The 54,861-nt window shown below is 54.7% G+C and carries 67 protein-coding genes and 1 tRNA gene (2 of these 68 running past the window's edge); 4 read left to right on the top strand and 64 right to left on the bottom strand.

What is annotated here, in order from left to right; all coding sequences use genetic code 11:
• The 7 genes from ACFO1S_RS05100 to ACFO1S_RS05070 all read right to left on the bottom strand — a co-directional run.
• Positions 1-298, bottom strand: the start of a protein-coding gene (locus tag ACFO1S_RS05100) for a hypothetical protein (protein ID WP_204603310.1). 929 nt of this gene lie to the left of the window's left edge; only the first 298 of its 1,227 coding nucleotides appear in the window; the start codon lies at positions 296-298; its stop codon lies beyond the left edge, outside the window.
• Between the two features lie 58 nt (positions 299-356).
• Positions 357-707, bottom strand: a complete 351-nt coding sequence (locus ACFO1S_RS05095; protein WP_204603311.1) for a hypothetical protein — start codon at positions 705-707, stop codon at positions 357-359.
• Between the two features lie 80 nt (positions 708-787).
• A complete protein-coding gene (locus ACFO1S_RS05090; RefSeq protein ID WP_204603312.1) occupies positions 788-1,087 on the bottom strand; it encodes a pore-forming ESAT-6 family protein in 300 nt (99 codons plus the stop codon).
• Between the two features lie 27 nt (positions 1,088-1,114).
• Positions 1,115-1,417, bottom strand: coding sequence for a WXG100 family type VII secretion target (locus ACFO1S_RS05085; RefSeq protein ID WP_204603313.1), 303 nt, complete (start codon positions 1,415-1,417; stop codon positions 1,115-1,117).
• 26 nt (positions 1,418-1,443) lie between these two features.
• Complete coding sequence (locus ACFO1S_RS05080; protein WP_204603314.1) at positions 1,444-1,695, bottom strand: ubiquitin family protein; 252 nt, start codon at positions 1,693-1,695, stop codon at positions 1,444-1,446.
• On the bottom strand, positions 1,688-6,307 hold the full coding sequence (gene essC / locus ACFO1S_RS05075; protein WP_204603315.1) for a type VII secretion protein EssC: 4,620 nt from the start codon (positions 6,305-6,307) through the stop codon (positions 1,688-1,690). Before essC ends, ACFO1S_RS05080 begins: the two co-directional genes overlap by 8 nt.
• Positions 6,308-6,343: 36 nt before the next feature.
• Complete coding sequence (locus tag ACFO1S_RS05070) at positions 6,344-6,808, bottom strand: hypothetical protein (protein WP_378126356.1); 465 nt, start codon at positions 6,806-6,808, stop codon at positions 6,344-6,346.
• Positions 6,809-6,865: 57 nt separating this feature from the next.
• Here ACFO1S_RS05070 and ACFO1S_RS05065 point away from each other — a divergent pair, with 57 nt between their 5' ends.
• On the top strand, positions 6,866-7,237 hold the full coding sequence (locus ACFO1S_RS05065) for a hypothetical protein (RefSeq protein WP_204603317.1): 372 nt from the start codon (positions 6,866-6,868) through the stop codon (positions 7,235-7,237).
• 7 nt (positions 7,238-7,244) lie between these two features.
• Here ACFO1S_RS05065 and ACFO1S_RS05060 read toward each other — a convergent pair whose 3' ends face one another.
• The 18 genes from ACFO1S_RS05060 to ACFO1S_RS04975 all read right to left on the bottom strand — a co-directional run bounded on the left by ACFO1S_RS05060 (position 7,245) and on the right by ACFO1S_RS04975 (position 20,795).
• Complete coding sequence (locus tag ACFO1S_RS05060; RefSeq protein ID WP_204603318.1) at positions 7,245-7,610, bottom strand: hypothetical protein; 366 nt, start codon at positions 7,608-7,610, stop codon at positions 7,245-7,247.
• Positions 7,600-7,911, bottom strand: coding sequence for a hypothetical protein (locus tag ACFO1S_RS05055; RefSeq protein ID WP_204603319.1), 312 nt, complete (start codon positions 7,909-7,911; stop codon positions 7,600-7,602). The genes ACFO1S_RS05060 and ACFO1S_RS05055 overlap by 11 nt, the downstream gene beginning before the upstream one ends.
• Before the next feature lie 23 nt (positions 7,912-7,934).
• The gene (locus ACFO1S_RS05050) at positions 7,935-8,576 is read right to left on the bottom strand and encodes a hypothetical protein (protein WP_204603320.1); all 642 of its coding nucleotides are present in this window, start codon (positions 8,574-8,576) and stop codon (positions 7,935-7,937) included.
• A gap of 17 nt (positions 8,577-8,593) precedes the next feature.
• Positions 8,594-9,541 carry a M23 family metallopeptidase gene (locus ACFO1S_RS05045; protein ID WP_204603321.1) on the bottom strand — a complete coding sequence of 316 codons (948 nt, stop codon included), beginning with the start codon at positions 9,539-9,541 and terminating at the stop codon, positions 8,594-8,596.
• Between the two features lie 27 nt (positions 9,542-9,568).
• A complete protein-coding gene (locus tag ACFO1S_RS05040; protein WP_204603322.1) occupies positions 9,569-10,552 on the bottom strand; it encodes a hypothetical protein in 984 nt (327 codons plus the stop codon).
• A 7-nt stretch (positions 10,553-10,559) separates the two neighbouring features.
• On the bottom strand, positions 10,560-11,009 hold the full coding sequence (locus ACFO1S_RS05035; protein ID WP_204603323.1) for a hypothetical protein: 450 nt from the start codon (positions 11,007-11,009) through the stop codon (positions 10,560-10,562).
• 16 nt (positions 11,010-11,025) lie between these two features.
• A complete protein-coding gene (locus tag ACFO1S_RS05030; protein WP_204603324.1) occupies positions 11,026-11,313 on the bottom strand; it encodes a hypothetical protein in 288 nt (95 codons plus the stop codon).
• A 17-nt stretch (positions 11,314-11,330) separates the two neighbouring features.
• Complete coding sequence (locus ACFO1S_RS05025; protein ID WP_204603325.1) at positions 11,331-11,750, bottom strand: hypothetical protein; 420 nt, start codon at positions 11,748-11,750, stop codon at positions 11,331-11,333.
• Between the two features lie 12 nt (positions 11,751-11,762).
• Complete coding sequence (locus ACFO1S_RS05020) at positions 11,763-12,143, bottom strand: hypothetical protein (protein ID WP_204603326.1); 381 nt, start codon at positions 12,141-12,143, stop codon at positions 11,763-11,765.
• 1 nt (position 12,144) lies between these two features.
• A complete protein-coding gene (locus tag ACFO1S_RS05015) occupies positions 12,145-12,627 on the bottom strand; it encodes a hypothetical protein (RefSeq protein WP_204603327.1) in 483 nt (160 codons plus the stop codon).
• Positions 12,628-12,728: 101 nt separating this feature from the next.
• Positions 12,729-13,313, bottom strand: coding sequence for a hypothetical protein (locus tag ACFO1S_RS05010; RefSeq protein ID WP_204603328.1), 585 nt, complete (start codon positions 13,311-13,313; stop codon positions 12,729-12,731).
• A 229-nt stretch (positions 13,314-13,542) separates the two neighbouring features.
• Positions 13,543-15,540 carry a hypothetical protein gene (locus tag ACFO1S_RS05005; RefSeq protein ID WP_204603329.1) on the bottom strand — a complete coding sequence of 666 codons (1,998 nt, stop codon included), beginning with the start codon at positions 15,538-15,540 and terminating at the stop codon, positions 13,543-13,545.
• Positions 15,540-17,369 carry a pilus assembly protein CpaF gene (locus ACFO1S_RS05000; RefSeq protein ID WP_204603330.1) on the bottom strand — a complete coding sequence of 610 codons (1,830 nt, stop codon included), beginning with the start codon at positions 17,367-17,369 and terminating at the stop codon, positions 15,540-15,542. The genes ACFO1S_RS05005 and ACFO1S_RS05000 overlap by 1 nt, the downstream gene beginning before the upstream one ends.
• A 42-nt stretch (positions 17,370-17,411) precedes the next feature.
• Entirely contained in the window at positions 17,412-18,206 is a 795-nt protein-coding gene (locus ACFO1S_RS04995) for a hypothetical protein (RefSeq protein ID WP_204603331.1), read from the bottom strand.
• Complete coding sequence (locus ACFO1S_RS04990; RefSeq protein ID WP_204603332.1) at positions 18,203-18,775, bottom strand: hypothetical protein; 573 nt, start codon at positions 18,773-18,775, stop codon at positions 18,203-18,205. Before ACFO1S_RS04990 ends, ACFO1S_RS04995 begins: the two co-directional genes overlap by 4 nt.
• A complete protein-coding gene (locus tag ACFO1S_RS04985; protein WP_204603333.1) occupies positions 18,775-19,800 on the bottom strand; it encodes a CpaB family protein in 1,026 nt (341 codons plus the stop codon). Before ACFO1S_RS04985 ends, ACFO1S_RS04990 begins: the two co-directional genes overlap by 1 nt.
• Positions 19,801-19,819: 19 nt before the next feature.
• Positions 19,820-20,428 carry a hypothetical protein gene (locus ACFO1S_RS04980; protein ID WP_204603334.1) on the bottom strand — a complete coding sequence of 203 codons (609 nt, stop codon included), beginning with the start codon at positions 20,426-20,428 and terminating at the stop codon, positions 19,820-19,822.
• The gene (locus tag ACFO1S_RS04975; RefSeq protein ID WP_204603335.1) at positions 20,421-20,795 is read right to left on the bottom strand and encodes a hypothetical protein; all 375 of its coding nucleotides are present in this window, start codon (positions 20,793-20,795) and stop codon (positions 20,421-20,423) included. Before ACFO1S_RS04975 ends, ACFO1S_RS04980 begins: the two co-directional genes overlap by 8 nt.
• A gap of 249 nt (positions 20,796-21,044) precedes the next feature.
• On the opposite strand from ACFO1S_RS04975, the gene ACFO1S_RS04970 reads away from it, so the two are divergent.
• Together ACFO1S_RS04970 and ACFO1S_RS04965 are read left to right on the top strand one after the other, a co-directional pair.
• Positions 21,045-21,824, top strand: coding sequence for a LytR/AlgR family response regulator transcription factor (locus ACFO1S_RS04970; protein ID WP_204603336.1), 780 nt, complete (start codon positions 21,045-21,047; stop codon positions 21,822-21,824).
• Between the two features lie 22 nt (positions 21,825-21,846).
• On the top strand, positions 21,847-22,695 hold the full coding sequence (locus ACFO1S_RS04965; protein WP_204603337.1) for a sensor histidine kinase: 849 nt from the start codon (positions 21,847-21,849) through the stop codon (positions 22,693-22,695).
• Positions 22,696-22,823: 128 nt separating this feature from the next.
• Here the strand turns inward: ACFO1S_RS04965 and aroH are convergent, their stop codons facing one another.
• From aroH to ACFO1S_RS04840, 25 genes are all read right to left on the bottom strand, one after another.
• Positions 22,824-23,198 carry a chorismate mutase gene (aroH, locus tag ACFO1S_RS04960; protein WP_204603338.1) on the bottom strand — a complete coding sequence of 125 codons (375 nt, stop codon included), beginning with the start codon at positions 23,196-23,198 and terminating at the stop codon, positions 22,824-22,826.
• Between the two features lie 2 nt (positions 23,199-23,200).
• Entirely contained in the window at positions 23,201-24,310 is a 1,110-nt protein-coding gene (gene aroB / locus ACFO1S_RS04955; protein ID WP_204603339.1) for a 3-dehydroquinate synthase, read from the bottom strand.
• A complete protein-coding gene (gene aroC / locus ACFO1S_RS04950) occupies positions 24,310-25,479 on the bottom strand; it encodes a chorismate synthase (protein ID WP_378126354.1) in 1,170 nt (389 codons plus the stop codon). Before aroC ends, aroB begins: the two co-directional genes overlap by 1 nt.
• An 88-nt stretch (positions 25,480-25,567) precedes the next feature.
• Positions 25,568-25,729, bottom strand: a complete 162-nt coding sequence (locus ACFO1S_RS04945; RefSeq protein ID WP_204603341.1) for a hypothetical protein — start codon at positions 25,727-25,729, stop codon at positions 25,568-25,570.
• Positions 25,730-25,797: 68 nt separating this feature from the next.
• Positions 25,798-26,616 (bottom strand): CheR family methyltransferase, encoded by an 819-nt coding sequence (locus tag ACFO1S_RS04940; RefSeq protein ID WP_204603342.1) that lies wholly within the window; start codon positions 26,614-26,616, stop codon positions 25,798-25,800.
• Between the two features lie 15 nt (positions 26,617-26,631).
• Complete coding sequence (gene ndk / locus ACFO1S_RS04935) at positions 26,632-27,075, bottom strand: nucleoside-diphosphate kinase (RefSeq protein ID WP_204603343.1); 444 nt, start codon at positions 27,073-27,075, stop codon at positions 26,632-26,634.
• Positions 27,076-27,137: 62 nt separating this feature from the next.
• Positions 27,138-28,112: a polyprenyl synthetase family protein gene (locus tag ACFO1S_RS04930; protein ID WP_204603344.1), complete on the bottom strand. Its 975-nt coding sequence runs from the start codon at positions 28,110-28,112 to the stop codon at positions 27,138-27,140.
• Between the two features lie 4 nt (positions 28,113-28,116).
• Positions 28,117-28,992 (bottom strand): menaquinone biosynthetic enzyme MqnA/MqnD family protein, encoded by an 876-nt coding sequence (locus ACFO1S_RS04925; protein WP_204603345.1) that lies wholly within the window; start codon positions 28,990-28,992, stop codon positions 28,117-28,119.
• A complete protein-coding gene (locus ACFO1S_RS04920) occupies positions 28,985-29,626 on the bottom strand; it encodes a UbiX family flavin prenyltransferase (protein ID WP_204603346.1) in 642 nt (213 codons plus the stop codon). The genes ACFO1S_RS04925 and ACFO1S_RS04920 overlap by 8 nt, the downstream gene beginning before the upstream one ends.
• On the bottom strand, positions 29,620-30,495 hold the full coding sequence (locus ACFO1S_RS04915; protein WP_204603347.1) for a UbiA-like polyprenyltransferase: 876 nt from the start codon (positions 30,493-30,495) through the stop codon (positions 29,620-29,622). The genes ACFO1S_RS04920 and ACFO1S_RS04915 overlap by 7 nt, the downstream gene beginning before the upstream one ends.
• On the bottom strand, positions 30,492-31,211 hold the full coding sequence (locus tag ACFO1S_RS04910) for a demethylmenaquinone methyltransferase (RefSeq protein WP_204603348.1): 720 nt from the start codon (positions 31,209-31,211) through the stop codon (positions 30,492-30,494). Before ACFO1S_RS04910 ends, ACFO1S_RS04915 begins: the two co-directional genes overlap by 4 nt.
• Before the next feature lie 5 nt (positions 31,212-31,216).
• Positions 31,217-32,095: a heptaprenyl diphosphate synthase component 1 gene (locus ACFO1S_RS04905; RefSeq protein ID WP_204603349.1), complete on the bottom strand. Its 879-nt coding sequence runs from the start codon at positions 32,093-32,095 to the stop codon at positions 31,217-31,219.
• Between the two features lie 98 nt (positions 32,096-32,193).
• A complete protein-coding gene (locus ACFO1S_RS04900; protein ID WP_378126351.1) occupies positions 32,194-32,730 on the bottom strand; it encodes a hypothetical protein in 537 nt (178 codons plus the stop codon).
• 90 nt (positions 32,731-32,820) lie between these two features.
• Positions 32,821-33,045: a trp RNA-binding attenuation protein MtrB gene (gene mtrB / locus ACFO1S_RS04895; protein ID WP_204603351.1), complete on the bottom strand. Its 225-nt coding sequence runs from the start codon at positions 33,043-33,045 to the stop codon at positions 32,821-32,823.
• A 113-nt stretch (positions 33,046-33,158) separates the two neighbouring features.
• Positions 33,159-33,235 (bottom strand) — tRNA-Pro (locus ACFO1S_RS04890).
• A gap of 214 nt (positions 33,236-33,449) precedes the next feature.
• Positions 33,450-33,722 (bottom strand): HU family DNA-binding protein, encoded by a 273-nt coding sequence (locus ACFO1S_RS04885; RefSeq protein ID WP_120974677.1) that lies wholly within the window; start codon positions 33,720-33,722, stop codon positions 33,450-33,452.
• A gap of 114 nt (positions 33,723-33,836) precedes the next feature.
• Positions 33,837-34,826, bottom strand: a complete 990-nt coding sequence (locus ACFO1S_RS04880; RefSeq protein ID WP_204603352.1) for an ABC transporter permease — start codon at positions 34,824-34,826, stop codon at positions 33,837-33,839.
• The gene (locus ACFO1S_RS04875) at positions 34,823-36,346 is read right to left on the bottom strand and encodes a sugar ABC transporter ATP-binding protein (protein WP_378126348.1); all 1,524 of its coding nucleotides are present in this window, start codon (positions 36,344-36,346) and stop codon (positions 34,823-34,825) included. Before ACFO1S_RS04875 ends, ACFO1S_RS04880 begins: the two co-directional genes overlap by 4 nt.
• A gap of 97 nt (positions 36,347-36,443) precedes the next feature.
• Positions 36,444-37,571, bottom strand: a complete 1,128-nt coding sequence (locus tag ACFO1S_RS04870) for a sugar ABC transporter substrate-binding protein (protein WP_204603353.1) — start codon at positions 37,569-37,571, stop codon at positions 36,444-36,446.
• Positions 37,572-37,817: 246 nt separating this feature from the next.
• Complete coding sequence (gene spoIVA / locus ACFO1S_RS04865; protein WP_204603354.1) at positions 37,818-39,296, bottom strand: stage IV sporulation protein A; 1,479 nt, start codon at positions 39,294-39,296, stop codon at positions 37,818-37,820.
• Between the two features lie 279 nt (positions 39,297-39,575).
• Positions 39,576-40,352, bottom strand: coding sequence for a hypothetical protein (locus ACFO1S_RS04860; RefSeq protein WP_204603355.1), 777 nt, complete (start codon positions 40,350-40,352; stop codon positions 39,576-39,578).
• The gene (locus tag ACFO1S_RS04855) at positions 40,343-40,699 is read right to left on the bottom strand and encodes a 2Fe-2S iron-sulfur cluster-binding protein (RefSeq protein ID WP_204603356.1); all 357 of its coding nucleotides are present in this window, start codon (positions 40,697-40,699) and stop codon (positions 40,343-40,345) included. The genes ACFO1S_RS04860 and ACFO1S_RS04855 overlap by 10 nt, the downstream gene beginning before the upstream one ends.
• The gene (locus ACFO1S_RS04850; RefSeq protein ID WP_204603357.1) at positions 40,696-41,298 is read right to left on the bottom strand and encodes a nucleotidyltransferase family protein; all 603 of its coding nucleotides are present in this window, start codon (positions 41,296-41,298) and stop codon (positions 40,696-40,698) included. The genes ACFO1S_RS04855 and ACFO1S_RS04850 overlap by 4 nt, the downstream gene beginning before the upstream one ends.
• A 21-nt stretch (positions 41,299-41,319) precedes the next feature.
• Positions 41,320-41,613: a 2Fe-2S iron-sulfur cluster-binding protein gene (locus ACFO1S_RS04845; RefSeq protein ID WP_204603358.1), complete on the bottom strand. Its 294-nt coding sequence runs from the start codon at positions 41,611-41,613 to the stop codon at positions 41,320-41,322.
• A gap of 24 nt (positions 41,614-41,637) precedes the next feature.
• Positions 41,638-41,853 (bottom strand): DUF2768 family protein, encoded by a 216-nt coding sequence (locus ACFO1S_RS04840; protein ID WP_378126345.1) that lies wholly within the window; start codon positions 41,851-41,853, stop codon positions 41,638-41,640.
• Between the two features lie 184 nt (positions 41,854-42,037).
• On the opposite strand from ACFO1S_RS04840, the gene ACFO1S_RS04835 reads away from it, so the two are divergent.
• Entirely contained in the window at positions 42,038-42,514 is a 477-nt protein-coding gene (locus ACFO1S_RS04835) for a hypothetical protein (protein WP_378126344.1), read from the top strand.
• Positions 42,515-42,690: 176 nt separating this feature from the next.
• On the opposite strand, the gene ACFO1S_RS04830 is transcribed toward ACFO1S_RS04835, so the two are convergent.
• The 14 genes from ACFO1S_RS04830 to ypeB all read right to left on the bottom strand — a co-directional run.
• The gene (locus ACFO1S_RS04830) at positions 42,691-42,963 is read right to left on the bottom strand and encodes a stage VI sporulation protein F (protein WP_204603360.1); all 273 of its coding nucleotides are present in this window, start codon (positions 42,961-42,963) and stop codon (positions 42,691-42,693) included.
• A gap of 78 nt (positions 42,964-43,041) precedes the next feature.
• A complete protein-coding gene (locus tag ACFO1S_RS04825; RefSeq protein ID WP_204603427.1) occupies positions 43,042-44,091 on the bottom strand; it encodes an NAD(P)H-dependent glycerol-3-phosphate dehydrogenase in 1,050 nt (349 codons plus the stop codon).
• The gene (gene plsY / locus ACFO1S_RS04820) at positions 44,081-44,698 is read right to left on the bottom strand and encodes a glycerol-3-phosphate 1-O-acyltransferase PlsY (protein WP_204603361.1); all 618 of its coding nucleotides are present in this window, start codon (positions 44,696-44,698) and stop codon (positions 44,081-44,083) included. Before plsY ends, ACFO1S_RS04825 begins: the two co-directional genes overlap by 11 nt.
• Positions 44,699-44,709: 11 nt before the next feature.
• On the bottom strand, positions 44,710-46,032 hold the full coding sequence (der, locus tag ACFO1S_RS04815; protein WP_204603362.1) for a ribosome biogenesis GTPase Der: 1,323 nt from the start codon (positions 46,030-46,032) through the stop codon (positions 44,710-44,712).
• A 154-nt stretch (positions 46,033-46,186) separates the two neighbouring features.
• Positions 46,187-46,366, bottom strand: coding sequence for a capping complex subunit for YIEGIA (locus ACFO1S_RS04810; RefSeq protein WP_204603363.1), 180 nt, complete (start codon positions 46,364-46,366; stop codon positions 46,187-46,189).
• The gene (locus ACFO1S_RS04805; RefSeq protein ID WP_204603428.1) at positions 46,359-47,276 is read right to left on the bottom strand and encodes a YIEGIA family protein; all 918 of its coding nucleotides are present in this window, start codon (positions 47,274-47,276) and stop codon (positions 46,359-46,361) included. The genes ACFO1S_RS04810 and ACFO1S_RS04805 overlap by 8 nt, the downstream gene beginning before the upstream one ends.
• Complete coding sequence (locus ACFO1S_RS04800; protein ID WP_204603364.1) at positions 47,276-47,902, bottom strand: hypothetical protein; 627 nt, start codon at positions 47,900-47,902, stop codon at positions 47,276-47,278. Before ACFO1S_RS04800 ends, ACFO1S_RS04805 begins: the two co-directional genes overlap by 1 nt.
• Positions 47,903-48,047: 145 nt before the next feature.
• Positions 48,048-49,883 carry an alkaline phosphatase gene (locus tag ACFO1S_RS04795; protein ID WP_204603365.1) on the bottom strand — a complete coding sequence of 612 codons (1,836 nt, stop codon included), beginning with the start codon at positions 49,881-49,883 and terminating at the stop codon, positions 48,048-48,050.
• A gap of 243 nt (positions 49,884-50,126) precedes the next feature.
• Complete coding sequence (gene rpsA / locus ACFO1S_RS04790) at positions 50,127-51,353, bottom strand: 30S ribosomal protein S1 (RefSeq protein ID WP_204603366.1); 1,227 nt, start codon at positions 51,351-51,353, stop codon at positions 50,127-50,129.
• 128 nt (positions 51,354-51,481) lie between these two features.
• A complete protein-coding gene (locus ACFO1S_RS04785) occupies positions 51,482-52,069 on the bottom strand; it encodes a lysophospholipid acyltransferase family protein (protein WP_204603367.1) in 588 nt (195 codons plus the stop codon).
• Between the two features lie 3 nt (positions 52,070-52,072).
• On the bottom strand, positions 52,073-52,777 hold the full coding sequence (gene cmk, locus ACFO1S_RS04780; protein ID WP_204603368.1) for a (d)CMP kinase: 705 nt from the start codon (positions 52,775-52,777) through the stop codon (positions 52,073-52,075).
• Positions 52,778-52,921: 144 nt separating this feature from the next.
• Positions 52,922-53,125, bottom strand: coding sequence for a hypothetical protein (locus tag ACFO1S_RS04775; protein WP_204603369.1), 204 nt, complete (start codon positions 53,123-53,125; stop codon positions 52,922-52,924).
• Positions 53,126-53,178: 53 nt separating this feature from the next.
• Positions 53,179-53,829, bottom strand: a complete 651-nt coding sequence (locus tag ACFO1S_RS04770) for a flagellar brake protein (protein ID WP_204603370.1) — start codon at positions 53,827-53,829, stop codon at positions 53,179-53,181.
• Positions 53,830-53,958: 129 nt separating this feature from the next.
• Positions 53,959-54,861 carry the 3' portion of a germination protein YpeB gene (gene ypeB, locus ACFO1S_RS04765; RefSeq protein WP_204603371.1) on the bottom strand. 459 nt of this gene lie beyond the right edge of the window, so the window shows 903 of its 1,362 coding nt (coding positions 460-1,362); its start codon lies off the right edge, out of view; its stop codon occupies positions 53,959-53,961.

Genomic DNA, 54,861 nt, shown 5'->3' with positions numbered 1-54,861 from the left:
TCCAAGGAGACTTGACCGATTCGGCTTCCCGAACCAATCGGTCTTCGTTGCGGTTATAGAGCAGCGGGGAATTTTCCAGAAATGCCGCCCACTCCTTCAACCACCGGTCGGTTTTCTCCAAGCTTCGATTGACCTTGGACAATCGCGCTTCAATGCCTCTGCGCGCCTTGATCTGGGAATCGATTCCCGAACCTGTCCCTGAGATCCCGAGCTTCGCATTCATCAGTCTGCTCGAATGGCCGAGGGCATTCAATCTGACCGATCTTACCTTATCCAGGTGAATATAGATGAGAGACATCTGTTCAACCCTCTCCCTCTTGTTTACTTCGCCGGTTCATCCTTCCCCGAACCCGGACTCACCATCTGTACGACGACGAGGGGGACGATTGAGCAGCCGCGGCTCTGGCGGCCGCCTCCCGCTCCAAGGCTGCTCTGGCCGCGGCTTCTCTGGCCAGCTCCTCCTGCCTGATCTCGTTGGCGACGCTGACGATATCGCCGCTTAATGATTGCAAATCGGAAATCGTCTGCGACAATTCGCTTAGGATACGATCGACGGCGGCGTTCGCCGATCTCATTTCGTCCGCTTGCCATGCCTGATTCAGAGCGGCTTTGTCTTGGGTTAATCCATTGACCACTTCCCGCAAGGCGGCCGCATGGCTCTGAAGCGAACTTGCTTGGGATGCAGCCGTGCCCACGTGAATCCCCATTCTTCTCCACCTGCCCGTTGAGATTGGGCAATTCCTATCGGGATCAGACTAAGCTCCCGACAGGAATTGCGCTTTCGGCTTTACTTAAACGCGCTAGCGTTGTTATTGATTTTCGTTTCTGTATTGTCGTAGTTGGTCACGGTCACATCGAGGAAGGTTTTATACGATTTGACAACTTCCCTGTATTCCTCGAATCGTGGAGCAAGAGCGTTGAATTTGCCGCGAATCGTCGTGGAGGCGTCGCTCTGCCAGCTTGCTTCCAGCGCGTTCATTTCTTTTTTGATTTCCTCCAGCTTTGCGCTGAGGCTCTCGTTCAAGGTATGAATCGTGCTTGCCGTCTTCGATACCTCGCCTAACGAAATCAGAATGCCGTCTGCCATGGTTATGCCCTCCTTAGGGATGATGGATTAGTTGGCCAAACGCTTGGCCTGATTGATCGCTTCGTCCTGAGTGTCCTTGTAAGCCTTGGCGCTCAGCTTGAGAAACTCGGAATACTGCCGCATAAGAGCGGTCATGTTCTGAAAATCGTCCGTGAAGCCCTTGATTTGATTGACGAACGCGATATTGTCGGCGCCCTGCCAAGCGGCTCCCATGCCATCGACTTCGCTGAAGAGCTGTTGATACAGCTTCTCATACTCACCCGAGTGTGCATCCATCTTCTGAGCTGCGGATTCGAGCTTTGCCGGACTTACCGTAATCTTTCTTGCCATCTTGAATTGCTCCCTTCAAAATTTTTTTATATTAACATCAGCCTGGAGCCGTTCATTAAGCCCAACTCCAGAACTGATTGGTTAATATCAAGCACCATGCCGGTCAGCTTATCGCAGAGCACCGTATCCGGCGAAGCGACAAACTGGCCGTCGCACAACTCCTTGAAGGCTCCCGACAGCAGAGCCTCGACTTCGTACAGCTTGAGACTTACCGGAATATAGACATCGAAGCTTCGGTCCACGACAGGGATATAGATTTCCACCAAGATTTTATCCATCCGCCGTCTCCTCCGACTCCGCAGTTACAGAGGTTAACAATTTAATCAGCGTCGGCTTTCCTTTCAATAGTCGATAGCCGAATTGGTCCCCGATTTCCTGATACAAGTCGTTCGTTAGCTTCGCAATCTTGAGCTGATACTGATCGGAAATCCCGTTGCCGAGCCAGATTCCGTCGCTTAGCGAAACCTTGGCCTTAAACCAGCTTTCATAGGCTACGGAGGAGATGCTGCCTACTGAGTCGCTAATAATAAAGCTGACCTGATAGGCTGTATCGCCCTTTTCGAGCAATACCCTGAGCTTGTCCTTCGCATCCTCGGATATTTTCGACATAAGACCGGACAGCGAATGGATGATGCAGGTTACGGCATCGAAGGCCGGCGCGGCTTCCCCCTTTTCCTTGGCATCCTTGAAGGAATTGTTGCGGAATACGAGCATCTGGAACAATTCATTCACACGCTCCTCCAGCTTCGCTTCCGCCGCTACGAGCGTATAAGAACGGCCTTCCTGATCGCGGAAGCGTTCATCCGGATCGAGGACAAGCACGGTCCCCGCCGACTTGGCGGCCAGCACCTCGGCAACTCCCTGAATGAAATCCGCTCGGTCGTTGCTCTGGGACAGAACGAGATTGATGTAGGCCTGCTCAAAGCCGTAATAAGCGACGGCGAGGCTGTTCTTCTCAATGCCGATCGGAATCCCGCTCTGACGACCGTATCTCCATTCATCCGCCAAATAATCGAGGTCCACGCGCTCCGGCAGAATTGGAATTTTCGGCGCTCCGGCCTTCGTCCAGCCGCGCGCGCGTTCCTTGCAGTATTGGCGCAAATAATCGAAGGTTCGCTCCACGTCCCGATAAACGTGAGCGATCTGGAATTCGTACACGCGATCGGATTTGATAATTCCTCTGCCCTTGAATTTGGAAGGATAGATGCCGTCCACATTGCCGAGCACGCCGGAATAATCGGTCACATCGTTTAATTGCAGCACGAAGAGCTGCTTGAAATTTTGCATAATCCGGTAGCGCACCGCTCCGGTATTCGCTGCGGTCAACACAAAGTAAATGCCGTACTTCAATCCTTCGCGCGTCAAATACGAGATCGCCTCTTCCTTGTCGTCATAGGTCTCCGCGAAAGCCGAGTAATTATGAATGGCTACGACAATCGACGGCAGGTCATCCTCCACAGCCTTCAGATAAGACTGAAGATCGCCGCCGTAATCGGCGAACAGCTTCTTTCTGCGCTCCACCTCGCGATAAAGCATCTTGAACAGATTGTTGATTTTCTCCGCTTCGTGCGACAGAAGAACATCGCCTACATGGGGAGCTTCGGCGAACGCCCGCAGCGTCTCCGAACCGAAATCCAACAAATAGAAGTTCACCTCCGAGGGGGTGTATTCTTCTATGAAGGAGTAGAGTAAAGTCGTCAGGAAAGTCGTCTTGCCGTTGCCGGCGGCTCCGTAGATAATCGCGTTTCCTTCCTGCGTCAAGGGAAAGGTCATCACGAACTGCCGCTGATTGGCAGGATCGTCAATCTCCCCGATCACCGGATTAAGCCGGGAAGAGCTCGTCTGCGGCGTCTGATATTTGCTCTTCAGCTCATCGACGAAGACCAGCGCCGGAATCGGCTCCAGCCAGAGCGGCCGCACCCGGATTTGCTCTTCCGCCGCGATCGCCGCCAAATACTTGTTGATCTCGTCAATTTGCTTGGGCGGGTTAGCCGACGTTGATCTTCGCTTATCGATTCGAACCTGCTTCGTCACCCTGCCCAGATTGTCAATCACGGCGACGCTGTCGTCCTTATGCTTCTCCAGCCGGTCCGCCGGGTAATAAGGAGCCCCCGCCCAGGCGGATTGTCCCAAATCGAACAATTCATTAAAGCCGACCTGGACGAAATAACGCCCCGTCACCGACAGCTCGGCGGCGTCCGGTCTCTTAATGACGTCCATGCTGTCCGCTTTCTCTTGAACCTTGAGACAGATTCTGAACTTGCTGTTGCTCCAGATTTGATCGTCTACGACCCCCGACGGCTTCTGGGTAGCCAGAATCAAGTGCACGCCCAGACTTCGCCCGATCCTCGCCGCGCTGACCAGCTGCTCCATGAATTCCGGCTGCTGCGTCTTCAGCTCCGCGAATTCGTCCGATATCATATACAGATGCTGCAACGGCTCCTTGACCTGGCCTTCCCGGTACAGCTTCTGATACTTGTAAATATCGATATTGCTGATTCCCACCTGCTTGCTCGTCTCGCTGAAAATCGATTGGCGGCGCTTAAGCTCGCTCTGAATCGAGATTAGCGATCGCTTCACCGCCGCGCCGTCCAGGTTTGTAATCGTGCCTGCCAGGTGAGGCAGATTTTCGAATGCGTTCGCCATGCCTCCGCCCTTATAGTCGATCAGAATAAAAGCGACCTCGTCAGGATGGTAGTTGACGGCCAGCGAAAGGATAAAGGTCATGATGAACTCGCTCTTGCCGGAGCCGGTCATTCCCGCAATCAAGCCGTGCGGACCGTGATACTTCTCATGCAGGTCGAGCTTGAACGGCTCCCCCCTCGTATCCACGCCGATCGGCGTCTCCAGCGATTGGGTCGGATCGTTCTCCTTCCAGCGGGTCAAGGCGTTGAGATGTTCGATTTTGCCTACGCCGAACATTTCCAGAAACGTCAGCATCGTCGGCAGAACAAAGGCGGATGTCGCCGATTCGAGATGCGTATTCGCCAGATTGGTCGCCAGATCATGCTCATCCTGCTTCAAATAGAAATCCGGCTGGAAAGCGATATGCTCGCCGGAAATATCGTCCTTGTCAAAAATCTTGGAGGCATGACCCCCGAATTCCACGACCATGGAGCATTCCTTGGGCAGATGCTTCAGCTCATCGTAGAGATGGATGACGCTGATGCCCAAATGCTCCTTCCGCTTGTACAGCGAGTTGAACATCTCCGCTTTGGCGGCCAGGCCCTTGTTCATGGCGAATATCAAGTAATAAGGGCCTGTATTTCTGCGCTCTTCCTCATCGAGCTCTTCTCGTCTGGCGATTTCCTTCTCCAGGAAGGAGGACAGCTCCTTGGCCTCGTTCGGATTCGTCGCCAGAAACCGGATGCCTTGCTCCTTGTTCCACACATGCGGCAGCCATTTGACGAACTCCCATGTCGCCCGCTCGCTCTTGTCGAACAGAAAAACGAGCTTTAATTCGTCATAGCTGTGCAAGGCCGTCAACTGCCATATCACTCCCTTGACCAGATCTACGACGCTGGAGCGGGTGCCGATAAAGCCGCAGAACCAATCCTCCGATAAAGAGAGCGTTACGGGCACCTGCTGCAGCACCTTCGGCTGATCCGCCAGCTTGTACAGCTCGTCCTGGAGATTATCGTCATCCATCGTAAAGCGCTTTTCCGGATATTTCACGTCGGCATTCAGCGGCAGCTGCCCGATGCCAAGCCGGACCTTCAGGAAATCGTTCTGTCCGCTTGTTCTTTCCCATAAATTCCGTTGCCGCTGCCGAATTCTGGATACGCAATCCTCGATCGTGACATGGTTTTCGTGCAGGATCCGGCTTTGCCGAATGCCCTCGTCCTCAATCTCCCGACCGACCTCGCGAAGATACGACTGATATTTTTCCTGCCTCTGCTTCTCCCGTTCCCTGCCCTTTTTCGCCTCATGCCTTCTCGTCATAATCGGCCACAGAATTGTTCCGATCAGCATGCTGGAGGACATGACCAGCGTCGGCAGGGCGGTTCTTACGCTGCCGCCGGAGCTCATCGCATTCTGTAGGGTAAAGATGCCCATGAATGCCGCGGACATGCCCATTGTCATCGACGGACCCAGCATCAGCATAAGCGGAGTCTGCTGCTGGGCGGGTCTGGCCGGAGGGGGATCAATCTTGATCTCTACCCGCTCGATGTCGCGCTTGAAGCGGGGGGAGCGATAGAACGATTGCCCGACAACGCTTCCCTCATCGCCGCCCTCCTCCTCTTCTTCTCTGCGTCTAACCTCCTGCTTTTGAAAGGCAGTCAGCGTCTTCGGCCGGCAAACCACGAGACCGTCAGGGTTGTTAACTCCGATAAATCCTTGTCCGACAACTAGCTTCAAGCCGATCATATACACGACGTCTCCCGGATAGAGCGCCTGCTGCTGAACCCGCTTGCCGTTCACGAAGGTTCCGTTGGAGCTGCCCAAATCCCGTATCGAGATTTCCGTCCGGGTAAGGATCAGCTCGGCGTGCTTCGAGGATACGTGCTTATTGGCGTAATAAATATCGCATTCCTCGGCGCGGCCGATCGTAAGCTTCCCTTGGACAGGGAGCACCAGCTTCTGGAAGCATTTGCGGTCCTCCGATACCGGCTCGGAGTACAGCCAAGCCGTCTGATGCGTCTTCTTCAGGAAAATGCCGTAGAAGCTGGGCGCATCCAGCTTCAGCTCCTTCATGCGGCGGTTGTCGGGCCCTTGTACGAACGCGTGCTTGTTCGATTTGAGAATCCATTCCCCGTCGATGCCTTCCACACCGATGAGCTGTTCTTCAAACCCTTGCTCGTTAATATGGGAAATCCAGTACTGTCCCTTTTGCTTCTCTGGCAGAACGCATGTGAACAGCTCGTTATCTTTCAGCAAGGACAGTTGCATTTCTTGTTTCCTCCAGTCGCTGAGTCCTCTGGAATTCTATCTATCATTCACGTCTACGATCCGGTAACCGCGCTCCAGGCAGGAAATCGTCCAGATTTCCTCCATCTCATCGCCCAGCGCCATATAAATCCCTTTGCTCGCCTTTACCGGAACGTGATAAACCTGCTTGCGGATAATCATCCAGTCCGGATCGTGCTCGATTACGCTCCATCTTCTTCTGCGATATTTCCGAGTGCCGAACATTTTGGGCGGATTCTTGAAAATTCTCTCCAGCAGCTCATGACAGACCTCACCGGCGGCAAATCTGCTAAATCTGCCAATTTCCGTCGTTTCATGTGCTAAAATGTAAGCATCGTCGGCGTTCTCCAGAAATTCTAGCAATTCCTCGGAGATCAGCTCGCATCTCCCCGGCACCCTCTCGGCAGCGCTTTTCTTACTCTGGTAGACGGCTGCTCCGGCTGCCGCTGCGACTGCCAACAGGACCATCGCCGCATAAATCACGCTGCACCACCGCTTTCCTTCCGAAAGATCACTTCAACGCGCAAGGAGTTGACAGGGTTGAGAACAAAAGAGCTTACCTTCGCCGAATTCGCCTCCAGGTTCGGAACCGATGTCGTTGCGGCCGGTTCCTTCTCCTACTTCGAATGCGACAACGGAATCGGAATTATCAGAGACAACCGGCAGCGAACGATCGAGATTATTGCGTCTGCCGACACTCCGCTGCCTGAACTGTCTCCGGAAGATGAGCTGCAGCTGCTATCGCTCGTATGCGGCGACTACGAGGAAGATATCTCGATTCCCTCCAGCGACAATCTGTTCGATTACGAACAGCGCGACCGCAGTGTTCGCTATCGCCTTAACGCCATCTGGATCGGCTTCGGCGTGTTCGTCACAGCTTGTCTGGTCATTTACATAAGCATCTACAAGTAAATCGCCCTCATTTTTTCAGCTTTCCGTCTATCGGAATAGCCGCTGCCAGCCGAGGCTGCCTGGCGGGGGAGGACGAATGGGCTCTGACCGGAGACAGATTAACGGCCCCCGCCAGCTTGACTTCGATGAAGCGCTTGGTTTGCTCGAAGTTTTCTTTAAGCGCTGCAACCGCGTTATCCGCGAGGGAGACCGCTTTTTTCCATTCGTGGCCTCGCTCGCGCGCAACCGCATTTCGTATCGAAAGCTCGTTCAGCTTGTTCAGCTCTTTCTGAATGACCTGGAGCCCGGTGTTTACCCGTTGCTCGTAGCTTCGGCTTTCCGCATAAAGCTTCTCCAGCTGCTCCAGATCAAGAAGCTTCGTTTTACCTCCCATCGCTCGTCGCCTCCATCGGTTTCTTCTCTTCACACGGCTGCTCCTTAATCAGGCGCTCCTCGATAAATCCGTTGATGTCCTGAAGCTCCCGAAGCAGCAGCGAATATTTTTCCTCCAAGATCTTAATAAAGGTCAGATCGCTCGTTTCCGCAGCTTCTTCGTACAGAGCCGTTAGGTGCGCCGCGCCGGAGCGCATTGCGGCTAGCTCGTCGACAATCGTCTGCAAAGCCTGCCGTACCTGATCTACGGTTTCTTCGGAGTCCGAAAGCAACAGCGCCGCTTGTCCTTCATTCATCTTCATCCCTCTCTCTCCATCTGTTCCGATCATCTCGACAGCAAATTCCTAGTCGCCGTTCTCTCGTCATCGGTAGAGCCGGTTCGCACGGGAGCCTGCCCGCTTAGCGGATCAAATCGGTCGCTCTGCACGGGAAAGAGCGGTACAGTATCCGTCATGGATACCGGTATAGCTAACTCAGGCTGCGCGGCCGGTCTGGGCCCCGCCTGCAGCAGCAATCCCCGCTGCTCATAGGGAAGAGCGGATACGAAAAACCTTTCCCAGGCCATTTCATATTCCTCCTTGATCGTGAGCGAGAAGGATACGCTCTTGCGAATTTCAGGCGGCTTCAAGACAAACTGCCTGACCTGAATCATCGCGGTCACCACATGCAGCACTCCGCAGATCAGCTCTATATCCCGCGCGATCTCTCCGTCTATGAGTTGCAGATAGGGAGCCAAAATATGAAGCGGCTTGGGCGCTTGCTCGTAGAACCAACGCACAGCTTCCTCGTTGCGCTGCTTGTTGCCGATCAATTCCATCAGGTCGCCGACGGCTCTGTCGTATCGATCGGTCAGGATTACGGCCTGATCGTATACGTCCCGATGAAGATAGAAATACCAGTCGTCCTTGGACAGGACCAGCGTATTCACCACCACCGGCAAATATCGCTCCTTCGAAGCTACGATCATGGGCTGCACTCTCCAGGCTAAAAGATTAGAATTGCGGGATCTACCGCCTTGCCGTTGATATATACGCCGAAGTGCAAATGGGGCCCAGTCGTTCGCGTGCCGGTATTGCCCGACTTGGCAATCGCATCGTATTGGCTTACCTGTTGCCCCTGCTCGACTGAAATGCTGTCCAGATGGCCGTATAACGTCTTGATTCCGTAGCCGTGATCCAGAATGATGTAGTTGCCCAGCTCCTCTGAATGCACGGCAGCCTCCACCTTGCCATGGAAAGCGGCCAGTACGCCCGTCCCGATCGGCGCGCTCATATCCATCCCGTAATGAAACGTGATCGCCTCTCTCGTGATCGGATCCAGTCGTTCCCCGAACGGAGAGGTCATCGCCACCGGAATTTCCAACGGTGAGCGGAAGGCGTTCACCTCCCCCAGCTCCGGATAAGACAGCGCCCGTTCGTACTTTTCTTTCTGCTGGTCAACTTCCCGGCCAAGCCTGTTCAATCTGATCTGATCCTGCGCGATTTCTTCCTCGGGAAGCTCGTATTTCGCCTTCGTCTGCGCCAGCCAGTCATTCCTTGCCTCTCGCAGACGCTGAAGCTTGGCCGCAATCGCGCGATATTCCGCGTCCAGGGCCATAATGGTCGCAACATCGGATTCTCGATGTTCGTCCATCTTTCCCTGAAGCGCCTCCAGCTCATCGACAAGGGCATATATCGCCGTATCCCGCTCCATCAGGGCGCGTTCGCGATACTGATCGGATAACTCGTAGGCGGTGGACAGCATCGTCTGCCCGTTTACCTTGCGCGCCGTCACGTTGTACTCCCCTTCCAGCAGCGCCAGCTTCTCGCCTTCGACGACAGGGTCGCTGACCGTATATCCGTATTTCTGAAGCAAGAAGGATGCATCCTCGGCATGCACAGCCTGCGCCGGCAGCAACAGCAAGAGCAGCGTAAGCCGCATCGCTTTTCGCATGGTCTCTCCTCCTTCCTCTCGCCTGTTTTATTTCATATATTCCCAATCGAACGTATATTCCGCCTGAGCCGCTTCCTCCATCGAGGAAAACACGCGATCCGGCGTCACCACGCCTGCGGGAACCTTGTCCGCGAAGGCATAATATTTGACTGAATTTCTCGTATAGCCGATCAGCATTCGCGCTTGATCGATCTTCGTTCCGGAGACGCTAAAGCCGTCTATCGGCTTTGCCGTAGTGAGATTCACTCCTTGAACAAGGATGAGAAAGCTTGGACCTTCGATCGAATTGACGCCGTTCATTCCGGACAATTGACTCGGAATGTAGAACCGATTTTTCCAATTGCCGTTCGTTTCGTTGATCCGATCGATCGCCTCTGCCATATCGTTGGCCACGAGATTGTTGATCCATCTCATCGCGTATTCCTTCGTCATCGTCACGCCATGCTCATTAGGAGGCAGGCCGTCGTACCGGGCAAGATCTGTATCCGTCAAGCGATAGGAATAATCCATGCCCATGTTCAAAGCATATCGTGCGGCGGTTGTCAGATACCGATAGGGAAGCTTCATCCCGAAGGCCAGGCGCCAGTCCTCTCCGAATTGGCTCTGCTCAATTGCCGTTGAACCGTCCTTGTGAAACAAAACGGGCCTTTGGGAGGCAAGATAATAACCGTCGAACGTCGCAACCGCCGCTGCCGGGATGTAATCCCGAACGATCGCCCGATTGGCTTCCGTAGGCGGCATATCGTAGTTGAAGCAAAACACGTCGATGAACGTATCCAGCGCCAATTGCGGATCCGCATTGAACGCTTTGTAATTTGTGTAATCCATATCGAGGCTGCCCGTGTTCAGCAGCTCCTGCGCTCCCGCGTCCGCCGCGTAATCGATCGCATACGAAAGCTTGAGCTGTTCTATCTCGTTCTTCTCCTTCTGGACATAACTCGCATAGGCCGTCAGCAAGGATGCGAAGTAAATGAGGGCGACCAGATTGATAATGCCGAAGTACCTTCCCATAACGCCCCTACTTTCTGATCATTCCGGCCAACGTCTGATCGAACTTCGCGGGAAATAGACGTAAGATCCGATTTTGAATGCGCTGGGCTCCCGTATAATCGATCGCCTGAACCTTCACCTTAATGATGTCTCCGGTATTCCAGGCCGATATGTCGTCGCTATATACATAAGAGGTATAGGTTCCGCCTTGACCGTCGGGATTCACAACCTTCATATAACGGAATATGGTCGCGTCCATCGCCATGCCGTAGGAGGAAATGCCCAAATGAAAATCGGCGAGGTCCGTATCCGTTATTCGGCCGTTATCCGTGACCTTGTCGATGAAGTTGGTCATCTCGTTCAGCACGCTGCGATTAGTCGTCAAGTCCCGATTCATCGCATTTATGATGAGCGGCGCTCCGGCCAGAAGGACAAAGGCGAGCAGCACGCCCAATATTTTATTGATTAGATCCGTCATGATCCGTCCTCCATCGCTATGCCCGCGCCAGCTTGCTTTCCTCTATCGCGAACAGCACATCCTTTACCAGCACCCCGTAGTAAATGAAGCTATCTCCTGTAGGCTCCTTGTATTTCATAAGAGAAATGATTTTGCCCTTCGTTCCTCGCTTCAGAGAGCCGTATAGGTTGCGTTTGAACTTGCATTGCGGGTCTAGGCAAGAAAACAGCTCCTCGGCCATAGAGCCGCGGGCGCTGACCGATTCCGCGATAGAGACGGTCGTTCCTTTCCGATAGACGGGAATCTGCCAGTCGAACAGCTTCATCTTCACCCCTCCTTTCGCTACGGCGTTATCGTTCTCACTTGCCAGTACGCCAGCTCCGTTGAATTGCCGTACAGCCGAATGTCGACCTCTCCGCCGCTTGGCAGCACCTGCCTCACCTGCTCGACCTGATAGGCTTTGTTCGTATAGAACGCTTCGTCCATCTCCAGCTGCAGACCGTTAATATCCAGCATGCGCGGCATGCGAGAGTTCCGGTCGGCTACGACCAGCATGAGCAGAAAATCGTTGGCGCTCGTCGGTCTGGGATTTCTCGGCACGATGACATCTTCCGTCGTTCTCGCCGTCTTCTCGATCTGAACCTGAAAGCCGCCAACCTCTCCGCGCAGGAAAGGCAAAGTGCAGGAAATCAGAATCGGCGTAAACAACGCCAATACCAGAATGAGACTTATGACATCGAAAGCATTATCCGTTTCCTCCATGTCGCTCTCCTCCTATTCCGGCGAAATCATGAGATCAAATCTGTCGCTGAATGGCGTAAGCGCGATTCGCACCTTTTTCGACAGCAATGCGAACGCCGTCAAGTCTTCCGCCTTCGCGATGGCGACGCCATAGGCGAAGCCGCCGATGTTCCTGACCGCATCTTCGTTCTTTTGCAAGACGACCAGCAAGGACGCGACAGGCACGGGCCCGTGGTCGGCCAACGCCCGCAATTCGGAGGCGTAGCTCAGCGCTTGCGTCTCGGCCACGCTCGTAGCCGCATCTCTACCGAAGCCTTGACCTAACGCGGTAAAGATCGATAGCATCCCGACCACGACGGCGACAATCATAATTTGGATCGTGACGGACAAGCTGGTGCTGACTTCGTTGTCCATATCAGAGCCTCCTGAACCAGATGCCGACAACCGCTCCGTTCTCGTCCTTCTTTAATTCAGCCGAGAAGCGGTCCGTATTGGAAATAGAGTCGAAGATTTGGGTTACCCCGGTAACGGACAGATCGGTAAAGTCCCTTCCGGCGGCGGGAGAAGGCATCGGTCTCGGCCACGGATTGGAGACGGAGTACCACCGCCACGTATAATTGCTTCCTCCCTGTCCCGGTGCGGTCAGAAATACTCTCGTCTCCGGAAAACCCTTGGACTCCGCGATCGCGGACATGACATCCTGCGCCATCAAGCGGGCGTCCTCGTTGAATTGAATATATTTGCGTTGCTCCTGCACGATCGCAACGGCAGTATCCTCCTCATGCTGGATTAGAGCGCTCTCTCTGGCCATTGAGCCGAGAACGACTATTAACGTGAGGACGAGCGCCGCCATCATGGCGCTAATACTCGCCCAGACGGTAGCCGACCATTCATTCACGATAGGCCCTCCTTTCTGATTTTCATGCTCTAGCAGCTCCACGAACCGCCTGTTCGACGGCTCATGTAGCTTAACAGAATGAAAGATTTCGCCCCGCTCGGCTACGGCTGCTGGGTAAAGCAGACGCCGACGATGGTGCCTGTCGTGTCCTTGATCAGTTGGGCCAGAAACTTGGCGGTCGGCCTGACGAATGTCGGCGTTCCCGAGCGCGTAAGCGGAAGATAGACGGTATTGAATCTCATATTTCCGTTGTCCTCAGTCTCGATATCATGAGTAAAGAAGGAATCACTATTGACTTCTCTGTTCATACCCCCTAACCGGATGTTCCCATTATCTGATGTTGTGTTTTCAAGCAACGCGCCATAGCTGTATCCTGCCATTCCATCAGTAGGAAGCGTGCCCGGAGTCGTGATCCCCATCGAAGCCGTCGTCCGCACGATCGCAGCCACCGGGCGGCCTTCAAACAGCTTAATCGCCGAGATGACCTGCGTCCCCGACAAAATCTTCTGGTCATAATCGTCGAATTGGGCCAGCGACATCGAATCCATCGAGTTTTGCACGGTCGTAATGCCCTGGTTCGTCGTGCCGCGGGTAAAGCCCAAAATGACGAAAATAACGGAAATAATAACCCCGATCACGATAAGCGCAATGGCTATTCGCGCTCCTGATCCCAGTTCGCCTTCCATTGTTTACTCACTCCCCTAGGTTCTTTGTTTACTCTTGCGAGTCTTGCCGTTTGCCGCCAAGGATCGGAGAATCCTTGGCCGCGCGCCTGATTCACCTCCTTGTGCGCCCGAATACGAAGATGCAGCCTCCGGCAATGAGCAATGCAGCCAAAATAACAAGCGGAATCCAAGGCACGTTCTCCAAAGCTCTCCATCACCTCCTTAACGTAATTTCGATCGAATCTCATCCTTAACCGTTAATGTGACCAAGCGCCGCAACGAACTCCTTGAAGCCCAGAATGCCGAGAGGCAGCAGGATATACAGCACGGCGGTTAGAACCAGCGGAGCCATGGCCAGCGGGCTGACCATCGACCGCTTTTTGTTAAGCGCCGTATTTTGCGAGATTTCCCGGATGCGCATGACATGCTCTCTCTCGGTGACGAGATCGCTGAAGGCTTCGATCAGCTTGATCTGGTGGATCGTCAGCAGCAGCTTGTCCACCATTCGCTTGAAGCCGGGCAGCACCGCTCGCGCCTTCAGACGGTTGAGCGCCAAATCCGGATTCGACGGATACTCGTGATAAGCGTCCAGCAGGGCGTTCTTGTGAACCCGGCTTTGCCGTTCCAGCCAATAGAGCGTATCCAGCGTGTCGGTTGATGTATTCATCAGGATGGAGATCATCGTCTGGAGCTGAAGCACGTCCTCCTCGCTCTCCGTCTTCAGCAGCCAGGCTCTTGCCCTCAGCATCAGCTCCGGAAGCTGCGTCGCCCCCGCAGCTATCACGAACGATACCAGCACCATCCACCACTTGAAGTACGTATTGTAGTAGCTGTCGTACTTCTCCATCAGCCGCTTGATTTGCGCCTCCTGGTCGTAAGGAGGCAGCTTGGGCAGCCTGCCCTTCACGAACTCCTTCGTCTGGCTTTCGTTCATGCGCTCGGGCAAGGACAAATAATATTCGTCCATCTCTTGTCTGACGCGAATATCTTCGGCCGTCAGCTTCTCTCCGCTCACGAGGGAAACCTCGCGCACATTGTCGTAGATGAACTGCTTGCCGAGATTCACCGAGAAGAAGAAGCAGACGAGGGCAACCGCGAACGCCACAAAGCCGAACAGCAGCTTGCTTGCGTACAGATGACGCAAATCGGTCATGCTGAGAGCGCCTTTAATCATGCGCTGCTTTCTTGCTTTCTTGATTTGCTTCTTGGGCATGATATCCGCGATCAAGCGAGCGAACCGTCCCTGTCTAAGCAGCTTCATCACAAGAGCGTTGCGGTCGTCCTTCTTGACGGAAACCGCGCTGTTGATCCGGACGATCACCGTGTAGCCGACAACGGAGGCGAGCAGAATGACCGTTCTGGAGACGTAGCCCAGCACTCCGTTGTACATGACGGAGGTTCCCGGAATAATCGAGGTGAAGAAGCTTTCGATGACGCCGATCGCCAGCAGAGGCGCAATCGGCAAATATTCGAGCATGCCGAATCTCGCCTTCTGCAACGAGATTCGGCGAATCTCCAGATTGACCTCGTCCGCCATCATGGCCATCGCTTGCAGGAAGTTGGACGAGCCGTCCCGCAGCTTCGTATCTCCCGAATTGTTCAAGATATAGCAAACGCCCGCCAGCGTGCATAACAGTCTGAACGGCGTTTTGGCATAAAATTCGTCCAGCTTTTTCTTCCCGCCCACGTCGGTCAGAATGTTATAGATATCCTCGAAGGCTCGGTGCAGCTCGGAGCCGGTCTCCGTCTCCGCAATCGCCTGGGAAATCGAGTTCGTTCGCAGGTAGTTCTGGCGCAACGAGGACAACGACATGGACAGCTGCTTCAGCAGCTTGAAGTGCACGCTGTCGACCTGCTTCCCGATGAGGACGTTGTTCATGACCATGGCGTACAGGACGACAAGCAGCGTTGAAAACAAATCCTTGAAAATAACGGCTCCGGCGACGACAAGCGCGATCGAGGCGAAGGAAGAAATCGCATAGACTCTTACCGCATAGATTTGAATTTCCTGCGCCGTATAGATAGACAGATCGGCAACTCTCGTCTTCACCTTCCGATAGCTGCCTCGCGTAATGAAAATTTCGTCGAGTATCTTGTTCAAGCGATAGTAGGTGGACAGAGAGATAAGGCGCTGCTTCTTGCGGACGGTTCCCGCTTGTCTTGCCCTAGCCTTCTTTCGGTCCGACGTGATGACCAGCGCAATGCCCACAATCGCCGTCAGCAGTATCGCGATCAGGAGGAAGATCATTAGAGCCTCCAGTTGTCGAGTATGAACGACTTGAAATCTTGCACTTTATCAGGCGGCATCGCTTCAAGCATCCTCTGGGTCAATTCCGTCGTGAACCAGTCGTAGGTCTCGTAGGTGTCTGTATCCAGGTTGTACTTCAGAATGTCTCGCGTTTCGAACGACTTGCGGTCCGTCTGCCGGGTATAATACTCCTTCGTAATTCGGTTCATCGAATGAACCGGATTGTTCGAGTCGTATTCGGGATAAGGCACGCTGACGTCCAGCTTGACGATTTCCGAGATTCGCTCGATGTAGCGGCGACCGTCCGTCGTGTAGTTCAGATGGATATCTACCCGAATAACGTCGATTACCTGTTGCTCCGCCGTAATCATATTGCCCGTGAAGCCGCCCGCATTGACGAGCGAGTTGCGGATCGCATAGACAAGCTGCTCCGCCAGATTCGCGTGATGCGAGAAAATCGTGAAGATGGAAGCCACTTGACCCATCTGGATCATTCGGGCGGCAATCGCATCCGTTGCCACTTCTCCCACGATCGAGACGGCGGCATCCGACTTCTTCAGCGCATCCTGCAGCTCCGACGCCGAGACGAATTCCGTCTCCTGCACCGACAAAATATTGCGTTCCGGGTACAGCTCCCGCAAATACATTTCCGGAGCCATCTCCAGCACGCGGACCGTATATCTCGGATCGATGTATCGGACCGCCGCGGTCATCATGACCGTCTTGCCCGCGCCCTGCCTTCCCGTGAAGCCGCAGGTCACTTGTCCCATCATCAAGTAAGCTACCAATTGGATAGCAAGGAATGCCTTGTTGACATAAGGCTTGTCGATCAACGCAGGCAGCGACGAATCGCTGAGCGTAAACTTGCGGACGAATACGGCCCAATATTCGGCCGCGGGCGGACGAAGCGCCAGGACGCGGGACTTGTCGTACATCGTATTGACCAGATAACCCCGCTTCTCCGTTAGCGGACCCGGATTATTGTAGCGGCACAGCAATTGAACGACGCGCCGCAGCTCCTCCTCGGTATGAAAGGACAGGAAACGCAGATGAATATACTTGCCGTTAAAATATAGCCAGACGGAGCTGGGCGCTTTCATGACCTTCTTCTCTTTATTCAGCAGCGCGCTCAGAATAGAGCCGGACGTACCGCAGTTAAAGCCGTTGATATTCATTTCCCTGAGCGTATCGATTACGCCGAAGCCCTTGTACTTCTGATAGATCAATACCGACAGCAGGTCAAGCATGACCGGATAGGTCAGCTCGTAGTTTTTCTCGGCATAGATTCTGTCGATGTCTTCTTCCGAGATCAGGTAGGAAGCCTGGCTCTTATCCTCGATCTCGTAGCGTTCCCTGGCCAATCGATATTCGTTGATCATCTCGGCCAAGGCGTCCTTGCCGAACTCTTTCTTGTAGAAGTACATCAGAATCTCGAACTTGACTCTCGGCTCCAGGTAGTTGCCGTGAAAGTCGAACACCTCGGCGATTTCTTCCTCGGTCTTAAGCAGATCGGCGATCACGCTTCGAATCAAATCCTGAACGATCAGCTTCGCGGAATCGATGCCGTATACGCAGTTCTGCATCGCGTCCTGAATGCGCGCCTTCCGCTTGTACATCGATTCGAATTCCTCATCCGCAAGGCCGGCGAAATTCTCGTCTTTAATGAGATCCGCAAGACTGTACTTCACGATCTCCAGCAAGCGTTCCATCGTCAGCTTGTCCGACTGCTCTACATCCGGCTTCTCCCGCTTCGCTCTCCAATACAAGGCCGCAAGCAGGAGGAGGACGCCGACGATTGTCATCACCATGAGCAGCGTATTTAACTTCATATTCGCGATACCTCCCATCCAGCGCTCGCCTTGCGTTTCCCGTCATGATTGCTGCGGCCAGCTCGTCCTTCTGCCCAGATTCGCGAGAACGACGAGCAGGCATTCCTTCAAGTCGTTGTTCAATTCAATAACGCGGGGATCCTTGTTCAAAATAAAAGGAAGAATCGTTTGCAATTTGCCCATATTGCTCGTTCGCTTGATGAAGGAGTTGTAGCTGATTTTGGCGCAGCGCCGATGTCTCAAGCCCATCCGCTTCGTCGTGTCCCGGAAAGCCTCGACATAAGGATCGTATTGATTGAAGAGGAAGACGAGCCCCTTCTGATTCAGGTAATCCATCACTCCGGCGGTCTCCCAATGCTTCAGCCGCTCCCCGATTTCCTTGGATTGGGTCAGCACCATAACGACGAGATCCGAATTGTCGATGACCGCGCGGGAAACGTCATCGTAGATTTCCGTCGCCACGTCCGTAATGACCATGTCATGGTTCATATTCTCGATGACAAATTTAAGCAGCTTGGTGTTGTCTTCGTCGGAGATCGTATCCGAGGCGGTATCCATCAGTTGCAGGTTCGGAACGCCCGGTATTTTAATGCAATAATCTTGTATCTCCTCCCCGGATATCGCGTTCGCCTCCAGCAGCTTGATGACTTGGGTCAGGTTTCTCGTCTTGTCTTCGGTCGGCTTGAAGCCGAGAAAGCCGGCCATCGACGTATTGTTGTTGCCCGTATAGGTCAAGCAGGTCGAGATATTCTGGGTCTGCGCCAGCGCGACGGCCAGCAGAACGCTTATCGTCGTACCTCCCTGCTTGCGATCGGGGGAAATTACGGCGATCTTCATTTTCCCCACCTCCGAGTCAGCAGCGAATGCGTATTTTTCACGCTCAAGTTCAAATGGGGAGCCATTAGGCCCGCCAGTCCTTTGTTCAATTCCTTCGAGGGCGATGCCAGCAGCAGCCGATAGGACTCGATCTGCTCCACGCACTTCCAGAGCGGAGTAATCGGAGCGACATGGATGGCATCCTTCTCCCGCTTCCGGTCATAGAGATATTTAATCGTCTTGTAGGGGCCGAGCAAATCCAGGAACGACTGCTCATCCTCATTCGGCGCATAGCTCTTCACATGGAGAATCAACGCCAGATTGTCCGGAATCGTGTCCTGAATGTCGAAGATGATGTGCTCGAAATCATTTTCCGTGTAGCCTACCTCCTCGAAAATCTCGTCCGGGGAAGCATCGGACACGGCGATCATGATGTTCGCGAGATGTCCTTGCGTTTCGCCCGGCTGAAGCAGGCGCTTATAATGTCGATTGCTTGTGAACAGCGCCACATCCCCGGTTGCCTGCAGCAGCTTCAACAGAGCATAGATAATGGGCCGCTTGTCGGTATAGCCGTATACGCCGATCTGCATTACTCCACAACCCCCCTCTCGACACTTTGAGGAGCATTGGACGATGAGGCCGATTGCTGCTGCTGTTGCTGTTGTTGTTGTTGCTGTTGCTGCTGTTGTTGCTGCTGCTCTTGCTCCTCAAACCGCGCCTTCTCCTGATCCCTCGCTTCCTTCTCCCCGCTGTCGATTTTCCCGGCCATTTCGCTGCGCCCGGAAGCCAGCTTGGAGCCGTCTTCTTGCGATACGCTGCTGCGGCCCGCATCGATGATTTTCCTTGTCATCCCGTTAAGCTGGCCGTCGATCTTCTCCAGAATGTTCGGGTCAAGGAGCATAATCGCCTCGATATTCGCCGGGATCGCGTAGTATTCCGTTGCCGGCTTCTGCAAGCCGGGCTCCACATATTTGGTCATGTACAGCACCGCGCCTTGATCCTTTTGCAGGAAGTGATCGACTACGGCCGCCTGAAAATAATGAATTTCCGTTTCGTTAAGCTTGAACTTGATCGTCTTGTCGTTGATGGCTTCCACCCTTTTGTGAGAGAGCACGATAAAATCTTCCCCCATAGGATAGACGATCCGATAATCCACGTAATCGCCGACCTTCAGCCCGATGGGCAGCATGCTGGAGATCACGTCGAACTCCCGTAGCGTATCCTCCAGCGGCGTCTCCATCACCAGATCCATGCTAAGCGGCGTGCCGCCCTTCAGCGCGATTTTGTAATACTTCCCGACGATCGTTTCCGGCTCCAGAATAAAGCTCTGATTGAGCAGAGACTCCGGAATTTCCTGATAAGCCAGATCGCTATGCTCGATCACCTTGCCCGGGAACAGCTCCGGCGCTCCCTCCGCAACCGTCCAGATCGGAACCATGGGACCGATCGCGTCCAGACTCGCCTGAAGCTCCGATATTTTTCCTTCATAAGAGGTCTTCATTTTTTCTTGCTTCGGCTTCCAGATCGCGTAGTATTGTCCGAGATTCGTCCCGACCAGCAACACTACCGCTAAGGATAGAACAAGAATCGATTTCCAGTTCCATTCGATATTCATTCAGGCAACCTCCATATCATCAACCATCGCTTACGTACGTCCAAGGGTCCGGGATTGTCCCGCTAATGGGATACAGCACCTTCAAGCTCCGTTCTAAAACAATGACTCGCGCGAGCGCTTGATCCTTCTCCAGGTAATAATCGATGTAGCTTGCATCGCTGTAGCGCCCGACAATGCTCCAGCCGTCGCCGACCAGCGTGGCCAGGTATATGGACGATTGCTCCAGGGTGGCGTCATAAGTATAGGGAATCGAAAGTCGCATCCCCGCCTTTAAGCTGATCGGATCGACAAGTCCGCTCTCGGTCAGTCGCGCGAAGTCCGAAGCCGCAGTCGCCTCTTTGCGCTCCAGTATCGGCCTGGCTTTGCCTTTCAATCTGTATTGAGACAGGCTTGTCTGATCGTTTACATTCTCGACAAACACGAGATCGCCCTCGACGACTTTGCGATAATGCTTTCCGAGCGCCTGCGCCTCCCGAACGACAACTCCTCCCTGCTTTAAGGAAGTAGAGACGACGGGAACCGCACGCAAGCTATCCGTCTCGTTCTTCGCTTCGTCCGCATGCAAGCAGGCCGGTATCACCAGTAGCAGCAACAGCAGGCTGCCTATCCCTACGGCGATCTTATTCAAATTGCGTCACCGCTTCTCCCTTGAACTTCACGACGATCCGGCCGTCTTGGTCGGAATGGATCGATATCCCCAGCTTTTTCAAGTACCCGGCTATTTCTTCGCCATAGCTGTCTATTTCAATGCTGAATTCCTGCTTGCCGTAATTGATCTCAAGCACATTTTTCTTCTTCGTAAAAAAAACGTCATCCTTGCCCTTAATTCCCAAAGCACCGGTAGGATCCTCTATAAGTCCGTCCGGTCCCAAGCTGTAATTGCTCACTACGCTCTTCAGCGCGGGATCGATTTGCGAGGTTTGATGCTGCGACCACCAATACCCTCCAACGAGCAGAAGGATTAGCAATAAGATCGTTGAAGCCGTCTTAACCATTGAATCCCCCCTATCCTCCTGCAGCTAGGAGACTATATCTGTGGACCTAATTAAGGTCAATTATATGGAATAAATAGACATATCTGAATAGGGTAGACGCGAAATGACTATAATTCGACCTGAAATGCCTTTTTTATCTAAAAAAGTGTTAAAGAATGTTGGATTTGTGCATTTCATGGTGAAATAGGACCTTGAATTTGATATAGTGATATCAACAATTAGGACTATCAATCTACGAGAGGGAACAACATGGGAAAAAAATTACGTGCAGTTCTAGCGGAAGATATGCTGTATGTAAGGAAATTACTGCGGAATTACTGCGAGGAGAGCGAGATCGAGGTTGTGGCCGAGACAAGCTCAGGCTCCGAGGTGCTTACGCTTGTGAAGGAGCATGAGCCGGATCTGATTACCCTTGACATTGAACTGGAGGATCTGTCCGGCGTAGAGGTCGCCCAGCAAATCAGGTGCCACATGGGTCCTGACCCCCAGATCATTTTTGTCACCGGGTCAACGGCCCCGCTCGATATTATGACCGCGGTCAACGAAATCGGCGCGTACTATATCGTCAAGCCCTTGCAGCAGGATCGCTGGAAGCTGGCCGTGGACAAGATCGTAGAATTGCACGCCCGATCGGAAAGCTCGAATAGCAGGCTCCCAACAACAAGCCCCCTCATTCACATCCAGGCCTCGCGCAAAACCTACCCCATCACCGAAGAATCGATCCTGATGATTGAGAAAGAGAACAGCAAGAAGAGCGTTAATATTTACTTGAGGAACGGTGAGGTCCTAACGAGCAACTCGACGATTCAGCAAATCAAATCCCAAACGACCGATCTGATCTTCGAAACGCTTCGCGGCTTTCTCGTCAACATCCGACACGTAAGCGGCGTGACCAAGGAAGCGTTGCCGCATGACAACACCCCGCGCAGATTTACCGTCTACTTCAAAGGAACCGCCTTCACTGCGCCCTTAGGCAGATTTCAGGAAAAGGAATTTATCGAGCAACTCCAACGTTTCAATAGCCGATGACGCGATTAAAGGGAGGATTTCGATGAAAAAATCGTTTATTCTGTCTACCCTGGCGGTTGTGATTGTTCTCATCGCGTTGAATAATGCCTTTTTTTATTTTTCCTTCCAAAGCTCCTTCCACTCCGGTCCCTTTTCGCTTTTGCACTTTACGAACAGCGTAGTGACCATTCTGTCGATGGCAGCCGTCATTATTCTTATCCATCTGGTCAACCGTTCTCGCGATCGCCGTCTCAAAACGATGCAGCACCAACATGTGAAGGAAGTCGACCAGATGATGACCGCGATTAGAGGCGAACGCCACGATCTGCTCAACCATTTGAATACCGTTCATGCGCTCGTATCGCTTCAACAATACGACGAGCTTCATCAGTACACCAGGCAGCTTGTTAACGACGCCGCGATTACGAACGATCTTATACTGATCGGGCATCCGGCTATTTCAGCGCTGATCCATAGCAAAATGGTCGCCGCTCAACAAAACGGAATCCCCTTCTCCTACCATTGCGAGAACTTGTGCCATTTGCCGAACGGCATCCGCTCCCTCGACATTGTCCGTCTGATTGGTAATTTGCTGGACAATGCATTCGATGCGGTCTCTCACTCCCCGATTGATCGGCGGCAGGTACATATCCATATTTGGGTGCATAGCAGCAAGCTGCACATCGTCGTGACGAATCCCGGTAATCTGCGTCTGGACGATCCCGATGTCATTTTCGAGCCGGGGTATTCCACCAAGGAAAAGCATTCAGGTCTCGGGCTGCCGATCGTGAAGCAGCTAGTCAACAAATACAAAGGCACCATCTGCCTGGATCTCCAGGAGCCCGGCGTAGTCAAATTCGACGTTCAGGTACGATTGCAAGCCGTTTGCTGAGGGGCTGGAACGAGAGTAATTCTCTGTCCTTGGGAGAGGGACTTTCGCAGAAAAGGATAGAGAGTGTTATACTTTCAGAAATGTTAAAAAACCCTCCTCGTATCGTCTACGAGGAGGGTTTTTACCGATTAGGAGGAACGAGCCGCCAAATCGGGCCGAAGCGCTTGCGCGCGGTTCAGATACACATGTCGAATATCCTTCTGGGCGACATCGGTGTTAACCAACACCATCAGGCGGATACATTTCTCCAAGCTGCCTTTGACCGGCACCTCGATGGAGCACATAAGAGGGACTAGCTCCCAGCCTGCCATCTGACGGATGGCTCGCGCGGGAAAGGTCGCATCCAGATCCTGCGTGACCGTTACGAGCACGCTTGCGATATCCTCAGGCTCGAATTGATTTACTTCGACGATTCCGTTCAGCAATTCGATGGTGGCATCGAGAATTGGCTGCTCCTCGTTGTGTTCCACCGTGATGGCTCCGCGAATTCCCCTGACACTCATAATTACGATTTCCCCTCTCTTAATCCGTCCACGATTTCCTTCACCCATTCGGAAGAAACGTCACTCCGAATTTCCACGCTGCCGATCGCCGTCGGCACGACGAATACCATCTTGCCTTCGGTGAATTTCTTGTCGTGGAGCATCGCGCTCATCACGTTTTCCGTTGCGCAGCTGTCCGGAATTCGAACAGGTAGTCCGAATTTGCGGAAAATCCGTTCCGTTCGCTCCGCGATGTCCGGAGAATACCCGAATCTAGCGGCCAACCGCGCGGAGCCGACCATGCCAATCGCAATCGCCTCGCCGTGCAGCAGCTCGCCATAGCCTGCAACAGCCTCCAGTGCATGGCCGATCGTATGCCCGAGATTCAAGATGGCGCGAAGATCGTTCTCCTTCTCGTCCCGAGACACGACGATCGACTTCACCTTGCAGCCTTCATACAAGGCGTACCCGAGCGCATCCGGCGCCAGGCTCAGCAGCTGCTCCGCATTCTCCTCGCACCAGTCGACGAACGCTTCCTCCCAGATAAGGCCGTGCTTCACGACCTCCGAGAGGCCTGCTCTCACCTCGCGCAGCGGAAGACTGGCCAGCGTATCCAGATCGTACAGGACGAATTCCGGCTGATGGAAAGCGCCGATTATATTTTTGGCCAAGCGGTGATTGACCGCTACCTTGCCTCCCACACTGCTGTCATGGGCTAGAATAGTGGTCGGAATTTGCACGAACTTTACGCCCCTCATGAAGGAGGCGGCCAGAAAACCCGCAAGATCGCCTACGACGCCTCCGCCCAACGCAATGACGACCGACTTCCGATCCAATCCCGCCTTCAAGGCTTCCTCTACGAGAACGTCCAGCCGCTCCAGCGACTTGGAGGCTTCGCCGGACGGTACGACCGCGCGCGTAACGGTGTAGCCGGACGCCCGCAAGCTTTCCTCCGCCTTCGAGGCGTACAAGCCCTCAACGGCGCTGTCCGTGACAAGCATGACCGGCGACTTGACGGAAAATCCTCTATCGGTGAACTTACGGCCGAGTTCCGCTAGCAACCCTGTTCCGATATAGATCGGATAGGAGCGTTCCCCGAGATCTACGGTCAGTTCCCTCGCTCCGCCAGACATCAGTAAGCCCCAACCTGTTCCAAGTAGCTGTCCAGGTTAGCCTGAATTTCTTCAACCGAATCGCCGCCGAACTTCTCCAGGAACGCCCGCGCCACTTCCCATGCGACGACATGCTCCATAACAACGCTGGCTGCAGGGACGGCGCAAGCGTCGGAACGTTCGACCTGAGCGGTGAACGCTTCCTTCGTATCGATGTCTACGCTTGCCAGAGGCTTATAGAGTGTAGGGATCGGCTTCATGACGCCCCGTACGACAATCGGCTCGCCCGTTGTCATGCCGCCTTCGAAGCCGCCCGCGCGATTGGAGCCTCTGTAGAAGCCTTGCTCTTCGGAATATAAAATCTCGTCGTGCACCTTGGACCCCGGAATACGAGCCGCCTCGAAGCCGATGCCGACTTCAACGCCTTTAAATGCGTTGATGGATACGACCGCTTGCGCAATCCGTCCGTCCAGCTTGCGATCCCACTGCACGTGGCTGCCGAGTCCCACCGGCAAGCCGGTAACGATACACTCGACCACGCCGCCAATTGTATCTCCCTCGGCCTTCATCCGGTCGATCAGCTCGGTCATCTTCTGCTCGGCTTCCTTGTCCACGACTCTGACCGGAGATTCCTCGGTCACCGCGATCAACTCTTCGATCGGCAAGTTGGGGGTCTTCGCGACCACTTCTCCGATCGAGACGACGTGCCCCGCAACCTGAATGCCGAACCTAGCCAGCAGCTGACGGGCAACCGCGCCAACGGCAACGCGCGCAGCCGTCTCGCGAGCGCTGGAACGCTCCAGCACGTTGCGCAAATCTCTAAGATTGTATTTCAAGCCTCCGTTCAAGTCCGCATGCCCGGGACGCGGACGGAACACCCGGCGCTTCGACTCGTCGCTGCCTTCGATAGGCTCGACGTTCATGACCGATGTCCAATGCTTCCAGTCCTTGTTCTCCACGACAAGCGCAACCGGAGCTCCCGTCGTACGCCCATGACGGACTCCGCCTACGATCTGAGCCGTATCCGTCTCGATCTGCATGCGGCGACCGCGTCCATGGCCTTTCTGACGACGCTGCAATTGAAAATTCAACGCTTCGAAATCAAGCTCCAGGTTGCTCGGTAATCCTTCAATAATAGCGGTAAGCTGCGGGCCATGTGTCTCCCCCGCGGTTAAGTAACGTAAACTCAATTCCGGTTCCTCCCTTTTGCCACGAAAGCCGTGCCTATCTCTGATCATTATAGTACAGCGTTAAAGCGTTTGACAAGAAAAGAGCCCGTCACGTTCGGACGGACTGCTTCTTGCCGGTTTTGGTTCGAGACGCTCTTGCTTCCCTCATATGCCCGAGGAGCTCGACATTGTCCAACCCCAGGATTTGCGCGCATTCCTGTGTGGTGATCAGCCCTCGCCGATAGGCTCCGATCACTTTGCGTTTGTCCATTCCAGGTACCCTCCGCATAGCCGATTGTCCTTATTATCGGTCGGGAGGCTGGTTCGCATACGCCGAGACTATACTCGTCTGTAAAAAAAAGTATCGGCCGTCTCCAGGCCATACTGGCCGGGAGAGAAGATTTGCTCGGTGCTTCCGACGAACAGAAGACCTCCGGGCTTAAGCGCTCTCGCGAACTTCCCATACAGAAGATGCTTCGCATCCTCCGTAAAATAAATCATGACATTGCGGCACACGATTAAATCGAACTTGTCTCCGAACGAGTCCAGCAGCAGGTTTTGCTTCTGCAGCTTGATCGCCCGCTTCAAGCGATCCGCAACCTTGAAGGCGCCGTCTGCCGGCACGAAGTACTTCTCCTTATAGGATGCGGGAACATCTCGCAACGACCGCTCCAAATAGACGCCTTCCTTCGCTTTGGCCAAAACGCCGTCGTCAATGTCTGTAGCCAGCACAGTGGATTTGTCCAGCGCGTCCAGGGAATCTAGAATCATCGCCAGCGTATACGGCTCCTCTCCAGTAGAGCAGGCCGCGCTCCAAATGCTCAGCTTGGGGGAATCCTTAAGCATCTGCGGCAGGAACTTGTCCTTGAGCACCTGCCAGCGATTCGGATTTCTCCAGAATTCGGAGACATTAATCGTCATGCGATCCAGAAATTCATTGCGCAGCCTGGCTTCGCCGGACAGCGCCGAGAAGTATTCGTCGAACGTCCGAAAGCCGTATTTCATTCTAAGCGTCGTCAATCGCCGGCGCATTTGATTTTCTTTGTATTGGGATAGATCAATCGAGGTTAAGCGGTTGATGTTTACGATGAAACGCGCAAAATCCTCATCTTCGGTAAAGCCCGCTCCCGAACTTGGATTGGCACGAAAGTCTCCCATTGTCGCTCTGCTCCCTTATATCCAAACCTGGATCGCCTTATCGTAAGTCAACAATTCATCTTCGTTGAAAAATATAGCGATCTCGCGCTCCGCATTGTCGTGCGAATCTGAGCCGTGAATCAGATTAAAGTTCGTATGTATGGCATAATCGCTCCGAATCGTGCCTGGAGCCGCTTCCAATGCATTCGTCTTGCCGATCAGAGCGCGGCACAGGCCGACGGCTTGATCCCCTTCCCACACCATGGCGAATACTGGTCCAGAGGTAATGAACTGAAGCAGCTTCTCGTAGAAATCCTTGCCTTTGTGCTCTGCATAATGCCGCTCTGCCCGCTCCAGGGAGACATTCATCAGCTTGGCCCCGATCAGCTTAAGCCCCTTGCGCTCGAATCGGCTGACAATCTCTCCGATTAATCCCCGCTGGACGCCGTCAGGCTTGACCATTAAGTAAGTTCTTTCCATGTCTCTCTCCTTTCCTGCTTCAAGCAAAGTTGTTTTTCCTATTTTACCACAAATACGGAGGATTAATAGCTTCGTTTCGCGACAAACCGGGCAATATCGGCCAAATTCCGCTTAGCCGGGATATTCGGGAGCGGCTCCAGAGCGCGAAGCGCTTTCGCGATGTAACGCTCCGCCATCTGCTCCGCATCCTTGATTCCTTTGCTGGAGCGAACCAGCTTGACCGCTGCCGAGGAATCCGAGCGACCATCGCTAGCCTTGATCGATTCGATCTCGCCAAGCAATCTTTCACGGATCGCCTGTTCCTGTAATGCGTACAACACCGGCAGCGTAATGTTGCCTTGACGCAGATCGCTGCCTGGCGGCTTCCCGATCGCCTTCTCGGACCCGCACAGATCGAGCAGATCGTCGGTAATCTGGAACGCCATGCCGACGTTGTAGCCGAAACGATACAACGCATTGCTGATCCGAACCGGGGCATCGGTGGCAATGGCTCCGAGCTGGCAGCTGATCGCGATAAGCAGCGCCGTCTTGCGCCGGATTCTCTTCAGGTAGTTGCGCACGCTCTGTCCGACGTTAAAGAAATCGCGAATCTGCTCCATTTCGCCGATGCATACTTGCACGATAGACCCGGACAAGATCTGGTGAATTCTCGGCTTCTCCAGATCCGTAACGACCGTTAGCGCCTTCGCGTAAATATAATCTCCGGTAAACATGGCAATGCGGTTATCCCACTTCGATTTCACCGTTAGCTGCCCGCGGCGCGTATCGGCGTCGTCGATAACATCGTCATGCACAAGCGTCGCCATATGGATCAGCTCCAGCGGCACCGCAACCTTCTTCAGCGTGTTTAGAGAATAGCTTCCGAACTTGCCTGCGAGCAGGACAAATACGGGACGCATTCGCTTACCCCCCGCTTTGAGCAGATGAAGCGACGTCTCGCTCAGGATCGGCAAATCCGAGGTGACGGTAGCTGCCATCTCATCTTCAATAGCTTGCAAATCTGATTTCATTGAGGCGTATAGCTGCATTAATTTCATAGGTTCACCTGCGGTTCGATAAATTATCTAATAGAAAAGGAATCGGCAGTTCCTCAAGCCGAGGCTCATCCGCGATCAACCCCAGCTCCTTGGCATATTGGAAGTACAACCGAAGGCCCGATTGCTGCTCCGGACCGAAATCGTGGCGCAAAGCGCCGAAATAACGATGCCAATAATCGGAGGTTCCGCCGATCTGTCCGATCGCTTTGTCGACGAGGGGGCCAAAATCGCCGTAGCTCTGGCGCTTGCTGGCGAGCAGGCTCTCATAGATTTCGCGAACGGCTTCGGGATGCCGACTTACGGTTTCCTTGCGCACGGCCCACAGCGCATAAGTCATCCACTGTCCCGTCCAGATATTCCATACATCGCCGAGATCCAGCACCCGATACCCGTGATTCAACCACGATGCCCGGATGGCATGATCTCCGATGAGCAACGCCGCATCCGCGTGCTCCAGCATATCCTCCAGCGATGGCTCCGCCTCCACGTAAGTCGGCTTGCCGCCATAGAATTTCTCCATGATGATTTTCAACAAATTGACGGAAGTCGCGGAAGTAATCGTCAGGGCGATTGTGCCGTGCAGCACCTTCTCCAGAGGAGATTTCAGAAACAGCAGAATCGATTGGACGCGTCCAAAGGAGCTTACGGACAAGTTCGGCAGCACATAGTAGGATTCCGACGACACGCCGTATGCGTAGGACGAAATCGCCGCCATATCGATGTCTCCGGCCCTGAGCTTGCGATTCAAGGTTGCCGGCATATCGGAATGAAGCTCGGTCGGAACCGACAACGTGTCGGGATCGAAGTGATGAAAGACGGGCCAGGCATTCGTATAGGAAATGCGGCCAAGCTTGATTGGCCGCTCGTGTGCATTATTCATTGGGTTGACCCCATCTTTTGTATAGATTATGTTCAATCCCCATATTGTCCATCGTCTTGCCGACGATAAAATGAACGATATCCTCAATAGATTGAGGGCCATTGTAAAAAGCGGGCATTGCAGGAATAATACGTACGCCGAGACGGGACAGCTTAAGCATGTTCTCCAGATGAATCGCGTGAAGCGGAGTCTCTCTGGGCACGATCAGCAGCGGACGTCCTTCCTTCAGCATAACGTCCGCGGCGCGGGTAAGCAGGTTGGTCGAAGCTCCGCTGGCAATCGCGGACAGCGAGCCCATGGAGCAGGGAACGATCGCCATGCCTTCGCAGATGAACGAGCCGCTGGCGATGCTGGCGCCGATATCGTTCAACGGGTGATAGGTCATCCGCCCTTCGGAGACCGCTGAGCCGAAGGCGCTATTAACACATTCTAACCGATTCGAGACGTTCCAACCCAGCTCCTCCTTCAATACGCGCCAGCCTGCATCCGAAACGACCAGATGCAGATGAAAACCGGCATTGAGCAGTTGCCGGCATAGGGTAATTCCATATATCGCGCCGCTGGCTCCCGTGATGCCGATAACCCAGCGCTTCGGCGACCGGGTCGGGTATGCGGCTTTATTCTCGCTTACCATGCTCTCACCACCACCAGATCAATTAACGTGAACACGAAAATGACCATGCTGAGTACGCCGTTCATCGTAAAGAACGCGGCATTCACCTTGCTCAGGTCGTTCGGCTTGACCAGCCGGTGCTCATAGAGCAGCAATGCTGCGGCAACCAGGGTTCCCGCAAAATACCACCAGCTCAGGTCGGTCAGAACGAGCAGCAGCGCGAATCCGGCCGCCGTGAGCGCATGCAGCGAACGCGCGATTCCCAGCGCGCGGGCGATTCCGAATCTGGCGGGGATCGAGTGAAGCCCTTCTTTCCGGTCAAACTCTACATCCTGACAAGCATAGATGACGTCGAAGCCAGCCGTCCACAGCGCGACCGTGATATACAAGATAATGGCCGTCCAGGTAACGCCGCCCGTCACCGCAACCCAGCCTCCGAGAGGCGCCAGACCGATCGTCAGTCCAAGTATCAGATGGCACGCCCATGTAAACCGCTTCGTATAGGAATAGAAGACGGTCATAAACACGGCGATAGGCAATAGCTTGACCGCCAGACTGTTCAATTGGGCCGCAGCCCAGAACAGGAGTACAAACGATAAGATAATGTACAGAATAACGTCCGTCGACTTCAGCAGTCCGGCCGGAATGGCCCTTGTCGCCGTCCGGGGATTGCGGGCGTCGATCGCCCTGTCGATGACGCGGTTAAGCCCCATCGCGGCCGTGCGGGCGCCGACCATGGCCAGCAGAATCCAGCCGCATTCGCTCCATTCCGGCAGCCGCTTCTCCACGGTCACCGCACCTAGTATCGCGCCGACGTATGCGAACGGCAGCGCAAACAGCGTATGCTCGAACTTAATCATTTCCAGAAAAACGCGGATTTTTGCGATCATTCGGTTTCCTTCTCCTTCATTCCGATATGCAGCGCTGCGATGCCACCCGTAAGCGGGTAGGCCTTCACATCGCGCATTCCGACGCTGCGGAACAGCTCGGCCAGCGCCGGCAGATCAGGGAAGGACTGGAGCGACTCGGGCAGCCATGCGTATTGCTCCTTGCGTTTAGCGAACCACTTGCCCATCAACGGCAAAATCCGCTCGAAGTAAAAATAATAAAGCCCCTTGAACGGCTGCCACATCGGCTTGGAGAGCTCCAGGCAGACGATTTGGCCGCCCGGCTTAACGACCCGTTTCATCTCTTCCAGCGTCTTGACGATATCGGGAATGTTGCGCAGACCGAAGCCGATCGTTACGAAGTCGAAGGAATTGTCCTCGAAGGGCAGATCCATGGCATTGCCTTGAACCAGCTTGATCTGTTCGCCCAGCCCTTGCTTGTTCACCTTGGCTTGTCCGATGCTCAGCATGTTGCCGCTGAAATCCAGCCCTACGGTCTTCCCCGTTCCGCTGGCCCGGGCCAGCGCGATGGTCCAGTCGCAGGTGCCGCAGCACAGATCGAGCGCGGTCTGCCCCGGCTGCATATTCATCTTGCGCATCGTGAATCGCCGCCATGCCTTATGCCTTCTAAAGCTCAGGATGTCGTTCATCATATCGTACTTGGGCGCGATGCTCTCGAACACCGCGTGTACATGCTTTTGTTTGGATTGCGCGTCCATCTCTCTTATCCCAGCTCCTTCAAAACGGTAGCCCGGTGCTGCCCCGTCGCCTTCAGGAACGGCTCGATCAACGGCTGAAGCTCTCTTGCCAGCTTGTCGGACTGGAGCTTCAGGAGCAGCGCTTGCAGTTGTCCGGTCGATTGGCGCAGCAGTGCACCCAGTTTATCCGCCACTTCATATTTGTGAAGCAGCGCTTTGATGACATTAACGTCTTCCTTGCGGTCTGCAAGCGTGCGGCGATCCTCTTCGGCGCCTTCCTGCATGATGTGCCATACGCCCCAGCTTGAGGGCAAGGAAGCCGTCTTCTCGACTTTGCCGATTTCCTGAAGCAGCATCTCGCATCTGCTGAAGCGTTCCACAAGCTCGGGCCACAGCCTCTCGCACAGGCCGCTCATATAGCTTGTGAAGGAAAGAAACAGCTCCGACCTCAACCCGGTGCCGATGTGCAAATACTCCTCGGCGGTTAATTTCATTTGCTTCATTTTCCCGTACAAAATCATTTTCAGCCGGTTGACATTGCATACGCCCTCGCTCAGGCGGCGAATCGTCTCGATCTGCCCCGCTTGGGAGAGCAAATGGTAAAAGCGGCTGCTGAAGTAATCCCCCGCCAGCACCTTGAGCTGCTGGGATCGCATCTCCTTCGTACCTTCTCGCAAGCCGCCGGAGGAGTTCTCCACCATGTCATGGGTATCCAGCCCCATCTGTACGAGTGAAGTAACGACCGCCAGCAGATCCTTATGAGCGGACGTTAAGGGCTGGTGGCTCAGCACGGCGTATAACAAAGAAATCCTGCCCTCCGGAAACTCCGGCAAATCCGTATGCAGGCTGATCATTTCGTGGTTCATATACTTATTGGCCATTTGGTTGATTCGTGCTCTACTCATGCTTCCGCCTCCGAACTTGCTGCCAGGCATCTCTAACGATGATTATCTTATTAATTATAACATAACCGAGAAACGCTCGCATAAGCCATGGACTTTGTTCATGAATTTGCAAAATTTCCGAGCCATCTTTCCCCCGCCGCTGTCACGGAAAGCCGCAGCTTCGAGGGCAGACGCAGCAAATCCGACATTAACGGCTGATGCAGCTCATCCAGCTCCCGCTTTGTCCAGTCAAGCTTGCGCGTTTCCACAGCGAGCAGCAGAGCGCGTCCGGCCTCATTTTCCCCGATCACCCGGATAAGCACCTGCTTGACGTTGGGGGCATCCTGATAAGCGTATAGAATTAACCGGCTCATATCATATCCCACGTCAGCGGGGCTATCCGCCCGCAAATCGACCGCAAGTATCGCATGGTCCCAGCTGACCTTGATCGGACGGTTACGAAGCGGGATTGCGGACAGCGCGTCCACCAGTCGATCGTCCGTCAGGCCATGCGCCGCACTCCACTGGAACACGGCAATCGGCTGTCTCCGCTGCTTGAGATCGCGATCCAGCGAGCTCATCTGACTCAGCAGAAGTACAACGAGAATGCCTAGCGCACCCCACACTCCCAACGAAGCGATCCACCGGACAGGCACAGCGCATTCCCCTTCCCTCTAGAGAGGTTCCTTATTATCCATTGTACAAATAAAAAGGGCAGGCTATGCCTGCGCTGCTCCGTACACCGGTTAATCGTCCGTATCCATCGCGCCGTGCTTGGTCAGAATCGTCGCTTTGCCCCTGATCTTCATGGCCGACGTATGATCCGTAAATTGAACGATCAAGACCTCGCCCTTGTCCAGCTTCTCCGTATGATGAAACTTAGTATCCTGGCCGCGCGTCAAACCGATCACCTGCACGCCGCTGTCCTTGGCTTTGATCACGATATATTCCTGCTGTTGCTCCGAATTCATGGTCGCATGCCTCCTTCTTATGACTTCCATGATGAAGGATAAGATAGAGCGATGTCAAACAAAAACTGCCCTCCCGCAAGTCCAAAGCGGGAAAGCAGTGCAAGGCAATGTCATGGTCGGAACGGAGAGATTCGAACTCTCGACCTCACCCACCCCAAGGGTGCGCGCTACCAGGCTGCGCCACGTCCCGTTTATGTACGAACATTTCGTATATAAGTACGCTTAGTCTATCGGGGATTTATGATAGGTTTGTGCTCTATTGCTCGTCTCTTCGCGCGATATAAGCGCAATTATAGCATATAGGCGACAACCCCTGCAAGAGTGCGCCGCGCTATGAATGGCGTCAGGGCACATTCCGGAATCGTCCAGAATGCGCCCTGATCGTCAAGCGATTTTATCGCATCTTATTTAATCCCGTCTTTAAGAGCTTTACCCGGCTTGAAGGCCGGAATTTTGCCGGCCGGAATTTCGATTTCCACGCCGGTTTGCGGGTTGCGTCCTTTACGGGCGGAACGTTCGCGAACCTCGAAGTTGCCAAACCCTACGAGTTGAACCTTGTCGCCGTTCTGCAGCGCTTCGGAAATCACGTCGAAAACAGCGTCAACCGCTTGGGTCGCATCCTTCTTGGACAAGTCGGCCAATTCGGCCACTTTGGCAATCAATTCGGTTTTATTCAAAGCATTTCACCTCCCCAATCGATACGATGGCATGTTATCTGTTTAACCGTTTCAAAGGAAATTATACACTCAAGAAACGCGAAGTTTCAAGCGTGGCGCGATTTTCCCAGCCACTCAGCCCGATTTCCGCCGATTGAGGTGAATAAAAGTAACCGCCAGCGCCAGCACGAGCACGGCGCCCTTAATAATATCGTTCGTGTAGTACTGCACGTTCATCATCGTAAGTCCGTTCACGAGCACGCCCATGAGCACCGCGCCGAAGAACGTTCCGATAATGTTCGGCCGTCCTGCGGCAAATACGGAATAGCCGACAAACACAGCCGCTACGGACTCCATGAGCATGGGAGCGCCAGCGTCAATCTGCCCGGAGCCGATACGCGAGGCGAACAGCACGCCGCCGATAGCCGCGAATACGCCCGAGGCGACATAAGCCAGCGTGCGGACGCGCTTGACCTTCAAGCCGGACAGGCGGGCGGCTTCCTCGTTACCGCCGGTCATAATCATCTGGCGTCCCCAGCGGGTGTACTTGAAAAACACATGAGCCGCGATTACCGCCAGAATCATCAGAATGACGGGAAACGGTATGCCGAGCAGCTTTCCCTGTCCGATCCAGAGGAAGCTTTTGCTCATCACCCCAGGAGCAGTCGTGCCGTCCTGCATCGGCATGTTGCTGTAGATGGAATACCCCTTCGTGTAGGTCTTGTGTATCCCGTTGACGATATACATTACCGCGAGGGTCGCAAGGAGATCGGGAATCCGAATTTTAACGATCAGCAAGGCGTTCAGCAAGCCGACGAGCGCCCCTACCGCCAGCGGCACGATCAGCACGACGGCTAGCGGCATCTCATACCATACCATCAAGGTAGCCGTAACGACTGTCGACAGAGAGACAGTCGCTCCTACGGACAGATCGAACCCGTCCACGGTCAGGGAGATCGTCACCCCGATCGCAACGAACGTGACAATCGAGATCGAACGCAAGATATCGGTAATATTGCTGTAAGTAAAGAAATATTCGTTATTGAGCGAAAAGAACAAGATAACCAGTCCGATGAAGATGAGCGCGCCGTATTTGAACGTGAACGGCAACAGGCGATTTTTCACGCGAATTCCTCCCGTCCCGCGCTTGCATAATACAAGAGATCCTCTTGCGTAGCTTCGCCGCGGTTAAATGATTTTACGATGGCCCCGTCGCACATGACGAGAATCCGATCGGCCAGGCCAAGCGCCTCGGCGAACTCGCACGTGAAATAAACAATGCCTTTGCCCTCTTGGGCCAGCCTTCCGATAATGCGGAATATATCGCTCTTCGCCCCGACGTCTACACCCTTCGTAGGCTCGTCGAACAAATAGACATCCGCTTGCGTGCCCAGCCATTTGCCGATGGCGACCTTCTGCTGATTGCCCCCGCTTAGATAAGCCGCAATCTGAGTCGCAGAGGAGGTTTTGATGCCGAGATCCGCAATCTGCGCGTTCGCATAGGCCTTCTCCGCCTTGCCCGACAGAAAACCCAGCCTCGTCATCGACTTCAAGAGCGGCAGGCTCAAGTTATGCAGCACGGACTCGCGAACCAGCAAGCCCTCCTTGCGTCTTTCCTCGGGAATCAGCGCGATGCCTGAGCGCAAAGCATGGGCGGGGGAGCGCAGATCGGCCGCTCTTCCTCCCACCGCAACCGTCCCCTTGTCTACGGCATCCGCTCCAAATAGCGCCCGGGAGAGCTCTGTTTTGCCCGCGCCGACCAGGCCCACAATCGCGACGATCTCTCCGCTTCGGACCTCCAGATCGACTCCCCGAACCCGCTTGCCGGACTCCAGCCCCTGTACCTTAAGCAAGGGCGCCCCGATCTTCGCCTCCAGCTTCGGAAACTCTTCCTCGAAGCTGCGCCCCAGCATGGCGCGAACGACTGCCGCCGCGTCCAGGTTGGCCGTCTCCTCTGTCAGCACCCGTTCGCCGTCACGCATGACGGTAATCCGGTCGCAGATGTTAAAGACTTCCGGCAGCCGGTGCGAAATAAAGATGACGCCGATTCCCGCCTCCTTCAAGCCGCGCATGATGCCGAACAGCTTGTCTGCCTCCTCTATGCTTAACGGCGCGGTCGGTTCATCCAGGATAACGAATTTGGCGTTCTCGGCGAACAGTCTCGCGATCAGCACGAGCTGCTTCTCCGACAAAGTCAAATCCCGGACCAGCGTCCGGGGCGACAGCGTCAGACCGATACGGTCCAGCACTTGTCCGGCTTCCTCGTGGAGATTGCCCCACTTCAGCCAGGCGTCCCCTTTCGACGAGGCCAGTCGATCGAGGAAAATATTCTCGGAGACGCTGAGATGAGAGACCAGCGAGGTGTCGACCTCTTGATAGACGCAATGAATGCCAGCTTGCTTGGACTCTGCGGGAGATTTAAAGATATAGTCGCCCGCATCCGTCTCAATGTGTCCCCCGTCGGCCTCATAGGCGCCCGACAATATTTTCATTAACGTGCTCTTGCCTGCTCCATTTGCGCCCAGAAGAGCATGAATCTCTCCGCTTCGAACATTGAAGTCAACGCCTCTTAGCGCCGGTACGCCCGCGAACGCCTTGGCGATGCCCTTCATGTTCAATTCGGAAGACCGCTTGATCGCCTTCATGATCGCTTATCCCCTTTCCTCCATTCGGATAGCTACAGCAAGGCACGGCGCGGTGGAATTCCGCGCCGTGCCTGCTCCTATATGGTCAACGGCTTCATTATTTCGCTGCCGCAGCTTCCAATTCCTTCAGATAATCCGTGTTTCCTACATCGCTGCTGCCCCAGCCTTCGACATATTCCGAAAGCTCGGCAGTCGTGATGACCTTGTCCTTAGGCAAAGCGTCGCGGTGCACGAATACCGGCTCCAGCTGAACGACCGGATCGGTCGTGTCGCCATGGAATTTCTGGTACAAGTATCTCACCTGAACCGTTCCGATCGAAGTCGGATCCACGGCTGCGGAAGCGATCCACGGGCTGGTCGGATCCTGAATCATTTTCAGGTCCTCGTCGCTGAGATCGATGCCGTAGACCTTGATCTCGTCGCGTCCGGCTTGCTTGATCGCGTTGGACGCGCCCTTCGCAAACTCGTCCCAAGCTGCCCATACCGCTGTAATGTCGCCTTTGTTCGGATATTGCTTCAGAACGGCTTCCATTCTATTTTGCGTATCCAGCTGCGGGTTGCTTGCATCGCCGAAGGCTGCGATTTCCTTGATGTCCGGATACTTTCCGATAAAGGATTTGTACGAGATTTCGCGGCTCTCCATCGGAGGGAAGCCCGCTACCCATACTTTAACGATGTTGCCCTTACCGCCCGCTTCCTCCGCGAGCTTCTCCAGCGTAAATTCAGCCAGCTGCTGGTCGTTCTGTGCGAGATTCGTAATGCCTTCGAACGCTTGCAGACCGGAGTCGAACGCCACGATCGGAATTCCCGCTTCCTTCGCCTTGTTCAAGCCGTTCGTCAGCGCCGCCGCGTCGCCGTGGTCGATCAGGATGCCGTCGAACTTCTGATTTACGGCAGAATCCAGATTCGCTGCCATTTTAGCCAGATCGTTCTCGGATGCCAGTACGGTAACCTCGCCGCCGAATTTCGCGGCTTGCTTCTTGACGCCGTCGACATATTGCGCGGAGAACGTACCGGTGTTAAAGCGCATGACGAGCGCGATTTTCTTCCCCTTCAAGGCTTCCAGGTCGGCGTTCTGCGACTGTTCCGCAGATGCCGAAGCGGACGGCGACGCGGATGCGGGCGCGGAGCTGCTCGCGTTCTTATCCTCTTTGTTGCCGCAAGCGGCCAGGACGAGCATTACAGCAATAACCAGTGCCAAGCTCGAAAATAACGATTTTCTCATGTTTCTCTCTGCCTCCCAATTTCTCTAGCGCGTAGATGCAATTCTTACTATAGCGTCGCTATACCCAGTATGTCAATCGGAATTTATATATTTATAGTTCCCGATATTGTCTAGACACAACAATTTATTGTAGGAGATTATGCTTAAAAGTTCAATGACTTTGTATCGAATTATGTCGAATCGCGCGGCGATAGGCACGCCAATAACCGGAACGCCTCTTGGACGTTCCGGTTGCAGTCGGCAAGCTTATAGGATAATTGCGATGAGGCCGCCGGAGCCTTCGTTAATAATTCGCCCGAGCGTCTCCTGCAGCTTGTAGCGGGCGTTGTCCGGCATCATGGCAATCTTGCCTTGAATGCCCTCTCTGACAATCGAATGCAGCGAGCGGCCGAAAATGTCGGACTCCCAGATTTTGATCGGGTCCTTCTCGAAGTCTTGCATCAGATAGCGAACCAGCTCTTCGCTTTGCTTCTCCGTGCCGATAATCGGCGCGAACTCGGACTCGACGTCCACGCGAATCATGTGGATCGAAGGCGCCGTCGCTTTCAGCCTTACTCCGAAGCGGGAGCCTTGGCGAATCAGCTCCGGCTCGTCGAGCTCCATCTCCGCGAGGGAAGGGGCCGCGATGCCGTAGCCGGTTGTCTTGACCATCTCCAGCGCTTCGGAGAAGCGATCGTATTCCCGCTTCGCATGGGAAAACTCCTGCATCAGCTGAAGGAGATGGTCCTTGCCGCGAATCTCGGTTCCGACCACTTCCATCAAGATTTTGTCATACAGTTCGTCCGGGGCGTACAGATCGATCTCCGCAACCCCTTGCCCCATGTTCATGCCGCTGAGACCGGCACGGGCAACGAATTCATACTCCATGAACTGGGCGACGACCCGCTCGACGTCTCTGAGCCGCCGAATATCCTTCACCGTCTCGCGGACGGAATTTTCGTAAGCCGTACGCAGCCAATGGCCTTCGTTCAGAACCATAACCCAGCTAGGCAGATTTACGTTGACTTCGTGCACGGGGAATTCGTACAGCACCTCGCGCAGAACGCCCATGACGTCTTCCTCGCCCATCGTTGCGGCGCTGACCGCCATGACCGGGATATCGTATTTAATGGCCAGCTCGTTCCGCAGCGCCTGAGCCTCTTCGCTCTTCGGCCTAGCGGAGTTGACGAGCAGCACGAACGGCTTCCCGACTTCCTTCAGCTCGTTAACGACGCGCTCTTCCGCCTCCAGATAGGAGTTGCGCGGAATCTCGGAGATCGTGCCGTCCGTCGTGACGACGACTCCCAGCGTCGAGTGCTCCTGAATCACCTTGCGCGTGCCGATCTCGGCCGCTTCCTGGAACGGAATCGGATCCTCGAACCAAGGCGTCGTAATCATTCTCGGCCCGCCTTCGTCCTCGAAGCCTTTGGCTCCCTCGACCGTATAGCCGACGCAATCGACCAGACGAACGTTCACATCCAGCCCCTCGGCGACCCTAAGCTGCACCGCGTTGTTCGGCACGAACTTCGGCTCCGTCGTCATAATCGTTCTTCCCGCCGCGCTTTGGGGCAGCTCGTCGATCGCTCTGACCCGATCGGCCTCCAGGGCGATATTCGGCAAGACAACGGTTTCCATAAAACGCTTGATAAAGGTCGATTTGCCCGTGCGGACGGCGCCCACGACCCCGAGGTAGATATCGCCTCCTGTGCGTTCGGCAATATCTTTGAAAATGTCCACTTTTTCCACTGAGATTCCCTCCCATCGTAATCGCGAAACTGTCGTGACCCGCCGTCAGGGCGGAACTCGTACACGAACTTGGACTGGTAACATTGTATGTGCGAATGTCCCGATTATGACGCCGTCCGCACAAAATGTTTGCCCAGCCGGCTTACGCCCGCCGGCCCGCCTTTGTTTCCCTCATGAGCATATGAAAAAAGAGAGACGCGTATGTCATCTCCCTTAACATTTTTATGAAAGAATAGAAACCTTCCGCTCGCTAGAGTCGTTGCGCAGGGCCAAGGAAGGCTACGGCCGCGCCGCTCTCGGTTCTCCGTCGATCCAGCGGTAAGCTGGAGATCGAACCGGCACATAATAGGAGGCTTCGATCAGCGCGCGACGGAGATCCTCGCTTGCCGCGGGCTCCTTATTCGTCTTCTCTACCGCTGTTGCGACGTCGACTCCGTAGTCGGCGTAGACGTTCCCCTGCCCGTCCACAAGCCAATTCAGCGTTTGCCGCGAATACATGCTGCGAATTTCCGGGGAGGCGATTCCCAGCCTGGCAAAATCGATGGCATGAAAATCCGGATAAACCTCATCTCCCGCAGGATTGCGTTTGCCATTGGCCGCGCGATACGCGGTTACTTTTCTTTGAACGTCCCCTACCGCTTGGAATACGGCCAGATCCAGCAGCTTCACCTGAGGCTTGTCCGACTCTTCGTCAATAATCAGGAATTGATAGCCGCCCCCGCTCTCGAAGGCTGCAGCCGGGATCTGCGACAAGTAGCCCATTCGCTTAAGCTTGCCAAAATCGACCTTGTATTTCTCGTAAAGCGGCGTCTCTTCGCTCGCATTCTGAATCGGCAGCAGACCGGAATCGTCCCGATAGCGATCTACCGCAGTCTGGACGGCAGTTATAGCCTCTCTGGCCGAAATATTGTTCCCCGGAGATTGATCCTCGGGGTATAGACAGCCGGTCAGCGTGACCAGAAGCAGCCCTGTCATGCTCCAAGCAAGCGCCTTGCGCCATTTCCATCCGTGCATCGTCAAGTCCTCCCGAATCCCTTCACTTGCAGTCAACTCCACCAATCGTCCTCCTGCTGCTCCGCCAGCTTCTTGCGAATCGCCGCCTTAAGCGGGTCCTCGGGAACCGTTACGGTCACATCGCCGCTTGTGCGAGCCTGACACGACAGGCGCATGCCTTCCGAGAGCAAGTGGCCCAGCTTGCGCGTCTCGGCGGGAGTCGGAGGTCTCAATCGGCCGGCCTGATCGTCCTCGATGTGAACCTTGCACATCAAGCATCCCGCTACGCCACCGCAGCGTGTGCGAATGCTCACTCCCGCCCTTCGGGAAGCCTCCAGCAGCGTCGTGCCGGGTCTGACGGACACGGTGCGCCCATCAGGCTCGAACGTCACCGAGTTTCTGTGTGTCATAGCCCATCCCTCTCCGGCAACCGGGCATCCGCCAACGCCAGAGCCTCTGCCTCGATACTGGCCGCCAGACGATTTCTGCTTAATAGCTTTTTCAGAATCGGCATATGCCTCGAAGGATTCTCTGCGATCAATCTGCCCGCTACGCACGCGCGATCCTGACGCTCCCTCAGCAGATTAAAGATCAGCTCATGCCCCAACGGCACGACCGGCATCGTTGCGCCATCGAGAGCAATCCAGTCGCAGTCCGGGTACAGAAGCTCATTTACCTCCGTCCGGTATACAGACCCCCTTGCCTTGACGCAGAAGTCTCCGACCAGCTCAATCATCGTGTCTCCGATCGTGTAGTGCGACAAGATTGAGCGGTAGCGCTCCGTCTCGTCGGGCTCGGGCGCATCCAGGCAGTAGTCCGTCAGCTTCGCGTGAACGGCCTCGATCTCCGGCCCGTCCGCATATAGATCCAGATCCCTTGGCGCGCGATCAAGCTCTGCTCCTCGCAGCGCCAATCCCGTACTGCCCCCGATGACATATCGCGCGTCAACGTCTCTAAATATAGCCGCCAGCTCCGCAAGAGCTATCACGGGCAGTTCATTCGCCATCATCGGCCACATCCGTTTCCCAGCTTAGAAATAAGTCTTGTTTACCGCTTTGATCGATCCCTCGCGCTCGACGTATGCCTGACAGCCCAAGCGATATCCCGCCTCCAGCTCCTCGGGCCCCAATCGATCCCACTCGGCGTCGCTTGATTCCGACAGCAGCTCAAAGCCCTCCTGCACAAGGCATCGGCATTTGGCGCATGTCCCTCTGGAGCAGTTGAACTGCCAGTCAATGCCCTCATCCTGCGCATGCTGCAAGAGGGTAGAGCCTATCCGGGCTTCTACCGTTTTCGTAAGGGTTCGTCCGGTTAGCGTAATCATCTTTCATATCCTCCGCAAGCTAAGCTATATAATAGAAATAAGTCCGCAGATCACTCCATAGATCAAGAGAACAACCGCTACCAGCGTCAGAACGAGGCGAATCCAGCCCTTCGTCTTGTTCCGGGCGTAGGTGATGATCAGCGCCGCAAGCACCATCAATCCGATTCCGATCATCGATACCCACATCTTGCTCATCGCGTCCAGCTTGGCCGCCGCGAAGGTTTGCAACATCAGAGCCATATTCTTAGTCCCCTGTCCTCTAACATGCTCAAATGCTTAATATTATACCATTGGTCGCAAGTCTTGACAAAAAAACCGCCACCAAAAAATATTGTCGATTTTTTGTCGAGGAAAGAAGGATTATGTTTCCTGATGCAGAATAACTATTTTGGAAAGTTTTTACTATGCCGAAAGGGTGGAAACATTGGAAAATCAGCCTAGAATCGAGTACGACATCACGCCAGACACTACGCAACAGAATACTGCACCCGCTTCAAACGTTCTTATCTTGGGAGGCGCACTGGTCGCCGCCGTCGTTGGGGCCGTTGTATGGGCGCTCATCGCTTATTACGGCGAGTACGAGCTTCAAATTCTCGCCTCAGCCATCGGGGCGCTCGTGGGCTTCATTGTGGCCTTTCTTGCCAAGAAAAACGTTACCGCAGCACATCAGATCATCGCCGTCGTGTTCGCTTTGGTCGGTGTGCTGGGCGGAAAATACTTGACCTACTACTTGGTCAAGAAAGATATTGACGAACAGCTCTCTCTGCTTGGCGCGGACCTTCCCGCCGGCTTTGAAATTGACTTTCATTTCAAGGATATGTTCCAATTGTACGACGTGCTGTGGATCGCTTTGGCTGTCATAGCCGCATGGACGATCCCAAAAAGATATTCTCAAAGCTAAGAGCCCCTGAAGGGGCTCTCTCCCCACAACCAAGCAAAGCTTCTCCGGCGTCCTCTGACAGCCGGAGAAGCTTTCGGAGGCAGAAGCGTGAAACTTATAAAGTCTGTATCGTGAACAAAACCCGCGCAAGCCGCTCATGCAAAGCGGACTTGCGCGGGTTTTGCTGTACAGCCCGCTTATTTCTTGACCATCATCTTGACGAGCGATTCCAGACTGTTCAGGTTCATCCCGCTTTTTTTGACGGTTGCTACGATTTCCTTTATCGTTTCGTCGGATACGGGAATGTTCGCCATCGCCGATACTTGCCGGATTAATTGCTTAATCTGGGCTTCGCTTTGCAACGTACTGGGCGTGATGCCGCTAGCGATTTTTTTGATCGAGTTTTCGGAAATGTTTTTTCCCGCTTTTTTGTTCACTGCGCCGAGTAGATCCTTCGGAAATTTGTCCATGCTTCCCCTCCTCCGGGTAGATGCACTGCATCCTATGAGGAGAACGGAAGAAGCGTGTGGGCTGCATAACTCGTTTGTTCAAGCTCCAGAGTGGCGGGCCGACGGGTTGACAGCGACCTCCTCGATCTCATGCGTCCGGACGCGCCCCATTAAAGCGCCGACGGCGCTTTCCGGCGACAGGCCCTCGAACAGCACGGCGTGAAGCTGATCCGTAATCGGCATCTCGACCTCATGCTGACGGGCTAACGCATAAGCCGCTTTCGTCGTTCTCACGCCTTCGACGACCATGCCCATCCTCTCCAGCACCTCCGACAAGGGCAAGCCCTGTGCGAGCATAGAGCCCGCTCTCCAGTTCCGGCTATGCTGGCTTGTGCAGGTGACGATCAAATCCCCGACGCCCGCCAGTCCGGCGAACGTCAGCGGATTCGCGCCCATCGCTTCCCCCAGACGGGAGATTTCCGCGAGTCCGCGCGTAATTAACGCGGCCTTGGCATTGTCGCCGAAGCCAAGCCCGTCGGACAGGCCTGCCCCGAGCGCAATAATATTCTTGATCGCGCCGGCCGTCTCAACGCCGATAAAATCCGGGTTCGTATAGACGCGGAAGTAGGATTGGTTCATGAAGAGATCCTGCGCCGTTTCGGCGCAGGAGATGTCCTTCGCAGCGACGACGATCGTCGTCGGATGACGCTGGATGACCTCCTCGGCGTGACTTGGCCCGGACAGCACGACAATCGTATTCTCCGGACGGCCGAGCTCCTCGGACAGCACGACCGACATCCGCTTCAGGCTTTCGCTTTCGAAGCCTTTCGTCGCATGGACGACCAAGGCGTTCTCGGGAATATACGGGGATGCCTGGCGCGCAACGTCTCTCATCGCCGATGAAGGGGCCACGAACAGCACCGCCGCCGCGTCCGCGACCGCCTCGGCCATGTCGGTCGTCGCCGTGATCCCCTCCGGCAGCTCGGCGCCGGGCAGAAATTTCTCGTTGCGGCGCAGGCGATTGATCTCATCCGCTTGGGCCGCTTTGCGCGTCCAGAGCATGACGCGGTGTCCGTTGTCCGCCAGCACTCGCGCAAGCGCCGTTCCCCAGCTTCCCGCAACGATGACGGCTACCTTCTTAAGCGCCATGAGGTTCACTCTTTTTTCCGCCTCCCAGCTTGTTCTCCGTTCCGTTCAACAGCTTGACGATATTGTTCCGATGACGGACAATCGCCAGCAGCGCGACGACAAGCGCCCCCCAGATGAAAGCCGCATGCAATCCGAACAGAAAAAATAAAACGGGCAGAAGCGCCGCAAAAACGATCGAGCCCAGCGAAACGTAACGCGTAAGCGCGATGAGGGCAATCGCGACGATTCCCGCAATCAGCGTCGGCAGAAACGCCCAGACAACGAGAGCGCCAACGGTCGTCGCAATGCCTTTGCCACCCTTGAAGCGGAAGAAGACCGGCCAGTTATGTCCCCCGATTGCCGCCAAGCCGCACGCAACCGCCACCCAATCGCCGCCGTCTCCAAGCCACAGCCCGATCAAGACACCTGCGGAGCCCTTGGCGATATCGAGCAGAAATACGCAGATTGCCGGTCCTTTGCCGAGCACCCGAAGCGTGTTCGTTGCCCCCGCATTGCCGCTGCCATGCTCGCGAATATCAATCTTTCGAAGCCATCTCGCAAACAAAATACTAAATGAAATCGAGCCTAACAAATAGCTGATAAGTATCGCAATCGTTGAATTCAGCACCCCGGTCGCTCCTATTCCTGATCGGATTTCTTACGCGTGAACAAGCGCAGCGGCGTGCCCTCGAAGGCAAATGCGGCGCGAATCTTGTTCTCCAGATAACGCTCGTAAGAAAAATGCATCAATTCGGGGTCGTTCACGAAGATGAGCATCGTCGGCGGCTTAACCGCGATCTGCGTCATATAGTTGATTCGCAGTCTTCTGCCCTTGTCCGTAGGCGGAGGATTAATCGCTACCGCATCGGATAAGATGTCGTTAAGCACATTGGTCGGCACGCGCAAAGCATGCTGCTCGGCCACCCGATCGATGACCGGGAACAGCTTCGGCAAGCGATGCTTTGTCAACGCGGACAAGAAGACTACGGGAGCGTAGGTCATGAACAGAAATTGCTCCCGGATCGAATTGGTGAAATGCTGCATCGTCTTGTCGTTCTTCTCGACGACATCCCATTTGTTGACGACGAATATCGCCGCTTTGCCGTTCTCGTGGGCGTAACCGGCAATATGCTTATCCTGCTCGATGATGCCCTCTTCGCCGTTGATGACCACCAGCACGACATCCGCGCGCTCGATCGCTTGCATCGCTCTCATCACGCTGTACTTTTCCGTCGATTCGTACACCTTGCCGCGCTTGCGCATCCCGGCCGTATCGATCAGAACGTATTTCTGGCCGTCCTTCTCGAACGGCGTATCGATGGCATCGCGCGTCGTGCCCGCCATATTGCTCACGATAACGCGTTCTTCGCCTAGGATCGCGTTAACGAGAGAGGACTTCCCTACGTTGGGACGGCCAATCAGCGCCACCTTGATGACGTCGTCGTTATACTCTTGATCTTCTTTCGTCGGAAGCTTGATGACCGCGGCATCCAGCAAATCGCCGATACCTGTACCGTGGGAGCCGGATAGCGGCAGCGGATCGCCGAAGCCGAGCGAGTAAAACTCGTAAATGTCGTCCATCCGCTGCAGATTATCGACTTTGTTAACGCCAAGAACGATCGGCTTGCGCGAACGAAACAGCATCTGGGCGACCTCTTCGTCCGCGTTCGTCACTCCAGCCTTCGCATCGACCATAAAGATGATGACATCGGCTTCCTCGATGGCGAGCTCTGCCTGCATCCGAACCGAACGCAGCAGGCTGTCCTCTCCGTCGATTTCGATACCTCCGGTATCGATAACGTTAAAGGAACGTCCGTTCCATTCCGCAGTTCCGTAAAGCCGGTCTCTCGTTACGCCAGGCTTATCCTCTACAATGGCAAGCCTGTCGCCGATAATCCGGTTAAAAATCGTAGATTTCCCTACGTTAGGCCTTCCTACGATTGCAATAATGGGTCTAGCCATATTTTCCACTCCTCAACATGTCAGCCAATCGCCATAGCCAGGCCGGGCGTCAGAAACAACCACAAATTTTATCATATCAAAAATTGACCGGAATGGCTAACGATTATTGGCATTCTGCCATGCGGAGCCCTTGCGGAAAAGGCTTCAATCTCCCTCAATGCCGATCCACGACAATAAACAAGTCTTCATTCAGCGCGTGCGCCGCACAATCCAGCACCTTCTCCAGAAGATGGGCAACCGCCTCAAGCTGCGCCCTATCCTCCGCATAGAAGATCGGAGCGCCGCCGCCCGCACTGTCTCGCTTCGTCGTCACTATCCCCACGATTCTAGCCATTCGCGCCCTCCCCCGTGCTCTTGCGGTTTGCTTTTGTAGGCTTGCGGACCGCAGCCTCGAGCAGCGGCACTCCGCTCACCGCCTGCCAGGCTTTATCCCGGTCCTTCTCACGCGGCAGCACGAGAACGCCCAGCTTGCCAGTCTTCAGGCCCAGCTTGGCCATCGGCAGCAGCGCCGGATCGCCGTCGTCGCGATAGACTCCCAGACGCGTGGAGACGTCGTGCAGGATCGCTTGCCGCTGACCCAGATTGGCAATCGTCACTTTGGCGTCATCGCTGCGCGGAGTCAGAATAAAGCCCATTCCCTGCTCCCGGATAATCTCCCGGTTCTCCTCCAGCCCGACATTCATCATATAGACCTCGCCGACATACAGATTCGGTCCATCCAGTCGGACCGTCGCCCTCTCCACGGTGGCAATGCTGGAAATCTTCTTGCCCTTCATGAAGCAGTGAGCCGCCAACAGCGACAGGATTCCTGCGACCAGCCCTCCCTGCCATCCTGCCGTCTGGGTAGACAGACTGGTCAGGAAGGCGGCCAGGATCGCCAAATAATTGCGCCCCTCGAATACGACGGCAATACCTTCGATGTAAGCCGCCCCTCGGGGCACCAGCTCCAAATGATCGATCGCGTTCAACGTATTGCGCTCCATATTGCGAACCTCGCGGAATTGCTGAGCGGCAAGGGACAGGAAGGTAATCGCCGTATAATCCTTATTGTACAATGCGGGAACCGCGACAGCGCCCAGCGCTCCGGCGATTAATCCGAGCGCCAGATGGACGATTTTGCCGTGCGGGTACGCGGGATATTGCCGATAATCGCTTCGCAGCATCGAAAGCCGCGCGGCCATCCCGAAGGCGGTTCCCATCACCACAGCAGTAAACTCCTTATGCGAGTGCAGCCAATCCAGCATCATGAACGGTAGCCTCCCTTCCGGCCGTTGATTCTGATCGTCCGTCTACGCGTTTGCTCGCTCAGCCTTCTGACCGCCAATGTCCACAGCCGGGCGCAGAAGAGCGTAAGCCACCACTTCTCCAGACCTTGCAGGGACCGAAGCTCCGAAGGCAAGTCCGCAGCGGCCTGTGTAAGACTCAACGCAGCTTCGCTCAGGAGGAGGCTGACAGAGATCGCCAATAGCTGTTCGGCCGCAGAGCGAAACAGCATGGCCGTCAAGCATCCGAGCGCGATCGAGATCACCCACGGCGAGAGCTGGTAGGACAAGCCATTCGGGATCAAAAGCAGTCTGCCTACCACGATCGCAATCGACGCCAGCAGTAATCCCAGCGCGACAGCCGCCCATCTGCGATTAGGGACCATTCGACAGGCCATCGCCGCAATCGACAGAAACGTCCATGCCCATGCCCCGTTGACTGTAACTGCCGGAATATCCAATCTAGCCAGCAGAGTCAACGGCCATCCCGCAAGGAAAAGACCTACGGCCCATTGCGGCAAATCCTCGGCCGCTTCCTCCTTCCATCCGCTCCACCAAAGAATGGTCGCGATCAGCCATAAGAATATCGCTCCATAGATCGGCGACATTTCTCCACCTCCTTCTGGCTAGTATGCGCCTTCCAGACGTTAAACCATGCCTCAGTCGACAAAGAAGCCCAACGCTTCCTCATTGTTCTTCATGCAGAAAAAAACGATCTCCTCCCGGAGACCGTTTTCCCTCTGCTGCTATTGTTTATTTGGTTGATTTTGAGACGGCCTTAATTCCAAGCGCGCTGACAATGTTGCGGAACACCTGGGTATTGTCCATGTAACCCGCGAATTTGTCCGCTCCCGGTCCCGATGCGTTGATCGGCACATCATCGAACGTATGCACTTCAACCGACTCGTCATGGGGAATATTGCCGGGCAGGTGAATGCCGTTCGGGTCCTTGTCGGGATTGGCAATATACCATGCCTTGTCCTTCACATTAGGATCCTGAATGGTTGGGCTGATCGGAACGGGGTTCGTCAGGAAATCCTCATTGTAATCGGGATGATTGCCCCAGCCGACGGCAAGCTTCCAGTCCGAATCCGGATTGTCCGGGAAGCCGTCCTTGTCGGCATCGGAATACGTAGGAAACTTCGAGTCCGCATAAGTGCCTACGAGCTCGCGCAATTCTTCTCCGGTTTTGCCTTCGGCCGCTGCCGTATTGTAGCTTCCGTTCAGCGTCATCGAGTGGCCGTGATCCGCCGTTACGATGATCAGAGTGTCGGGATGCTTAGCCGCATATTGCTTTACCAATCCAACCGTCTGGTCGAATTCGATCGTGTCCCAGATCAGGCGCTCGAAATCCATCGGATGGGCCATTTTGTCAATGGAAGCCGCCTCGATCATCAGGAAGAATCCGTTTTTGTTTTTGCCCAGCGCATTCAGGGCTTGCGTCGTCATTTCCATGAGCGTCGGCTGATCTGTGTCCTTGCCCACAATGCTTGCATTGACAGGCTTCGTATACTCGCGATCGAAGTAGACGTTCATGTTGCCCTTCTTGAACAAGCCTAGCAGCTTGCTCGAGCTGGTCGCTTTATTCAGCTCTGTCGCATTGGTGACGTAAGAGTATCCGGCCGATTTGAAAGCGTCTATCTTGTTGGCGCCATCCTTGCGCTTGCCGCCTTCGCTTTCGGGCAGGAACCACTCCAGTCCGCCGCCCATCAGTACGTCCGGACGCGAGCCGGCTTCAAGGAACATATTGACGATTTCTTCCGAGGTGCTTCTCTTACGGGTGTGAGTCGCCATAGCCGCAGGCGTCGCATCCGTCACATCAGAGGTCGTCACGATCCCGGTCGCCATGTTCTTCGTCCGTTTGACCAGCTCGACAATGTTTTCAACGCGCGGATCGTCAAGAGGGTCCGAAGTATTGTCCGGATACACGCCCTCCGCATTAACGGCCGTCTTATGCCCAGTGGCATACGCCGAAGCCGAATTCGCGGAGTCTGTGACGATAGAATCCATGCCGGAGGTCGTTACCATCCCCATGAAATCCATTCGCTCCATCTCCAGCCAGCCTTTGAATTTCCCTTCGTCAATGCCCTTGGACACGACCCGGGCCGCCGTGCGAATATTCGCGCTCATTCCGTCGCCAATCATCAATACGACGTTTTTGGCGTTTTTCTTGTTGCCTATCGCTTCGTACACTTCATAGCGTACGACTTTGGAGATCGTCTTGCCGCCAACCTTGGCCTCCGCCTTGATCGCGATGTTCGTCGCCTTAGGGAAGCTTACTTGGCGGATGGTCAGCTCCGAGCTGTCCTCATTCGCGTTCGTGAACGTCCCCGCGCGGCCGAAATAAGCTTCCGCGTCCTTGTTGTTCACAGTTACCTTGAGCTCGCTCTTCTTGACGATAGCTCCGTTCAGCTCCACGCGAAAATCGAATTTCTGCCCTGCGAGAATAATGGCCCGGTCGATCGGCAGAATCGTCAAAGCCGGACCTGCATCTGCAGCAGATGCCTGCGACAACCCGGATAATCCGGAAGTCGCGATTAACGAAAGCGTAAGCATAAATGCGGACAGTTTCTTCTTCAGGTTAAACATCCATCATTTCCTCCTGCTCTATAATGGCTTGCTTAATCATCATAGCCGCCATTTGTTAAGCGAAGAGAAAATGGGAGGGCCTACTTTGTAAAATCGTGTGGTGTACCAATCAAGAATGCCTTCGGCGTCCTCTGACAGCCGGAGAAGCTTGCGGAGACGATACAGGTAAGAGTAAGCACGAAACTAATAAGTCTGTATCGTGGAACAAAAAACCCGCCACTAGGGCGGGTTCCGTCAATCATCTTATTTGAATTTGCTCAGCTTGTCGCCGAAACGCTCTCCCAGGTTAAAGCTCATGCTTTCCGCTGGAGGAAGGTTCGTTTCTTCGCGCGGAGCGCGCGGAGCGCGAGCTTCGCGTTCCGGACGGGCAGGCGCTTCTTCCGTTTCCTTGATGGACAAGGATACGCGTTTCTCGGCAGGGTTGAAGTCCAGTACTTTCGCTTGAACTTCTTGCCCTTCCTTCAACACCTCATGAGGCGTAGCCACATGACGGTGAGCGATTTGCGAGATGTGAACGAGTCCTTCGACGCCTGGAGCGATCTCAACGAATGCTCCGAAGCTGACGAGGCGCTTCACGACGCCGGTAACGACATCGCCGATGTTGAATTGGCCGAGAGCCGTTTCCCATGGGCCCGGTTGAGCCGCTTTAATGCTCAAGGAGATTTTGCCGATCGAAGGATCGATTTTCAGAACCTTTACTTTCACGCTTTGGCCTTCGGATACGACATCCGCAGGGTGCGCAACGTGCTGCCAAGCCATCTCGGAAACGTGAACGAGTCCGTCGATGCCTCCGATGTCTACGAATGCGCCGAACGGAGTCAGGCGCTGCACTTTGCCCTCCAGCACTTGACCAGGTTGCAGGTTGCCCATGATCTGCTGCTTTTGCGCTTCGTACTCGGCATCCAGCACTTCCTTGGCCGAAAGAATGACCTTGTTGTTCTCGCGGTCGATTTCTTTCACTTTCACCTTAAGCGTGCGGCCCTTATAACTGCTGAAATCTTCAACGAAATGACGCTCTACCATGGAAGCCGGGATAAATCCGCGAACGCCCACATCGGCTACGAGTCCGCCCTTCACGACATCGGTGATGGCCACTTCGAACGCTTCGCCGGAGTCGAATTTGGCTTGCAGCTCTTCCCATGCGCGCGGAGCGTCCGCTTGGCGCTTGGAGAGAACAAGCGATTCCTTGGCATCGTTGATGCTCACGATTTTCGCTTCGACCTCTTGGCCGATTTGAACCGCCTCGTTCGCGTTGTCTAGATTGACGGAAGACAGCTCGCGCAACGGAATAACTCCGTCGTATTTATATCCAAGGCTAACGTAGGCTTGATTGTCGTCGATTTTGACCACCGTACCTTTCACGGTGTCCCCTTTCTTCAAGGTTACGACATTCTCGAGCGCATCCTGGCTGACGGTTTCCGCCACCGGTTCTGCAGCCGCAGTTTCCTGGACGTTGATTTCTTCAGACATGAAAATTACCTCCTCAGTTCTACCCCAACTTTATTTAAACCCGCTTCATGCGGCGCTTAAATCTTACTTACCCGAAAATGCCAGAATCAAATTTAGTATGAAGGATTATTGCCGGAAACATGCATTCCTTAGGATGCGGGCTTCCCCGTTCTCACCATTTCCTTGATTCTGTCCATAATCAGCTCTGTTGCCTGCTCCATTCCCTCGGAAGTTCCCTGTTCCACGTATGGCGTCAGGTCAATCGGAGCCCCATATACCGCAAGCATCTTGCGAAACAGGCGATACTCTCCCACGAGCGCAACCGGTACGACAATCGCTTTGGCGCGGGCAGCCATCGTTACGGCTCCCCTCTTGCCCATCCCGACGGTTTCATTGCGAGTGCCTTCCGGAAAAATCCCCATCACGTTTCCGCCCTGCAGCAGCGTGATCGCTGTGCGGATCGCTTCTTTGCTTACGCCGCCGCGCTTGACCGGAAAAGCTCCTACAGCTCGAATGGCCCTGCCGAAGATCGGAATGCGGAACAGCTCTTCCTTCGCCATATAATGAACTTTGCGGGGTACCCAAACCCCCAAAGTGATGGGATCCTGCAAGCTTTTGTGGTTGCTGCACAGAACGACCGGTCCCTCGCGGGGAATATTGTCGATTCCTCTGGCTTCCAGCCGGTACAATAGGTAATAGATGACGCGGAGAATGGCCCGTGCGGTAAGGTATAACATAATTTACTTCTCCTCCGCCAAAAGGGTTCGTGCCGCCGCAAGTCCCCATTGTACAATTTCTTCCGTCACTTCGTCCACTGTCTTTCCCGTGGAATCAAGCAAACGAGCGTCCTCGGCTTGCCTCAGCGGCGCAATCTCCCGCTCCTGATCCAGACGGTCGCGTTCCGCGATCTCCTTCTCCAGCTCGTCGAGCGTGAGGTTCGCGTCCGCCTCCAGTTCCTTGAATCGCCGCTCGGCCCTTTCCCGAGGACTGGCCGTCAAGAACACCTTCAGCTCCGCATCCGGCAGAACATGCGTGCCGATATCCCTTCCGTCCATGACAACGCCCTTCTCTAGTGCCATCCTGCGCTGCAGATCAGCCATTCGCTTGCGAACCCGGGACAAGCGCGCAATGTAAGATACATTGCGATTAATGTCCAGAGTCCTTAAACGCGAAGTGACATTCTCCCCGTTCACGATCACTTGCTGCGATTCGCTGCCTGGCAACAGAACGATGTCCAGCTCATCGGCCAATTGGCCGACGCGGCTGTCGTCGTCCGTTGAAATGCCGGACTCCAGCGCCTTAAGCGTAACCGCCCGATACATCGCTCCGGTGTCTATGTAGATATAGCGAAGAGCGCTTGCCACCTTGCGCGCCACCGTGCTTTTTCCCGCGCCTGCGGGTCCGTCGATCGCGATATTAATCCGAAAAGAATGAGTTGCGTCCATAAACGAAATGCTAGCCTCCTACATGCCGACAACAATAGATGCGTTGCGCTTGCTGACTTAAAAAATAAGGCAGGCGAAGCCTGCAGGGAATGAGGAAATTATACCACAGCGGCACTGCGGTATGCAAAAAAAACGATATTCGCCTTATTGAACCAGGCTTCGGTAAGGAATTCCTTCGGCATCGTCCGTCGTCGTCAGCCAATGTCTCAGCGCCGGAACTTGCAGCGCCAGCTGCGAGACGATCAGCAGGACGACAAGCAGCTTGATCGCCTTTACGATGATTCTTTCGATTCGCTCCGACCAAGCGACGAACGCTTCCTTGTCGCATGCCCCAGACCTGTCCGCCATTCCGATTGCGCCTCCCTGCGCTTCTTGCGCCGAAGAAGCCCGAGACAGCGGAACTAATCCTTGCGCTGATCGAGCTGGCGCTCAAAGCAGTATCGTATGACCTTCTGCTGATCCGAATCCGATATTTCCGCGAAGCGCATCATGACCAGATGCTTGTCCGGCTCGACGGGAATAATCCGAACGACCTCGCCTTCGAATTTGGCATGGGCGAGAGAACCGCCCCTATAGCTTAATAATAGCCAACATGTGAGCACGACATTCGGTTCGATCGGCCACTTTCGTTCGCAGAGAAAAGAAGCTCCGCCCCCTCCGATATCCTCGGTCACGGCAACGAAGCGAAGCTTGTCCCCGAGCTTAACGGCAATCTCCAGATTGGTCTCCACGCGAAGGTAGCTGCGGCGCTGATCCTTCGTAACTTCCTCCGGGTCGGGCTTGCGGATGGCGACAAGGGAGACCGCTTCCTTGCGAAAGCCGGATACAAAACTGGAGAACAGATGCTTCACGCCGTCATGGGTAAAGAAGTACAGCTCCAGGCGTTCCCCTTGCTGCGTACGGTACAGCTTACGGGTTTTCTCGTTAAGCGGGATCTCGATATAGATGTTGCGATCGTCTATATCGGCCACGCGAGAGCGCAAGGTGACGGCTTCCCCCCCATTCTCGGCTTCCGCTTGTATGTACATCATTTGATTGATCTTAGGCAGCACCCATAAACCCTCCAAGTATGCATGTTCGGAGAACGTTCTCTCTACATGTCACAGTATAGCACGGAGGATGTTTTTCGGAAATGAAAATGCGCCGCCTCTGCAATTCAGAAAGGCGGCGCAAAGATCAAGTCAGCGGTAGATCGTCTTCTCCGAGCTCGGGATTTCCTCGATGCTTTCCTCTTCGCCCGTCTCCGCGTTCATGAAGATCCGGTAACGATGATCGTTGATCTTCCCCGTAAATTCATGGCACAGCGTCGGCTGACGCAGGTCGTTCTCGATAACGGCCAAGGCATGGTTTTCTACCCGAAAGTCGGGATTCAGGCCCTTTCTTGCTTGCTCCATCGTAAGCTTGGCCTTGCCTGGAGTAAGCAGCTTCTTCGCGAATACATGGTCGCTGGCCTGCAATCCGACGATTTCTCCGTTGTCCAGTGCCACGCGGACCGTAACCTTGTCGGCGAAGATTCTTACATTGTCAGCCGTCCGGGCAAAGGTGAACACCGCCACATGATCATATTCGTCATAAGTAATCGGCGTCATGCTCTTGTAATCGTGGCGCAGCAGAAATTGCGAGCCTTTGTTGCGGGCCGTATCAAAGTTGATCTTACGCGTTTTCACTTCGCGGGAGTTCATGAACCAGAGCAAATGCCCTCCCTTGCGGGTATAGTCCATCTGGATCGACGAGCCGTCTTTGTCCTTGCCCTTGACGGACACGGAGTAGACGGGGAGATCCGTCTTGCTGCCGTCCTCCCTCACCGCGATCTCGCCCATCGCGGCATGGTGACCCAAAAATTTCGCCGCCAGCGCCTTGATCTCCTCGGCCGTCATCGTCTTGCCGTCCAGTCCCGCATCGCTCAGCTTACGGTCGGAGGACATGGCCGATGGCCCCCAATCCGCCTCGGGGTAGGCGCCCATCTGCTTGTCCATCGCCTTGAAACCGTCGATGATCGTATTGTCGTTCGGCCCGTTTTCGCTGGCTATCGCGACTTCCACGTCCATCCACCGAAGCCGGTCCTTGATGACTGAATCCTGGAC

It is taken from the genome of Cohnella boryungensis (assembly GCF_042651945.1).
GTDB classification, from domain to species: Bacteria; Bacillota; Bacilli; order Paenibacillales; family Paenibacillaceae; genus Cohnella; species Cohnella boryungensis.
The sequence above is the reverse complement of the archived record's forward strand: the minus strand, read 5'-3'. Positions and strand labels throughout refer to the sequence as shown.

Bases quoted from the DNA above. Each gene is read 5' to 3' on its own strand.
- ACFO1S_RS04910 (WP_204603348.1), bottom strand. From the start codon at position 31,211: ATGGACGCGCAATCCAAACAAAAGCATGTACACGCGGTGTTCGAGAGC.
- ACFO1S_RS04985 (WP_204603333.1), bottom strand. From the start codon at position 19,800: ATGAATATCGAATGGAACTGGAAATCGATTCTTGTTCTATCCTTAGCG.
- ACFO1S_RS05085 (WP_204603313.1), bottom strand. From the start codon at position 1,417: ATGGCAAGAAAGATTACGGTAAGTCCGGCAAAGCTCGAATCCGCAGCT.
- ACFO1S_RS05040 (WP_204603322.1), bottom strand. From the start codon at position 10,552: ATGGGAAGGTACTTCGGCATTATCAATCTGGTCGCCCTCATTTACTTC.
- ACFO1S_RS04845 (WP_204603358.1), bottom strand. From the start codon at position 41,613: ATGATTACGCTAACCGGACGAACCCTTACGAAAACGGTAGAAGCCCGG.
- ACFO1S_RS04870 (WP_204603353.1), bottom strand. From the start codon at position 37,571: ATGAGAAAATCGTTATTTTCGAGCTTGGCACTGGTTATTGCTGTAATG.
- ACFO1S_RS04925 (WP_204603345.1), bottom strand. From the start codon at position 28,992: ATGAATAATGCACACGAGCGGCCAATCAAGCTTGGCCGCATTTCCTAT.
- ACFO1S_RS04930 (WP_204603344.1), bottom strand. From the start codon at position 28,112: ATGAAATTAATGCAGCTATACGCCTCAATGAAATCAGATTTGCAAGCT.
- ACFO1S_RS04990 (WP_204603332.1), bottom strand. From the start codon at position 18,775: ATGCAGATCGGCGTATACGGCTATACCGACAAGCGGCCCATTATCTAT.
- ACFO1S_RS05080 (WP_204603314.1), bottom strand. From the start codon at position 1,695: ATGGATAAAATCTTGGTGGAAATCTATATCCCTGTCGTGGACCGAAGC.
- ACFO1S_RS04825 (WP_204603427.1), bottom strand. From the start codon at position 44,091: ATGGCGCTTAAGAAGGTAGCCGTCATCGTTGCGGGAAGCTGGGGAACG.
- ACFO1S_RS04800 (WP_204603364.1), bottom strand. From the start codon at position 47,902: ATGTCGCCGATCTATGGAGCGATATTCTTATGGCTGATCGCGACCATT.
- ACFO1S_RS05000 (WP_204603330.1), bottom strand. From the start codon at position 17,369: ATGAAGTTAAATACGCTGCTCATGGTGATGACAATCGTCGGCGTCCTC.
- ACFO1S_RS04785 (WP_204603367.1), bottom strand. From the start codon at position 52,069: ATGTTATACCTTACCGCACGGGCCATTCTCCGCGTCATCTATTACCTA.
- ACFO1S_RS04840 (WP_378126345.1), bottom strand. From the start codon at position 41,853: ATGGCTCTGATGTTGCAAACCTTCGCGGCGGCCAAGCTGGACGCGATG.
- ACFO1S_RS05005 (WP_204603329.1), bottom strand. From the start codon at position 15,540: ATGATCTTCCTCCTGATCGCGATACTGCTGACGGCGATTGTGGGCATT.
- ACFO1S_RS04920 (WP_204603346.1), bottom strand. From the start codon at position 29,626: ATGGTAAGCGAGAATAAAGCCGCATACCCGACCCGGTCGCCGAAGCGC.
- aroB (WP_204603339.1), bottom strand. From the start codon at position 24,310: ATGTCTGGCGGAGCGAGGGAACTGACCGTAGATCTCGGGGAACGCTCC.
- ACFO1S_RS04905 (WP_204603349.1), bottom strand. From the start codon at position 32,095: ATGAGTAGAGCACGAATCAACCAAATGGCCAATAAGTATATGAACCAC.
- ACFO1S_RS05095 (WP_204603311.1), bottom strand. From the start codon at position 707: ATGGGGATTCACGTGGGCACGGCTGCATCCCAAGCAAGTTCGCTTCAG.
- ACFO1S_RS04795 (WP_204603365.1), bottom strand. From the start codon at position 49,883: ATGTTTAACCTGAAGAAGAAACTGTCCGCATTTATGCTTACGCTTTCG.
- ACFO1S_RS04945 (WP_204603341.1), bottom strand. From the start codon at position 25,729: ATGGACAAACGCAAAGTGATCGGAGCCTATCGGCGAGGGCTGATCACC.
- ACFO1S_RS04975 (WP_204603335.1), bottom strand. From the start codon at position 20,795: ATGGTTAAGACGGCTTCAACGATCTTATTGCTAATCCTTCTGCTCGTT.
- ACFO1S_RS05050 (WP_204603320.1), bottom strand. From the start codon at position 8,576: ATGATCGTAGCTTCGAAGGAGCGATATTTGCCGGTGGTGGTGAATACG.
- ACFO1S_RS04965 (WP_204603337.1), top strand. From the start codon at position 21,847: ATGAAAAAATCGTTTATTCTGTCTACCCTGGCGGTTGTGATTGTTCTC.
- ACFO1S_RS04875 (WP_378126348.1), bottom strand. From the start codon at position 36,346: ATGAAGGCGATCAAGCGGTCTTCCGAATTGAACATGAAGGGCATCGCC.
- mtrB (WP_204603351.1), bottom strand. From the start codon at position 33,045: ATGAATTCGGAGCAACAGCAGGAATATATCGTGATCAAAGCCAAGGAC.
- ACFO1S_RS04995 (WP_204603331.1), bottom strand. From the start codon at position 18,206: ATGAAGATCGCCGTAATTTCCCCCGATCGCAAGCAGGGAGGTACGACG.
- ACFO1S_RS05060 (WP_204603318.1), bottom strand. From the start codon at position 7,610: ATGGGAGGTAAAACGAAGCTTCTTGATCTGGAGCAGCTGGAGAAGCTT.
- ACFO1S_RS04855 (WP_204603356.1), bottom strand. From the start codon at position 40,699: ATGACACACAGAAACTCGGTGACGTTCGAGCCTGATGGGCGCACCGTG.
- ACFO1S_RS05045 (WP_204603321.1), bottom strand. From the start codon at position 9,541: ATGCGAAAAGCGATGCGGCTTACGCTGCTCTTGCTGTTGCTGCCGGCG.
- rpsA (WP_204603366.1), bottom strand. From the start codon at position 51,353: ATGTCTGAAGAAATCAACGTCCAGGAAACTGCGGCTGCAGAACCGGTG.
- ACFO1S_RS05055 (WP_204603319.1), bottom strand. From the start codon at position 7,911: ATGAAGATGAATGAAGGACAAGCGGCGCTGTTGCTTTCGGACTCCGAA.
- ACFO1S_RS04970 (WP_204603336.1), top strand. From the start codon at position 21,045: ATGGGAAAAAAATTACGTGCAGTTCTAGCGGAAGATATGCTGTATGTA.
- ACFO1S_RS05020 (WP_204603326.1), bottom strand. From the start codon at position 12,143: ATGGACAACGAAGTCAGCACCAGCTTGTCCGTCACGATCCAAATTATG.
- ACFO1S_RS04830 (WP_204603360.1), bottom strand. From the start codon at position 42,963: ATGGACAAATTTCCGAAGGATCTACTCGGCGCAGTGAACAAAAAAGCG.
- ACFO1S_RS04805 (WP_204603428.1), bottom strand. From the start codon at position 47,276: ATGCTGGATTGGCTGCACTCGCATAAGGAGTTTACTGCTGTGGTGATG.
- ACFO1S_RS04810 (WP_204603363.1), bottom strand. From the start codon at position 46,366: ATGGCTAGAATCGTGGGGATAGTGACGACGAAGCGAGACAGTGCGGGC.
- ACFO1S_RS04915 (WP_204603347.1), bottom strand. From the start codon at position 30,495: ATGATCGCAAAAATCCGCGTTTTTCTGGAAATGATTAAGTTCGAGCAT.
- ACFO1S_RS05010 (WP_204603328.1), bottom strand. From the start codon at position 13,313: ATGGAAGGCGAACTGGGATCAGGAGCGCGAATAGCCATTGCGCTTATC.
- ACFO1S_RS05025 (WP_204603325.1), bottom strand. From the start codon at position 11,750: ATGGAGGAAACGGATAATGCTTTCGATGTCATAAGTCTCATTCTGGTA.
- essC (WP_204603315.1), bottom strand. From the start codon at position 6,307: ATGCAACTGTCCTTGCTGAAAGATAACGAGCTGTTCACATGCGTTCTG.
- ACFO1S_RS05035 (WP_204603323.1), bottom strand. From the start codon at position 11,009: ATGACGGATCTAATCAATAAAATATTGGGCGTGCTGCTCGCCTTTGTC.
- ACFO1S_RS05030 (WP_204603324.1), bottom strand. From the start codon at position 11,313: ATGAAGCTGTTCGACTGGCAGATTCCCGTCTATCGGAAAGGAACGACC.
- ACFO1S_RS04940 (WP_204603342.1), bottom strand. From the start codon at position 26,616: ATGGGAGACTTTCGTGCCAATCCAAGTTCGGGAGCGGGCTTTACCGAA.
- ndk (WP_204603343.1), bottom strand. From the start codon at position 27,075: ATGGAAAGAACTTACTTAATGGTCAAGCCTGACGGCGTCCAGCGGGGA.
- cmk (WP_204603368.1), bottom strand. From the start codon at position 52,777: ATGGACGCAACTCATTCTTTTCGGATTAATATCGCGATCGACGGACCC.
- ACFO1S_RS05090 (WP_204603312.1), bottom strand. From the start codon at position 1,087: ATGGCAGACGGCATTCTGATTTCGTTAGGCGAGGTATCGAAGACGGCA.
- ACFO1S_RS04775 (WP_204603369.1), bottom strand. From the start codon at position 53,125: ATGGCGGACAGGTCTGGGGCATGCGACAAGGAAGCGTTCGTCGCTTGG.
- ACFO1S_RS04850 (WP_204603357.1), bottom strand. From the start codon at position 41,298: ATGATGGCGAATGAACTGCCCGTGATAGCTCTTGCGGAGCTGGCGGCT.
- aroH (WP_204603338.1), bottom strand. From the start codon at position 23,198: ATGAGTGTCAGGGGAATTCGCGGAGCCATCACGGTGGAACACAACGAG.
- der (WP_204603362.1), bottom strand. From the start codon at position 46,032: ATGGCTAGACCCATTATTGCAATCGTAGGAAGGCCTAACGTAGGGAAA.